The sequence below is a fragment of the Ralstonia sp. GX3-BWBA genome, assembly GCF_003290055.1.
In the GTDB taxonomy this organism is placed as follows: domain Bacteria; phylum Pseudomonadota; class Gammaproteobacteria; order Burkholderiales; family Burkholderiaceae; genus Ralstonia; species Ralstonia holmesii.
On record NZ_QMKS01000024.1, the window covers coordinates 56,055 to 110,606 of the forward strand.

The following is a 54,552-nucleotide window of genomic DNA, read 5'->3' on the forward strand; positions in this document are numbered from 1 at the left end:
CGTGCCGATGCCGCGCTGCTGGCTGCCAAACGGCTGGGGCGCAATCGCGTGATATTCGACGGCCAGCCGGTGTAAATCAATTCGGGGCCGGCTCGCCGCCGCGGCGGGCGACGCGCACGTCAACACGTTCCGGCGCCAACGCACGCTCGAACACCGCGCGCGCGGCATGCGTCGTGCCAGTGCCGCACATGAACGCGTCGATGGCCGCAAAGCCGTGCTCGGGCCACGTGTGAATGGAAAGATGCGATTCAGCAAGCAGCAACACGCCGGTCACGCCGCCTTGCTCGCCAGCGGACAACCCCGTGCGCACGGAATCGAAACGATGCAGATGCGCATGCAGGATCGTGGCGCCGAGCGCGTCGGCAGCATCGCGCAGCGCGGCTTCCAGTGCAGCGGCATTGCGCAGCAGCGTAGGCGCCACGCCGTACAGATCGAGCAGAAGATGCTCACCCACGGCGGCGGATGCTTCCTCCACTGAAAGCGCTGCGTCAGTCCGCGTCACTTGTGGCCCCCGCTGAAGCCGCCGCCATAACCGCTGCCGCCCGACGAGCCGCCCCAGTAAGACGAGCCGCCCGTGCTGCTGCCGTACGACGGCGTGCGCGGCGCGGTAAAGCCGGCCTTCCAATCCATATAGGTCGCGCCAATCACCACGGCCACGGCGTAGAGAACGAACCAGTTCTTCATTCACCGCCCCCGATCTTGGCAACCAGCCACGCGGGCACCAGCAACAGAAGCGCCGCAAAGAACGTGATACCGAACACCGAGCCCGGCGCCATGAAGAACGGCACGAGGTTCAGTAAACCGAGCAATACGCAGGCGACCACAGCCACCGTCATGTAGCTCGACGACGAAGTCTTGGCCGGCTCCGCCACCACCTTGCCGAACCAGGCCTTGATCTGCGCAGCGCTCACCGGCGTGCTTTTGGACCACGTCAGTTCATGCGCGTCGCTCTCTGCAGCCAGGCTTTCCTGGCCCGCGGTGTATTCGACAACACGCGTCTGGTCACCAGCCTGAACGCGCCAGTTGAAGGCGCCAGCGGCGTAGGTCACGCGCGAGGTGTAGTCCTCGTCGCGGGCGTAGACCTTGCTGTCTAGCACCGCGGTGCGGCCGTCCTTCTGGGTGGGCCAGCGGTCGAGCACACTCGCGCGGAACCAGCCGTCATCGGTTTCGACCATCCAGCTGAAACCGCGCTTGGGCGTGTACAGCAGGTATTCGAACCATTCGCCGCCGCCGTCGACCACCGCGCGGCGCATCACGCCGATCACCTGCCACTGCTGGCCGTCGATGAGCGCCTTGTCGCCCAGCTCCAACGTGGTGGCCACCTGCGGCACCGAGCGTGCGCGCGCAATGATGTCGCCGCGCGGCGTGGCCGCATCGATGGCGGCGCCGCAGCCGGGGCACAGCACGTGGCCCGTCAGGCCGGGGCTGAACGGAATCGACGTGCCGCACTGCGGGCAATCGAGATTCGTGAGCTTGCGCGGGACGCGGCCGGCGGTTTCCTTGATCTCGGCGTCGGTACGCAGAAGCTGACACTTGAGCACGTCGAGCGTGGTGGCTTCACCCACGTAGAGCGTGGGGGCCGTGCCGTCGGAGTAATCCAGCGTGATGAAGGCGTCTTCGCGACGCCCGTCGGCCACGCGCGCATGCCAGCCCTCACCCACGCGGAACGGCAATTCCCCCTGACCGCCTGTGCAATCGGCCTCGCGCACGTCGGACAGCGTGAATTGCGCGCCCTCGGCGTCATAGAGCTGGCCGGGGCGCAGCGCCTCGAACGCCACCGCATTGGCCGGCGTGCCTCGCGCGAACGTCATCGTGACCTGCCCCGACGCTTCTGCGAGCCAGCCATCGGTGCCGTCGTCAAACAGCACGTACCACTCGTTCCAGAAACCCGCGTCGTAACGCAACTGGATGCGCCCGACGACTGTGAACGCCTTGTTCTTGTAGCGCCCGGTGGTACCGATCTGCACGCGTGCGTAGTCCTCCAGCACGGCAGACATCTTGCCGATGTCGGACAGCGTCTCGCCGTCGCGCAGCAGCGTGCTTTTGCAGAAGCTGCACACCGCCATGACGGCAGCAGCAGACTTCAGTTCCACCGGCGCGCCACACGCCGGGCAGTTGGCATGAAACATGGTCAGGTCGTTCGATTGCGCGAAAAATTGCGCAGAAAAACGGGCGGCTTGCGGTGCCGCCCGGTCATCCGATCAGCGGGGCCGAAGCTCAGCCTCCGGTCAGTGCCTTGAGCACGGCAGCCTTGCCGGCATCAAAGTCGGCTTGCGTGATGAGGCCCTTGTCGAGCAATTCCTTGAGCTTGGCCAGGCGTGCGGTCGGATCATCCGCTGCTGGAGCCGCTGGAGCCGCTGGAGCTGCAGGCTGAGCCGCCGGCGCGGCCACACCACCTGCGTTGCCTTGCACCGCCGTGCGCAGGCTGTCGGCCATCGCCTGGCCCATCGCCAGCCCTGCCGCCAAACCCGCGCCCGTGCCGGCGATGCCGCCCTCGTTGCGCGCGGCCAGCGGCAGCGATTCGGCCGTCTGGTATTGCGTGAAGCGCTGCATGTCGCCGGTCATGTCCATGCTGATGCGGCGATCCAGCGCGGCCTGCAACTCATCTGGCAGCGTCACACTGGACACCTGGAAGCTGTCGAGCGCCAGGCCGTACTGCGTGAACTGCGGGAGCAGCGCCTCGCGCACCTTGTTCGACATCAGCATCTGGTTGGCGGCTAGGTCCAGGAACGGCACGCCGGATTCGCCAAACGCGGTGGCCATCGCCCCCATGATGACGGGGCCAAGCTGCGCCTCGACTTCATCCACGGTGTAGATGTCGCGCGTGCCGCTCACCTGCTGGTAGAACAGCTTCGGATCGGCCACGTGGTAGGCATACACGCCAAAGGCGCGCAGGCGCACCATGCCGAAATCCTTGTCGCGCACCGTCACCGGCTGCGGCGTGCCCCAGCGGCGGCCGAGTTGCTGGCGCGTGCTGAAGTAATAGACATCGGACTTGAAGGGGGACTCGAACAGCTTGTCCCAGTTCTTCAGGTACGTGAGAACGGGCAGCGTCTGCGTGGTCAGCTTGAAGGTGCCGGCGCTGAACACGTCGGCGATCTGGCCTTCGTTGACGAACATCGCCATCTGCGAGTCGCGCACGACCAGGGTGCCGCCGTTCTGGATTTCCATGTCCTGCATCGGATAGCGCCAGGCAAGCACGCCATCTTCGCTCTCCGTCCATTGCAGGATGTCGATGAACTGCTTCTTGATGAAACTGGACAGGCTCACAGCAAACTCCTTCGCGATGATTCGCGGGGCAGGAACAATCAGAACAAGGTCAGGACAGGCACGCCGCGTTGATCACGCCCACGGCCAGCGCGCTCACGCCAAACAGCATACCGGCGGCGATATTGTTGTGCTCGATCTGCAGGCGGTAGTCCGGCATCAGCCGCGTGAGCACCAGAAAGACGATCAATTGCACCACCGACGCCATCACCGCCCAGAACAGAAAGGGCACCAGGCCATCGGCATGCGTGATGCTCGACGCAATGGTGAGCACGAAGCCGAGCAGCGCACCGGACAGCGACAGCGCCGCCGCAATATTGCCTTCACGGATCAGCTTGAACTCGTCATACGGCGTCAGGCGCAGATAGACGAAAAAGAAGCCGGAGAACACCACGGCGCCTGCCAGCAGGTGCGAGGCGTAGGCGATCACGGGAGCGGTCATGTCGGGCATGGGAAGGCCGTGCAGTACATAGGTGGCGTCACTATAGCGGCTGATGCGCCGCTTGCGTACCCCCCGATGCGGCCATGCACCAGCCGGCTCGCAGGCAGGGAAAAAAGGCGGCACAATCGCGCTCGCCTTGGCATCCGCCGTTTGTTAACGCACCTTCATTTTCCACTTCGCAGCATGTCGACGCCGCAGCCTGACGCCACATACGAACCCACGCAGCCTGCGGGCCGCGGCAATGCCTTGCTGGTCCTCGCCGTCTTCGTGGTCGCCTCGTGCGGGCTCGCTTACGAATTGATTGCCGGGGCATTGGCTTCGTATCTGCTGGGTGATTCCATCCTGCAGTTCTCTTCCATCATCGGTGCCTATCTATTTGCGATGGGGATCGGCTCGTGGCTCTCGCGCTACGTGGCGGATGACGCGCTGCTCGCCCGCTTTGTCGATCTGGAATTGCTGGTCGGGCTGTTCGGCGGCGTATCCGCTGCAGCTCTGTTCGCGTTGTTTGCGCTGGAATCGGCCCCGTTCCGGCTGGTGCTGTATGCGCTGGTGATGGTGATCGGCGTGCTGGTCGGCATGGAGATCCCGCTGGTGATGCGCATGCTGCATCGGCGCCAGGCAAAGTTCTCCGATCTCGTCAGCCGCGTGCTGACGTTCGATTACCTGGGCGCGCTGGCGGTGTCCCTGCTCTTTCCGCTGGTGCTGGCGCCACGCCTGGGGCTGGTGCGTACCGGCTTCCTCTTCGGCCTGTTCAATACGGCGATTGCGGTCTGGACGCTCTGGCACTTCCGCGCCGAGCTGGCGCTCACGGCCCGCATGCGCACGGCAATGGCGTGGCGCGCAGGCGCAGTGGCAGCGGCATTGCTCGCGGGCTTTGGCGCATCGGACAAGCTCACGCACTGGTCTGAACGTGCGCTCTTTGGCGACGAGATCATCCACGCGATTTCGTCGCCGTATCAGCGGCTGGTGGTGACGCGCTGGAAAGACGACCTGCGGCTGTACATCAACGGCAACCTGCAATTTTCGTCGCGCGACGAATACCGTTATCACGAGGCGCTGGTGCTGCCCGCGCTGGAATCGGTGCGGGGTGCGCGGCGCGTGCTGGTGCTGGGCGGTGGCGACGGCCTCGCGCTGCGGCAGATCCTGAAGTACCCGCAGATTGAGCACGTCACGCTGGTTGACCTGGACCCGCGCATGACGAACCTGTTCTCGCACGCGGAAGCGCTGGTCGCGCTCAATCAGCATGCGTTCAGCGACCCGCGCGTGACGGTGGTCAACGCCGATGCCGCGCAATGGATGCAGACCGCTACCGACATGTTCGACGTCGCCATCGTGGATTTTCCAGACCCGTCGAACTTCAGCATCGGCAAGCTGTATTCGGTGCCGTTCTATCGGCTGCTGTCGCGCCATGTGGCGGATACAGGCTTGGTCGTCATTCAAGCCACGTCACCGTATTTCGCGCCGCGTTCGTACTGGTGTGTGGATGCGACCCTGAAGGAAGCCGGCTATCGCACGTGGCCGTACCACGCGCTCGTGCCGTCCTTTGGTGAATGGGGCTTCATCCTGGCCGCACCCGGCCGCGCGGATTTCCAGCCGCCCACGTCGTACCGCGTGCCGACACGCTTCCTGGATGCCGACACCACGCACCAGATGTTCAGCTTCGCGCCCGACATGCCGCGCCCGCAGGTGGAGCCGAACCGGCTGAACAACCAATCGCTGGTGCGGTATTTCGAAGAAGACTGGCACGGCGTGCTGCGCTGATGACCGGCACACCATGAACAGCAGACGCAGCTTTCTGGTGGGCGCAGCTGCGGCCGGTGTGGCCGCGGCGGGTGCCGCTTCGTGGGCGGGCTTTCGGGCGTTTACGGAAATCACACCCAACGTGCGCATGCCGGGTCAGGCGGCGGGCCATCGATTGCGCGACTTGCGCGCGTTGCCTGCGCCGTCGGAAACGCGCCGCGTGGGCGTGGCCATCTGCGGTAGCGGCATCGGCGGATTGAGCTGCGCTTGGCGGCTGGCAAAAAGCGGGCGGCACGACGTGGTGGTCGTGGAAGGCCCGGAGCGCTATGGCAATGCCTCAGGCGGTGCGTTCGGTACGCAGCGGTTCCCGACCGGTGCACATTACCTGCCGCTGCCGTCGATGGAATCGACGCACGTGCGCGAGATGCTGGCCGACTTTGGCGTGATCGAGCGCAATCCATTTGCGCTGCGCCCGACGTACGACGAACGCGTGCTTGTTCACGCCCCCGATGAACGCCTGTGGCTAGGCAATCGCTGGCAAGACGGCTTTGTGCCGCACGAGGGCATCACGCCCGATGAGCGCGCCGAGCACACCCGCTTCTTCGCCCAGATCGACAGCCTGCGCCAGACCAAGGGCGCCGACGGCCGTCGCATCTTTGCCGTGCCGACAGCGCTCTCGTCCGCAGACCCGGCATGGCGGGCGCTCGATGTGCTTACCTTCCGCGACTGGCTGCACCGCGAGGGCTACCACGCCTCCACGCTGCACTGGTATGCCGATTATTGCTGCCGCGACGACTACGGCGCCACGGCCGATCATGTTTCCGCCTGGGCCGGCATTGCGTACTTCGCCAGCCGCGGCGGCATGGCGAGCAACGCCGAGCAAGGCACCGTGCTCACGTGGCCGGAAGGGCTGGACTGGATGGCCGAGCGGCTGTTCGAAGCCGCCGGATTGAACGAACCAGGCCGCTTGCTACCGGGCAGCGCCGCGCGCATCGGCACGACGAACGAGGCCGGCGCACGGGTCTTCGCCGATGTGCTGCAGGCAGACGGCCGCGTTGTGCGCCTGTTGGCCGATCACGTGGTCAGCGCCATGCCGCTGCACGTCGCCAAGCACATCGTCGAGGGCTTTGATGTGCCCGCCGCCGAGTTGCCAGAAGCCGCACCGTGGCTGCTCGCGAACCTGTTCATCGATGGCTTTCCGCCCGAACACGACGACACGCCGCTGGCGTGGGACAACGTGGTCTATCGCGGCACCGGCCTGGGTTATGTGGTGGCTAATCACCAGGACATTCGCGTCGGCCCGCCTGCGCAGAGCGTATTCACGGCCTACGTGGCGCTGTCGGACATGTCGCCCAAGGCGGCACGTGAGTGGCTGCTGAAAGCGTCACCGCAAGCGCTGCTCGATCGCGCGCTGGCCGATCTCGATACGGTATACGGCATTCGCCTGCGCACGCAGATCCGCCGCGCAGACCTGACGCTGCGCGGCCACGCGATGGCGATTCCTACACCGGGCTTTCTCTCCCGACCAGGCATTGCGCGCCTGCGTGAGAGCGCCGGGCCGATCCACTACGCGCATGCGGACCTGTCCGGCTATTCCGTCTTTGAAGAAGCGGCGTGGTGGGGAGATCGGGCGGCGCGGCGCATCCTCGGTGGCTGATTGCTAGCGCCGCCGCAGGGCATCTAGCGCAACCGCTCAATCTCGGCCATCAGTTCCCACGTGGCCGGATCGATATCGCTGCGCTCAAGCGCCAGCGATAGATACGCGCCGATCATGTCGACAAACCCGCGCGCAAATGCGGGCGGATATGCGCTGCCGGTGTACTGCATCAGTTGCTGCCGCAAGAGGCGCGGCCGATGCTGTCCAAACTCGCGCACGTAGGCCTGCGTTCGACAGAGGAAGGTTCGCGCCTCGAGCGCACCGTCAAGGTAGACGCGGCGTTTGGTGAGTGTCATGGGCGGCTCCCGGCTCGCAACGGAACGGGATACAGCCGAGGTGGAGAAGGAAAAGACGCGGGGCGACGCCCGCTGGATACAACAGTCATGGAGCCTCCTACGGATAGCAAAAGGCCCGACTAGTCGCTGCTAAACGAGGGTGGCGGGCCCGACGGCAGGGTTAGCAGACCGGCCCGTAGGACGCCGGCGACCCGAAGGTCCCCTGCCCGGCCCGCCGTGGTAAAGGCGTGCGCGAGCACGGACGTAAAAAAGCCGCGCAAGGCGGCCGTCCGGCCATACGGTAAGAATAGGCTGCTAAACCCAGCTGCCGTTGGTGCGGCAGCGCCGTGAATTATAGCGGCGGCAACAGCGCAGACCACGTGCCAGTTTGCAGCATTTCGTGATCGCGCCTTGCCGCCAATCCCGCCGCCCTGCGTGCGCTTACCCCTGACGCGGCCAGAGCGTGCGGCCGAAGAACGTCAGCGCGCGGTCCCACGCATGTTCGGCCCACACCGGGTCGTACTGTGTGATGGCGATGCGGTTCTCGCCCACGGCCGTTTCATTGGCGAAAGCGTGGTGCGCGAGATAGCGGTGGAAGTCCACATCAACGCCGGCATCGACGAGCTTCTTTTCCAGCGCATCAACGCCCTCGATCTTGAAGGCGTTGTCCTGCGTGCCCCAGTGCCCCTGCACCGGCACCTTGATCTTCGAGGCGTCGATGTATTCCAGCGGAGGGTAGCCGTACCACACCACGCCGGCATCCGCTTCCGGCACGTTGCACAGCGTCAGCAGTGTCAGCGCGCCGCCCATGCAGTAGCCCGTCACGCCCACGCGGCCGCAGGTCTGCTTGAGGTATTGGACGGCGCCGCGCACGTCCTGCGTAGCCGCGTCGCCAAAATTCAGGTTGGTCATCAGGTGGTGGGCTTCCTCCTCTTCTACCGTCATCTTGCCGCGGTAGAGATCGGGCACCAGGGCCACGTAACCCGCGCGCGCGAGGCGGTCCGCCACGCCGCGAATCTGGTCGTTCAAGCCCCACCACTCCTGGATGACGACGATGCCCGGGGCGCCTTCCGCCTTGGCGGGCTTGGCCAGATAGCCCTGGACGTCCTGCCCGTCTGGGCGCTTGAACGAGATCATGGATCCTTGCGATGCAGTCATGCGATGGCTCCTCTGCCTGGAACGAAAACGCACAGGATAGTCCTGCCAGATGAAATTTGCTGGCGGCGCGTCAGCGGGAATGGGCTGCGTGCGCCTCTGCCCTGCCGATACCCCTCTATCAGGGTGCCGATACGCGGCACAAAGTCTCTATCATGGCGGCACGTTCACATCCTGATTGCCTCCCATGATCAAAACCCTCGGCCTCATCGCCTACCTGCTGGTGCTGCTGATCCACGTCTATATCGTTGTGCTCGAAATGGTGCTCTGGAAGACGCGCGGGCCCAAGGTCTTCGGCATGACGCCCGAGAAAGCCGCTGAAACCGCAGCCATGGCGTCCAACCAGGGCCTGTACAACGGTTTTCTGGTGGCTGCGCTGGTGATTGGGCTGGTGGCGCCAGACCCGACCGTCAACGCGTCCTTCGCGCTGTTCGGGCTGATCTGTGTGGCGGTGGCCGGCATCTGGGGCGCCATCACCGTCAACAAGCGGATTCTTTTCGTGCAGACGGTGCCGGCTGTGGCGGCGTTGGTGCTCGGGTGGTTCGCCTGAGGGCGATGGGCGATGGGCGATGGGTGCTGAAGCGACGGCGGCAGTGCTTGTCTGCCGCTCCGCTGCGCACTAGCTTGAAAGGAGTCGAGAGCGCGTTAGACGATGCGCTCTCGCCAACCGGGTCTTCGCACATGCCGCCTGCAGACTGTCGAACGCTCCGACTGCTGGGCCGGGCGCTGCTGCTGGCAACCCTGCTGTGTGGCCCGCCCGTCTCAGCTCAAGTGAGGAACGCCATGACGCTCACCTTGACCTCCCCGGCCTTTGCCGCTGGGGGCGAAATCCCCAGCCGCCTCACATGTGAAGGCGCGGATACATCGCCGCCGCTTGCGTGGACCGGCGCTCCGGCCGGCACACGCAGCCTGGCACTGGTCGTCGATGACCCTGACGCACCCGACCCCGCTGCACCAAGGATGACGTGGGTCCACTGGGTGCTCTACAACATCCCGCCCGCCACCACTTCACTGGCGGAAGACGCGTCACGCAAGGGGCTGCCTCCCGGCGCACGCTCCGGCAACAACGACTGGAAGCGCACCGCATACGGCGGCCCCTGCCCGCCCGTAGGGCGCCATCGCTACTACCACAAGCTCTACGCGCTGAACGTCGAACTGCCGGAGCTAGGCGCACCTACCAAGGCCGAGTTGGAGCGGGCCATGCGCGGCCATGTGCTGGCTGAAGCCGAACTTGTCGGCACCTATCAGAAGCACGACCACTGAGCCGATTTCGTCAGGATGTGAGGCGGCCCGTTTTTCAAGGTTTGGCAACCGCGCCCTTGCGAAACAGCGCATACGGCACGCCCCTCTCCGGGTGGGCCGTCGTCTCGTTGATGAAGCGTTCGACATCGGGCACGTCATGCAGGGCGGTCATGAACGGCGTCAACGCATAGCCCGGCGCCACGCAGCCCTGCACCAGCATCCACCGCTGCCATATCGTCACCCACAGCGTGGTGTTCTGCTTCCACCCCAGCACATGGATGGACATCCATTGCAGGCGCCGCTTCGCCGTCTCTGCAATCTCGTCGTCGTAAGAAAACGCGTTGGGCAAGCGGCACCGGCCTTCCAGCCAGCAATGGTTGCCATGCTCGATGCGGTGGTGAGAATCGCGCTTCCATTCCGCCTCGGTGATGCGCGGGCCGGCGGGTTCCGGGCAGTTGGCTACGCCTGACGATATCTGGAAGAACGGGTCGTGACCGCGGTTCTGCAGGTCGTCTTCAGCGTGGGCGGCCGGCGCGGCCAGCAACAGCGCCACGGCAAGGCAGCGTGCGGAAATCATCAAGGTGGCCTCCTCGCCCGCACGGGGCTTCGGCTTGAGCAATGCTGCGAAGGATAGGCGCAAAGTGCCGCGCCAACCAGACGCCCGGACAACTCCCCAAGCTATCTCGACTTCACATGCGCCGCGAGCATCGAGGCAAACACATCGTGCAGCTCGGTCTTGCCGAAACGCTGCTCCGACACGCCCTTCTCCACGTCGATCTGCCCGGCGTTGACCGCGTCGTACAGTTCGGTGATGAGCTGCACATGGTTCGCGCTCAGACCGGCGCGTTGCAGCATCGGCGCCCAGGCGGTGCGCGGCAGTGCATCGGCAACAATCTCGCTGCCGACGACGGCGCTGAATGCGCGTGCCACGTCGACCAGGCTCACGCGACGCGGGCCCTCCACGCTGACGATGCGCGGCGTTTTGATCGATGGCGCCTCCAGCAACAATTCGGCTGCCAGCGCACCAACGTCTTGCGTGGCGACAGTCGCAAACGCGCGGTCCAGCGGCTGGTGCAGGCTCGGCAGCCGCCCTGTCGCCAGCATGACGGGCAGCATCGCCGCCCAGTTCTGCGCGTGCTCTGCTGAACGCAGCAGCGTCAGGTGCGTCGCCAGCGGCTTAAGCCGCTCTTCCAGCAGATGAAACAGACGCGTCAGGCCAGTGCCCCGGTCCAGTTCTGCGCCGTAGTCCGACAGGGCCAGGACAGCCGAGGGCGGGTTGGCACGCAGCGCATCAGCGGCCACGTCGATCATGCGCTCCATGGTCGACGCTGGGTCCGCATCACGCACCGGCACCGGACACAGGATCTGCACGGCCGTGGCGCCCTTGATGGCCGATGCAACCGAGGCTGGATCTGTCAGGTCAGCAATCGCAATGTCGCAGCCGATTTTGGCCAGCGCCTCGCCTTGCCGGACATGGCGCACCACCGCGCGCACTGGCCGACCCGCGTTGCGTAGTGCCGTGGCGGTGGCGCGGCCAACTTTGCCCGACGCCCCAAAGATGACAAACATGTTCGCGCTCCTCTCAAGTGGGAGGCACGAGCTTAGGGCGGCCCTGCAAACCCGACTTGCAGGAACGGAGGAATCTGGCAGATTCGGAGGGTTGGCTACACGGCCAGCCTGTCCACAGAACCAGCCGCCGCCTTGCCCGCGCGCGCGATGTCACGCGGGCCCACACCGAGCAGCCGTTGCATCCACTGCGTCATGTGGCTTTGGTGTGCGAAGCCGACCTCGAGCGCGATCTGCGATGCGCTGCAGCGGCCTTCCAACAGCAGCGCTTTCGCGCGTTCCACACGGCGCTGCACGACATAGCGATGTACCGGCACGCCCAACGTTGCACGAAACAGCACGTTGAAATGCGGCACGCTCAAGCCAGCCTGCGCCGCCAGTTCGGCCAGCATCAGGCGCTGGTGCAGGTGGGCTTCGATGTAGTCGATCACGCGTGCAGCCACGCGGGGCGCCAGCGTGCGAGCGCTGTTGGCCGCCCCGGCAGCCACATCCCGACTGCTGTTGAGCAGACGGACCACCAATGCCGTGCACAGGCTTTCCGCATACAACGCATCGGAGGTGTCTTCCGCCTCCAGTTCGGCCCCCAGTGCAGCGGCAAGATGATGCACGCGCGCATCGCGCCATTGCAGACGCGGCGTAATGTCTGCCGGTGCGCCCACCTGTTCGCCGATGCTGCGTACAAACGTGTCGGTGATGGCGATCCGCAGAATCCGGCAGTCGGCATCGTCCGTCCACATGCCGGGCAGGCCGGCGGGAATCACGTTCGCATCGCCGTGGGCCTGGATGCCCGAATAACGGCGGCCGTCGCAAACGCAGTTCGTCCGCACAGGTGCGCCGACATGCACGGTGACGCGGTGATGCGCCATGGCGGGCACCCGATACGTGCCGGGGCGAATGCCAAGCAGCGTTCCGGCAAAGCCGTCCCAGCCGAGCCCCTCGCTGGAGCGCAGGCTGACGGAGGCGGGTTCAAGCAAGGCGGCAGGCGTGACGGCGTTCATGGCAAGGGCGGAGGTTCGCGGGCGCCTCGACATTCTGCGCCCATACGGCGCGCTATCGTTGCCATAACAAAGTTCAACTCGATTTCAGATATCGATAGCCAGATACTTGCCAACGTTGGATTTGGCTTCCCCACAGCCGAATTTCCGACGGCCTCCGGGCCGTCTTTCTATTTCGGTGCCCTACGCTTATGGTGAAACAGTGGCACCGACCACAAGGAGACACGCCAATGGATCGCGACGCATTCGTCAGCGCACTGAGGGCGGAGGGCTTTACCGAGTTTGTCCTCGTTACGCGAGACGCGGGCGAGCTGGACACGCACACGCACGCGTTCGAGGCGAAAGCACTCATCCTGGCAGGGGAAATTCATATCCACTCAGGCGGCGCCGAGCGCGTCTACCGGCCCGGCGACACATTCCATCTGGCAGCCAACGCACCGCACACCGAGCGCTACGGGCCGCTGGGTGTGCAGTATCTGGTCGCTCGGCGCTAGGCCGCAGATCAGGCGCGCGCCGGATACTGCGCGAGCACCTTGTCGCGAATCGACGGTTTGATATTCGCCAGCGACATGTTGCCTTTGTAGTGCGCCACCACGCGCGGGTTCATCATGCGGAACCACAGCGGCGGCACATAGGCGACCAGGATCATCGCGGCATAACCGGCGGGCAGTTGCGGCGAATGCTCGAAATGCCGCAGCGCCTGGAATGACCGCGTCGGGTTGGCGTGGTGATCGGCATGTCGCTGCAGTTGATACAGGAACAGGTTCGTCACCACATGGTTGCTGTTCCACGAATGTTGCGGCGTGCATCGCTCGTAGCGGCCGCTGGGCAATTGCTGGCGGCATAGGCCGTAGTGCTCCAGGTAGTTCACCACCTCCAGCAGCGAGGCGCCGTAGATGGCCTGGATGATCAGGAACGGCACCGCTTTCAGCCCGACAAACGCGATGCACACGCCCCACAGCACCACCGTCATCGCCCAGGCGTTGAGCACATCGTTGCGCCATGACCAGACCGAGTGGCCATGCTGCTCCAGCCGGCGTTTCTCCAATGCCCACGCCGATTTGACGCTGCCCACCACCGTGCGCGGCAGAAACTCCCAGAACGACTCGCCATAGCGCGCGCTTGCCGGATCGGCCGGCGTGGCCACGCGCACGTGGTGGCCGCGGTTGTGCTCCACATAGAAGTGCCCGTAGGCGACCGGTGCCAGCGTGATCTTCGCGAGCCACCGCTCGAACCGGTCTGTCTTGTGGCCCAGCTCGTGCGCGGTGTTGATCGAGATGCCCGTCACCACGCCCACCGAAAACGCGAACGCAAGGTAGTCGTACCAGGCAAGGTCATACGTGCGCAGCACCCACATCGCCACCGCAAAGCTCACGTAGAGCACGGTGGTCGCCAGGTAGACGATGCGGCGGTAGTAGCGCTGTTTTTCCAGCGTCGGGACGACTTCTTCGGGCGGGTTTTCACGGTCGTCGCCGATCAGGAAATCGAGCAGCGGAATGATCGTGAACACGATGAACGGCCCCGCCCACCAGAGCGGATGCCAGCCCGTCGCAAGCGCCGAAACGGCTGCGATGATGGGTAGCGTGATAGTCAGCGCGCCGAGCATCCAGAGATAGCGCTTGCCGTCGGTCCATTCCACGGACGCGACCATGCCGGGTGTTGCCATTGTCTTCCTCCTGTTTTGCCCCGCTGGGTGGCTTGGCTTGTGTACGCACATGCGTGCGCCGCCGGGGTCGTGCCCGACGCTTGCGTTATAGGCGCAGCAGGAGGAGAGACCAACGCCAGAAACTAGGCGCAAAACTCCAAACAAAGCGGCCGCCGCGCGGCCCTCTGGAGGCGGGAAAAAAGCAGTCGATTGAAACGGACGATTTAAAAACGGTCGTTCGATTTTGGTGCGGCGCACCTGAACGGAGACTCACAACAACCGTTTATGCCAGCCCCGAAGGCGCCGGCAGGCAATACGGATCAGGCCAATGTGGGGAGGAACGCGTCGACCGCATCCAGCACAGCGGCCTCCTGCTCCCGATGCGGCACGTGCCCGCAACGCTGCACGAGCTTGAGCGTGGCGGGTGCACCGGCAAGCGTGACGATGCGCTCGGGCTGCGCAGTCGAGCCGTACTCATCTTCGGTGCCATGCAGCGCGAGCACGGGGCTGCGCACGGCAAGCAGCGCGTCGTCAAGGCACCACTGCGCAAATGCCGGAGACAACCACGTGTTGACCCACGCATCCAGCACCCATTGCGCCTTGCTACCGTGATAGCGCTCCAGCCGGCCCATCTGGCCGGGCTCGGCAAACTGTGCCTGAGCGACGCGGATGCCCTCGCGCGTCTGCTCTTCCACGAACGCCTGCGCCGACTCGGTGATCAAACCCGCGCAGCGGCCCGGATACGCCGCCGCAATCGACACGGCCATCCCACCGCCGACGCTGTGACCGAAGACGATGAAGCGGTCCACGCCAAGCTGCTCGGTCAGCGCGGCAAAGCCACCGTACGCTTCCTGCTGAATGAAGCCCGGATCGAGCTGGCCCGCAAAGGCGTCGGATCGGCCGAAGCCAAGCCGGTCGTAGGCGATGACCGCATGCCCGGTCGACTGCGCCAGGTGCTGCGGAAAATCACGCCACAGCGCCACGCAGCCGAGGGAATCATGCAGCAGCACGATGGGCGGTTTGGCGGCATCGTCAACCGGGCCGCCCCATTGCCGGGCATGGAGACGGCCAGCGGGTGTGGTGATCCATGCCTCGGCACCGTCAGCCGAAACCGCAGAAAGCGACTCAGCCATCGCGGTGTCAGAACAGGCGGTCGAGCCAGCCGTGCGGGTCCGGTGCACGGCCGTTCTGCAGATCAACCAGCGCGGCCTTCAGCTTGGTCGTCAGCTCGCCCGCCTTGCCATCACCGATGGTGAAGTTGTGCTTGTGGCCCTTGACCTTGCCGATGGGCGTGACCACCGCTGCGGTGCCGCAGGCAAAGGCTTCGCGCAGGCGGCCGCTTTGCGCGTCGGCTTGCCATTGGTCGATGGAGTACGGCTCTTCACGCACGGTCAGACCCATGCCGCGCGCCAGCGTGATCAGCGAATCGCGCGTGATGCCGGGCAGGATCGTGCCGGTAAGCGGCGGCGTCTGCAGCGAACCGTCATCGAAGACGAAGAACACGTTCATGCCGCCCAGTTCTTCAATCCACTTGCGCTCCACCGCATCGAGGAAGACGACCTGGTCGCAGCCCTCGCGGGTGGCTTCGGCCTGGGCGACCAGGCTGGCCGCGTAGTTGCCGCCGCACTTGGCCTCGCCCGTACCGCCAGGCGCGGCGCGCGTGTAGTTGTCCGACACCCAGATGGTGACGCCTGACGATGCATCGCCCTTGAAGTACGCGCCCACCGGGCAGGCAATCACGCAGAACAGGTATTCGGCCGACGGCTTCACGCCCAGCACCACTTCGGTGGCGATCATGAAGGGGCGCAGGTACAGCGACGAGCCCTGGCCCGACGGAATCCAGTCGCGATCGAGCTTGACCAGCTCGCGCACGGCCTGCAAGAAGAGGTCTTCCGGCAGCGCGGGCATCGCCAGGCGCTTGGCAGAATTCTGGAACCGGCGCGCATTCGCCTCCGGGCGGAACAGCGCACCGCCGCCGTCCGGCAGGCGGTAGGCCTTCATGCCCTCGAAGATTTCCTGCGCGTAGTGCAGCACCAACGTAGACGGATCGCACTGGATCGGGCCATGCGCGCCGATTTTGGCATCGTGCCAGCCCTTGCCCTCGGTGTAGCGGATGGTGGCCATGTGATCCGTGAAGACGCGGCCGAAAGCTGGGTTTTCCAGCAGGCGCGCCCGCTCTTCCGCCGGAACAGGGTTCGGGCTCTTCTCGATCGAAATAGCCGATTCGACAACGTTGTTCATACCGTCTCCAAGAGTGCGAGGGGGCACAAAAATGCCCAAACCGCTATTTTGCGCCAACGGCGATGCAATTTGGTTGCGTATTCACGCGCATACGGTATTGCAGGCGGCGGAAAAACAATGCGGTTGGACGAGCGCCCGGGAGCATCAACCGCCGTAGCTCCATGGCCGAGACGCCGCCTGGCGGAGGGGGAATACCGCACCGGAATAGCGCCGTCGCCAGGGCATTCGCGCGCCTGCCGGAACGGGCGCTAGAAGGCTTGATGGGCGGGCATCCCCCCTGCGGGACTTGAAACCCTATGGTACGGTTGACGGAATGAATGTCATGACCCGCCATCCCCTGCTGGTGCACGGCGGCACAACGGTGCCGCCAGGGAGCGTTGCGCACGATGAGTGATGCGAAACGCGATTCGCGTCGCCAGATCCACGCCGAGAAAGTCGCTGCCAGCCGAGCATTGCGCCTGAGCGTGCCGGCAGAGGCACGGCCCGCGCCGGTGAGCCGAAAAGACTGGCTCCGGCAACGGAAGGAGCAACTGCAGGCCGCCCGCGTTGCCGCCAAACAGCGACGCGATCAACTCAAGGCAGAAATCCTCTCGGCAGCACAGGAAGTTGCCCGCGAAGAGCGGGTGGCCGCACGGCTGGAAGCCGAACGCGTCAAGGCGGAAACGAAGTCCGCCAGCGTGCATGCCAAGGAAGACGCACGTGCTGCGGCCAAGTTCGAGCGCAGCAAGCCAGGCCGGTCAACGTCAAAGCGCAAAACGCTTGGAACGGGAAAACGCAAATTGGTCTCCTACGCCGATCTTCTGCGCATGCGCGGATGATCCGCCCAGCCGGTTTGCGCTGCGCTTGCAATCGTTAGCGCGCCTGAACAGGCTTCGCTTCTACGTTCTTGGCATGGAGCGGCGCGGGCTTGGCGTCGAGCCTGCGAAAAATCCACGCAGAAAACACGGTCACCACGCCCATGGTGAAGAACGCCAGCCGATACGCCGGCGCGGCCACACCAAGCTTGACCGAGAAAAGACTGACAAGCCCGCCCCCGATCGATACCCCCAGGCCGATTGCGAGCATCTGCACCATCGAGAACAAGCTGTTGCCGCTGCCGGCATCCTGGTGCGACAAGCCTTTGAGCGTGATGCTATTCATGGCTGCAAACTGCATCGAATTCGCCCATCCAAACACTGACAGTTGCACGATCGATAGCACCAGCGGCCAGCCTGGCGACATGGCCGCAAACGAGGCAATCGAGACACCGACGACCCACGTGTTGACCTGGAGAAACACGTCGTATCCGAACCGGTTCACGAGCGGGACGACCCAACGCTTGGCGAGCATGCCGGCAATGGCAATCGGCAATAGCAGCAACCCTGAATGGAACGGCGAATAGCCAAGCTGCAACTGGAACAGCAGCGGCAACAGGAATGGCACGGCGCCGGACCCGATGCGGCAGAACAGGTTGCCGATCAGCCCAATGCTGAAGTTCGGTTCGCGAAAGAGCGCAAGCTGGAACAGCGGCGCCACACGCCGCCTTGCGTGCGGAATATAGAGCAGCGCGCTGACGATGCTCACGGCGATCAGCGCCACGCTCCACGGGCTATGCGCACCGTTTTCGAGCGCCAGCGAGAAGGCCACCATGCACAACGACAGCAGCCCGCAGCCAAGCCAATCGAATGGCGCCACGGCGCGCACGGCGTCTTGCGGCAGATAGCGCCGTACCGCAAACAGACCCACGAAACCCACCGGCACGTTGATCAGGAAAATCCAGTGCCACGAGACATCCTGCACAAGCCAGCCGCCCAGGGCCGGCCCCAGGAGCGGGCCAACCTGCCCCGCCACCGACACGAAGGCCAAGGCGGCGATGTACTGCTCGCCCGGAATATTGCGCAGCACCGCCAGCCGGCCAATCGGCAACAGCATCGATCCGCCAATCCCTTGCAGCACGCGTGCGATCACCAACTGCGGCAGCGTGTGTGCCGTTGCGCAGAACACCGAACCGAGAACAAAAATCAGGATCGCGGTGGAATACACGCGCCGCGTACCGAACTTGTCCGCCAGCCACCCCGATGCTGGCGTCAGCATGGCCATGGTCAGCGTGTAGGCCACCACCACCGATTTCAGGTCGAGGGGCTTTTCACCGAGGCTGCGGGCCATGGAGGGCAGCGCGGTATTGACGATCGTTGTGTCCAGCGCCTGCATGAAGAAGCCGGCAAAGACAATCCACAGCATGGCCTTCTGCGAGGCGCTCTGTGGGGCAGCGGAAGTTGAAGCGGTCTGCATGTGAATCCTGGAATGCTGTCCGGAAAGCGCCGGACATCACCCGCAATGCTACCGACGGATAGCCAATCGGGAACCCCTCTAGAGACGTTGACTGTTATCGGAAAACCCGATGACAATGCCGGCATGCTCAATCCCGTCTGGATTCAAACCTTCGCCACGGTGGCCGCCGCCCATAGCTTTACGGAGGCTGGGCGCCAGCTTGACCTGTCGCAATCGTCGGTCAGCGATCACATCCGCCGGCTGGAGCAAAGCGTGAACCGGCGGTTGTTTGTGCGCGACACCCATTCGGTGTCGCTCACGCCAGACGGCGAGGCGCTACTCGTTCACGCGAAGCTGATCCTCGAATCCCTGGCGCGCGCCGAGCTGCAGTTCAGTGCGCCCCGGCTGCGGGGCCGCGTTCGGCTGGGCTCTTCAGAAGACCTGGCGCAGGGGCCGCTGCCCAATCTGCTGGCGGCGTTCCGGGCCACGCACCCGGATGTCGAGCTTGAGATCACGATGGGGATGACCAGCAAGCTGTACGAAGGCATCGAAGACGGCTCGCTCGATCTGATTGTTGGCAAGCGCCGCGAAGGCGGGCGACGGGGTGTACCGCTGTTCCGAGGCCAGCTCGAATGGCTGGCGCGGCCCGGTACCGTGGTCGATGTGAGTCAGCCGCTACCGCTCATCCTCGTCAACGAGCCGAGCGTGACCCGCGCAATTGTGCTGGACACGCTGGCCGCGGCCGGTTGGCTGTGGCGCGTGGTCTGCACCAGCAGCAGTCATTCCGGGTGTATCGCCGCCGCGCGCGGCGGGCTGGGGATTACCGTGCGTGCGCAGAACCTGGCGGGCGGCGGGCTGGTGCCGCCCGTCAATGGCGATGTCTTGCCGCCGCTGCCGGCAATCGAATTCATCACGTTGTCTGCGCGGCGCCTGAGCAAGCCTGCGGAGACGCTCTTGCAGCTCATCCGCAAGAGCGACCTGCGCGCCGGGCGGACGGACTGAACAACGTCCACCGTTACGAGAACACAGTCTCGTCGACTTGCCCGGCAGGCTGCGCGACTTCAACGGCACGCGCTATCTGCTCGCGTTCAGCCTCGACACAAGCAGCGCATATTTTTCCGGCGAGGTATCAGCCAACGCCGCTTCGCGGGTGGAAGGCGAGTCGTCATACGGCACCGGCTCGGCAAACTGGCTCACGGTCAGATCCCACATCTTGCCGTCGATCCGGTTGTAGAAGTGTGTACCGCCGGGCGTCTGCGTCGTGAGGATGTCGCCGCCAAAATAATCCTGCACGACAAGCGAAGTCACGCTGCAGTGATTCTGCGCCGGATTCGACGGCGTCCACGCATTGGTCGGGCTCGATGTATCTGCAGACCACGCGCGCGAGAGGGCTCTGTACAAATCGAGGGGCGTTGCGAAGGGGGACGATACGGCTGGCATCTGATCTTCCTGTTTCATCGATAGGAAAGCGGCGGTGGATTCGAGCTTGGGCACTCGGTTACTGCGGGAGCGGATGTAACGCGCAAAAAACAAAAAGCCCCGTCGTTGTCGGCGGGGCTTCGGTGCGCATGGTGTTGCGGATTGCTAACGCGTGCACGTCCCCAGAGGCCGTCCCCAATGGGCGTGCGCGTGATGCTGGATCGCAATAGTGAGGGACGTGTGGGCTTGCATGGGGACGAGTGTGCCTTCCGGCGTGAGGCGCGTCAACGAATGTCGGTTGACCTTTGACGCCGGCGTGCACATGCTTGGCACGCACGTGGTGAGTGAATTTTCCATTGTTTAGCGCGGCGACGGCAGAGCTGTATTTCGCGCCCCACGTACTGAAAACCAACCGCAGGTGCCACAGCCTCCGCGGGGGGGGGGGGGGGGGGGGGGGGGGGGCGCCAGACACGCATCGGAGCGCATGAATGATCCCCACCATTACCGCTTTTGAACGCTCGCCCGATGGCGGCAAAGGACTGGCGCGCGGCACAAGGGTTCGCTGGGCGCTAGAAGAAGCGGCCCGGCCCTACGACGTCCGGCTGGTTTCGTTCCAGGCGATGAAAGAGCCAGCGCACCTGCGCCTGCATCCGTTCGGCCAGATTCCGACCTACGAGGAAGGCGACCTGGCCTTGTTCGAAACAGGCGCGATCGTCTTCCATATCGCCGAGCGGCACACTGCTTTATTACCAAACGATAACAATGCCCGCGCACGGGCGATCACGTGGATGTTTGCGGCGCTCAACACCGTCGAACCGCCGATTCTCGAACTCGTTGCTGCCAAGTTCCAGGAGGGCGACAAGCCGTGGACCGCTGAGCGCTTGCCGCTGGTCATGGATCGCATCCGCCGTCGGCTGGGTCAACTTTCCGCGCGCCTGGGCGATGCGGATTGGCTCGATGGCGCATTCAGCGCGGGGGACCTGCTGATGGTGTCCGTACTGCTCCGGCTGCGTCCATCGGGTCTTCTGGACGAATTCCCGAGCCTGGCCGCCTATGTCGCGCGCGGTGAAGCGCGCCCCGCTTACCAGCGCGCGTTCGAGGCGCAGCTGGCGGTGTTCACCGGCACACCGCCAACCGGCTGACCAAGCTCAGGCCGCTTTGGCCTGTTGCATGGCGTCGAGCTGATCGACGCCCAGACTGTCGACCAGGTCGGTCAGCATCCGCGCCAACTCGCCGGTCATGAGTGCGACATCGGAGTCGAAGCGTTCGTCATCGTTCTGCGCGGTGGGGTCTTCGGCTTCCTTGATCACGTCAAGCGGCGTCACGCGCTTGATCAAAAGCGACGGCGTCAGCACGAAGGAGACCCGGTCGTCCCAGGTCATGGCAAGGCGCATGCATTGCTTGCCGGCTTCGATATGCCGGCGCATGTCTTCCGCTTCCAGCGCGTGGCCGACGTATCGCACGGTGGCACCGCCCTCACCCGTCGAGCGCAACTCGGCGTCCTGGTCTACGGTAAAGCCGCCGGGCGCCTCTCCAGAGAGCAGCCACTCCGTCATCGCGGCAACTGGCGAATGCGCCACGTGCACGTTCGTGAGCGGCAACTGATCGATCGACTTCACGAGCAGGCCGCGCACGTCGTCGGCAACCGCCTGCGAGGCCGCATCGATCACGAGCCAGCCGTTTGCCGTATCGATCCACACACGGGTATCGCGCCGAATGCTGAACGCGCGCGGCAGCAGTTCGTCAGTCACCTGCTCCTTGAGTTCGCGCAGTTGCTTTCGGCCGGGCTTGAAGCCCTGCTGCTCCTCAACCTCAAGCGCCCGGGCCTTGGTCACCTGGTTGATGACAGACGCCGGCAGCAGCTTCTTTTCTGCGCGAAAGACCAGCAGCATCTGCCCGTTGTTCGAATACACGAGCGCGCCGTCATCACGCGGCGATGCCCAGCCGGACGTTTGCTTTTCTACGCTGTTGCCCGGTTGAAATGCGTGGGGCGCCAGCCACTTTTCAAGCTGGTCAGGGGTAACGGCCCAAGGTGCCGGCAGGCGATGAAGCTGAAGGTTTTTGAACCACATGGGAGTACGGGCAAAGTGCGCGATTCTAAATGATGGCGGCCCCCTCCCCCCAATGGGCGATGTCCGACCCAGCGTGCGCAGCGCGTTCGGGTGGCGCTGGTACTAATATGCAGGTCTTGACGCTGGCATCCGTTGATGAGCGATCGGGCGTCACATTCGAGCTGGAGACAAACGATGACACGCGTTCGCGTTGCGGGCTTCACCCTCTCGCTTGACGGATACGGCGCAGGTCCGGATCAGGACATCAACAATCCGCTCGGCATTGGCGGGACAGAACTGCACACGTGGCTAGTCACGACGCGCACGTTCCAGCACGCCCTGCTCGGCAAGGACGGCGGCACAACCGGCGTTGACAATGATTTTGCCGCCCGCAGTTTTCAGAACGTTGGGGCGTGGATTCTCGGGCGAAACATGTTCGGCCCCATTCGCGGGGATTGGCCCGACGACAACTGGAAAGGCTGGTGGGGCGACAACCCGCCGTATCACGTTCCCGTTTTTGTGTTGACCCACTACGCGCGTGCGCCCATCGAGATGGAGGGCGGCACGACCTTCCACTTCGTCACAGGCGGCGCTCGAGAAGCGCTCGACCGCGCCTGCGAGGCCGCCGGCGGGAAAGATGTACGAATCGGCGGTGGGCCAGGCACCATCCGACAGTACCTTCGTGAGGGCCTCATCGATGAACTGCACATTGCGATCTCGCCGGTCTTGCTTGGCCGTGGGGAACCTCTGTTCGAAGGCATTGATTTGCGAGCACTGGGCTATACGTGTGTTGAATCCGTAGCGTCGGAAAACGCGACGCATGTTGTTCTACGGCGCCCGCCCCGTACGAACATTTGAACGGACGATGACAGGACGAACCATGACTGAGCACGACGCAAAACTGCACGGTAGCTGGCGCTTGTTGTCTTTCGAGACCGAAATGCAAGAGACAAAGGAGCGCACGCAGCCCTGGGGAGTTGATCCCAATGGGTCACTGATATTCAGCGCTGATGGGCGAATGATGGTGCTCTTGACCGCCAAGGCGCGCGAGCCCGGGAATACAGACGAGAAGCTCGTGGCGCTGTTCCGTACCGTCCTGGCCTATACAGGGCGGTATCGGGTCGACGGCGATCGGTTCATCACGAAAGTCGATGCGTCGTGGAATGAAGCATGGACCGGCACAGAGCAGGAACGGCACTACACGTTTGATGGAGACGCGCTCGTGGTCTATACGGCGTGGATGCCGAATCCGCTGGTTGCCGGAAATCCAATAGGAAGAGGCGTTCTGCGCTTCAGGCGCGAGCTACCTCCCCTACAAAGTCCACGGTGAGTGTTCCGGCGAGATGCAAAACCCCGCACTTACATTCGCCAATCAGGAAGCTTGGGAAGCTTGGCTCGAAGCCAACGCAGAGGTTGCGCCCGGTGTTTGGTTGCACATTGCCAAGCGATCTGCCGAGCAATCGACTGTGTCTTACGCACAGGCACTTGAGAGCGCTCTCTGCTACGGATGGATCGATGGCCAAAAAAAGGCTGGGAGCGAACACTACTGGCTACAGCGATTTACGCCTAGAACCGCCAAAAGCATCTGGTCGAAGATCAACAAAGCCAAAGCTGAAGCGTTGATGTCCGACGGAAGGATGCGCCCAAGCGGGCTTCGCGCAATCGATCTGGCCAAGCGCGACGGGCGTTGGGAGGCTGCCTATTCGTCTGCAAGTACATCAACCGTGCCCGATGATCTGCAGCAGGCTCTCGACGCCAACCCGAAGGCGGAGCAATTCTTCGCGACCCTGAACAGTCAAAACCGGTACGCGATTCTGTTCAGAATCCAAAACGTGAAGAAGGCCGAGACGCGTGCCAAAAAGATCTCCCAGTTCATCGACATGCTGAACAAGGGCGAGAAGCTGCATCCGTAGCATTGTCGGACTGAAACTCAGCTGTGGGCCGGTGCATTCCCTGCCCAAGCTGAGCATGTTCGGCGCGCCCATCGCGGAGTCAGACCCGCCGCAAACCCATCACAGCCCGTGCTGGGCCCGGTATGCGGCTTCCGCGCCTGCATAGTCGGGGCTTTCGCTGTGGTACTCCGCGCGTTGGTCTTCAGCTTGGTGGATCGACTGCAGCTCACTGGCGCTCAACTGACGAGGCGCCGGGCGCGCCGCGCGCCTGAGCCCAACGGCGGCGGGTGTCGGTTGGCGAACCTCATGGTCTGCATAGGCCTGCTGATAGTTCGGCATTTCGCCGTGGTAGCGGGCGCGATCGTCTTCGGCACGCGCAATCTGAGCGCGCTGCACATCGTCTAGCTTGGAGTGCGCAACGCGTTGGACGCGCGGCGGCGCGGACTGCGAGCGGCGTTCCGGCGCCGGATTGCTGCGCGCGAGATAGCTGGCGTACTCCGCACGAGCGGCACTGTAGTCCGCATGCGCATGGCCGTGGTAGGCGGCCGCTTCCTCTGCGTCGCGCTCGAAGTCGGCCAACGTCCGTGTCGGGGCGGTGTGCTGACGTGCGGGCGTGGCAGGTGCGCTCGCTGGTCGGCCAGCCTGCGGCCCCCGCGCGGGCGCGCCTTGCACCTGTGCGGCCGGACGATGCCTCTGGCTGGCGAACTCCTCAAGGTCCTTGAAGCTCAGCTTGCTCGGTGTGGCAGCCGGGCGCTGCGGCGTTGCTGCAGCCGTGCGGGGAGCGGATGCGCGCGGTGCCGGTGAGGACATTCCTCTGGGTGGGGGCGCGTGCACGGTTGCCGGGTTGAGCGAGGCGACAAAGTGATCCAGGTTGAGATTGCGCGTACGGCTGTCCTTGATGCCGAGGATGACCTGCATCTGCTGCAGCAGCTTGACGGATTGCGCGGGTGGCAAGTGCGCGACGTGTCGATCGAGCGTTTCCATGGCCTCGATCGGTTTGCGCCAAGCCTGCTTGCCGTGCTCGGTCGGCAGATGCTCGATCTGGCTCAATACGCGCGCACGATGGTGCTGGACCGAGATGTTGCCGCCAGACACTCCATGGCCTGGCGTGCGCACCGATCGGGGCGACGCGGCAACCTCGCGCCGGACCGGGGCGTTGGCCATGGGAGGCTGCTGGACGGATGGATGAACCTGCGCAGTCGATCGGGCAACCTGTGGTTTGGCCGGCTCGGCGGGCCGATTGATATGCAACATCCGCTGCAGCGCGCGGCCTGCACGACGCGGGCTCGCGGCAAGCGACGCCAAGACGCCCTGCCTAGACCGAACCTGGTTGCCACTGGGCTGCTGCTGCGGTGCTATGTTTTCTTTGTTCGCTTGGGTGCTGTGATGTGACGGCGTGCTGTGTGTTGAGCCGATGCGATAGTTGCCCATGGACTTCATTCTCAGGTTCGGAGGAGGAAGACAACTATCCGGTGCCCTGCGCAACCGCTTAGCGTCGACAACCATGTTAGAGCGGCACCCGCCGCGTGCTGCCGCCGCCACGAAACGTCAGTGCATCCAGCGAAGTTGCTGGGCGATGGGGGGAAGTGAACCGTTCTCCCCCTTCTCAAGCGGACGCCAATCGCCCCCTCCAAAAAGACTAATCACCGCCCGCCCACCGGCAACTGCCTGCCCAGGCAGCGTGATCCGCAGCACCATTTCATCCTCACGTTGGACTGGGATGGCTCCGGTCCATGACGCCCGCGTTCGCCGGGCCAATTCTCAAAATTGCTCACATGGAGAGGATTACCCCCAATAGGTCGCTACAGCATCAGGTTTCCTTGCCGTTGCAAGTTTCGAGCAGCGCCATCGGGGCCTGCCATCAACAAACGGTGCGGTTAAAAGGCCGAACGAACGGGGAAACCACAATGGGGATCAACAACTTGACGGTGCGCGCCAAGCTCACCTTGGCATTTGGCTTTCTGGCGGGGCTGGTGTTGCTCGTGTCTGCGCTTGCAGTGCAGGCGCTGAGCGAGTCGAACGAGCGTTTTTCCAAGTATGTGAACGGCGTCAATGCCCGGGCCTCACTGTCCGAACGCGTGCGCACGGCAGTGGACCGCCGCGCCATTGCGGCACGCAACCTCGTGCTTGTGGCCAAGCAGTCAGACATCGATCTGGAAAAAGCTGCGGTTACGCAGGCGCATGAAGACGTGCAGAGCCGCCTGGGCAAACTCAAGGAGTTGACTGCACAAGCCGGAGACACCGATGACCGCGCACGCGGCTTGGTCGAAGACATCGACCGCATTGAAGCCAAGTATGGCCCGGTGGCGCTCGCCATCGTCAACGCGGCGCTCACTGGCAAACACGAAGAATCCATCACGATGATGAACGAGCAGTGCCGGCCGCTGCTGGCCGCGCTCGTCAAGGCAACCAATGCCTACAGCGAACACGCCCGCGAGCGCGCACACGAGATGGAGCGCCAATCGGCCGAGCGCTACGCATTCCAGCGCACACTGCTCATCGGCATTTGCCTTGCCACCGTGCTGGGCGCCTTGGCTGCCGGCATTCTCATCACCCGTGGGCTGACCCGGGCGCTGGGTGCGGAGCCTGATGCGCTGAGCGACATCACGCGCCGCGTAGCCTCCGGAGACCTGAGCCCCGTGCTCGGCGGCGCAACCGCACCTCGCGGCAGCATCCTCGCCTCCATGTCGGAAATGCAGGCCAGCCTTGTGAAGCTGATCGACCAGGTTCGCCAGGCCGCGCACGGCATTGCCAGCGATGTGGGCCAGATCGCCAGTGGCAACCAGGATCTCTCGTCTCGCACCGAGCAGCAGGCCTCGTCTTTGCAAGAGACCGCTTCCAGCATGGAAGAGCTGACCTCCACCGTGAAGCAGAACGCCGACAACGCGCAGCAGGCCAGCGTGCTCGCATCCGACGCCTCCGAAATTGCGCAACGCGGCAGCAACGTGGTCGGCAACGTCGTCGACACCATGACCGACATCCGCACCAGCTCGGCCAAGGTGGCAGACATCATCGGCCTGATTGAAGGCATTGCGTTCCAGACCAACATACTCGCGCTCAACGCCGCAGTGGAAGCTGCTCGCGCCGGCGAGCAAGGCCGCGGCTTTGCCGTGGTGGCCAGTGAAGTGCGCAGCCTCGCGCAGCGTTCGTCCAGCGCAGCCAAGGAGATCAAGGAACTCATCAGCACCTCGGTGCAGAAGATCCAGGACGGCTCCTCGCTAGTGGAAACTGCCGGCAAGACCATGACCGAAGTCACCCAGGCCGTGGCCCGTGTGACTGACATCATGGGCGAGATTGCCGCCGCCTCTGTCGAGCAGAGCCGTGGCATCGAGCAGATCAATCTGGCGATTACGCAGATGGACGAAGTCACCCAGCAGAACGCCGCGCTGGTCGAGCAGGCAGCGGCCGCATCCACATCATTGGAAGGCCAGGGTCAGCAACTGAGCCATGCGGTGGCGTTCTTCCGACTGCACGGGGCGAGTTCGGTGGCTTGATGCGGCAGACGATGACGCCGGTATCGGGCGGCTGTCGTCATCAAGCGGGAAATCGATTGGATGAGGGCGCAGCCGTTTGCTAACGGCTGCTGTCGGCCTACAGGCGACTCGGTTGTCGCGCGCGATTGGCCGTTTCCAGACGTCGATTCTGCAGAGTTGGTCAGTACCCTAGTCGGCTGCAGTGATTTTCTGATGCCCGCGCGGCGCGCTATTCGTGCGCAGGCTCGGAATCCATCTGGCACGCACTGACCAGATCTGCGCAACTACTTGGGAATCGACTTTCCAGGGATAAATCCGTCAATGATGGCCTCAGCCATCTTCGTTGCCGCCCGTTTGGCGATACCAATGCTTTCCCAATGGTCAGCCGGCAGCGCGAAAATACGAGAATGCTCGGTACTCGGCGGCTCCCCTTGCTGGCAGATCAACACGGAGGCACTGTAAGACCGGTCCGGACGCCGTTCATGCCATTCACGGGGCGGATCAAACAGGTAGATCAGGGGGTAAACATCGAACCCCTTGTAGCGGCAAGTCGGATAGGCATCCACGGCAATCTCCGTTGAAAGGGGTGGCCTCACTGTACGCTCTTTCCGTTTGCTCCATTGAACTATCCTCGAAGCAATTGCGGACGAAGCGCCCTTTGTGCGCCACGTGATCCCGCCGGTTTGAGATCTCCTTGCCAAGGCTGCACGCGCATATCGAGGGTATGGTCGCCTTGTGCAGTTTTCGCGTAGAGGCTGTCCCGGATGACTTGTCCGATGGCCAGGCGACACAAGGTTTCAATGCCGCCCGTGGCTGCCGAGGCCAGATCCGGTGCGCTTGCCAGCACCCTGAAGGACCGCCTTCCTTCCCCCACGAAACTGGTGAACTGGACGCAGTTCGGCTGCCCATCGTGGATAAAGCCCACAGTGATGGAATACGCCATGCCCTTTGCCGCTCCGGGGAGCGTGCAAAGAAAGCTCGTCTTGTCGGTCGCATGCGTCATCTTGCTTCCTGGCTGGTTACGCGAGCAACACGCCTCGCCAACGCAATATCAAAAAGGCACCGGCTACAGAAACACCTCGCGCCCGTTACAGCGACGCCACCGATTCTCCGGGTACCAGGCCATTGATGACGTCTTCGCCGAACTTAAGCGCGCCCCGCCTCGCGGTGCCGACATTCTCCCAAACGGTAAGCGTCATGCGAAAAACGCGCGAGTGCTCGGCTCCGGGTTGATGACCTGTGCGGCAGATCACTACAGACGCGTTGAACGTACGATCGGGACGCTTGCGCGGCCATGACTGGGCCGTCTCAGTCCTGTACACCAATGGATACAGGTCGAAACCCTTGTACGTGGCTGACGGGCTTGCATTCATGAGGGACTCCAACCGAGGGTGTGCGTGATCGATGCCCGGTTGGGCATCGACATAGACTGGCAACAGCAATCCGCTGATTTGCCGGGGCAGTTATGAGTCCACCCCTAATTGATCGACGGTGATCACGAGCATCCGATCTCCACGATCCGCTTGGGTATGCACGCCCAACTGCGCCCGCAGAAAACGGTCAAGCATGCACTGCAGCTGACCAAGGTCTTGCCGATCTGCGTGCGTCAACTGATTCATGACATCGTGCGTGAACGCGATCGTCAACGTTCTCGCACGCCAGATACGGCTGTCGAATTCAGGTACCTGCCAGTTTGCCGCTAGCACCCTCGGCCCGGAGTGCCAGGTCCGCACGTCCTGCCCGGTAATTTCGTCTAGCACCGGCTTGGTAAACGCGACGAGGTCGAGCATCACGGATCTCCATGACTTACACCGCCAGTCGGAGCATCAACGGGCAGGCGTCCGTGTGCGGCACAGGAGGATGGTGTCCCACTGTACTCTCATATATGCACGGCGGCGTGTCCGGGGCTAGCACAAGTGTGTGAGCGACGAAAAAAAACCCCGCATAGCGGGGTTTCATATTGCGGGCGAGACGAATCAGATTGCCGCAATCTTGGTCGCGACCGGGCCTTTCTGGCCTGCGCCCGACACAAAACTGACCTTCTGTCCCTCTTCAAGCGACTTGAACCCATTGCTCTGAACCTCAGAGAAATGAGCAAACAGATCGTTGCCGCCTGCGTCAGGGGTGATGAAGCCGAAGCCCTTGGAGTCGTTGAACCACTTTACGATACCGGTTTCCATGTTGGATTCCTTAAATGTTCTGGTCGAGCCCATGCTCACCAGGCATGACAATCAAGGAAGGAACAATGAGAAAAGGTATCGCCTAGCGTGACAACCCAAAACTTCGGAGTAACTGCTTGAAAAGCCTGCGGTGCAAGGTGTACCGGGCTCACCAGGTTCTGTCAATCAAAAAGGCGATGAGCCCGGAAATAAGCCATGAATGTGGATGCGACCGCGCTTTGCAACCGCTCCATGTTGCCCATACACCGCCGCGTTTGGTTGTGACAGACGAGCATTGGCATTCCATGGCTACCCACAACGCGAGCCATTGAAGCAGCCCAGAGAGCAGGGATTGCGAGAAGCTGTTACCATGCGCAACCTTTACCCGTTCTTCGAATCGATCGGGCTGGGTGCCTGGCAAGAAGACTCATCAAGCGCTGGCCACCCGTCGGGCGTACACCCGAATCATCTTGGGCCACGCGGCCCATCACCTACCTGACCGGCGGTTTATCCGCTCCGTACGCAGCGCGCATGTACTAGGCGTGCCAGCCTACGCAAGTACGGTCACCTCGTTGCCAATAGCTTGCGCCGTGCATTTGTATGCATGACCCAAAGGCGTTGGCCCTACCCATCGTGGCGTAGCTCATCAGCAGGAACTGGTTTGCTCAGGCGTTCCACGCCTGCATCAGCTCTCGCCCGAAATCCAGCAGTGTATTGAACAAAATCGACTCCCCGTACACGGTGTCCGTGTACCCAATTGAACAAGAACCCGGCGTCTGGTTTGCCACCTATCTCATCAATGAGTACAGGGATGGCACGGAACGCATCCTCGCCAACGTCTCGATGCGCCACAACGTACATGGCACGGAAGCACTCGCAACGAATGCTGCCCGGGTTGCAGGAAGAGCAGCCATCGCACGTCTGGCACCCCATCATAAGAACTGAACCGCTCAAGCCGCCCCGCGCGGCTTTTTTCCGCTTGCGGCAAGCGCAAGCGCAACCCAGCAGTCGACAGGAAGGAAATCACCATGTCTGTTAGCGAAGAGTGGGAAGAACTGCATCTGACGCCCGAGGGCTGGAAAGATGGCAGCTATCGACACGTACCTGGTGATGCCGTCATCGTCGCGCCGCCGGCCAATGATGTACTGACCGTGCGCAGACATGTTGCTGCCGTCTATGGCGGGCCGTCACGCGTGACAGAAGACAGAACACCGCGCACCGATGACCTGAGCCAGATCGAGCAATTGCTGTTGAAGTACGGCGCTCCTGTCTTTGGCGTCTAGACCGCAGACGAAGCGGACGAATACTCGCGCGCTACATCGCGCCCACGTTATTTGAGAGAGAAATTGGCATGACACTCTGCCGCGCTTGCCTTGCGATTGAAGTCCACCGACTTGGTGCGTCAGGCCATGCCTTCTTACGAATCACCGACACCCAGCGCATCAAAGCCTCCAAGACAGCGGCCGTCACGGTGAGCACGTTTGCATGCCGCACGTGCGGCGCAAACTGGACCTATCGGGAAGGGAAAAACGTGCCCAACCCGGGATGGTCGCTGGAACAGTAAGCGCCTTCATTGGTTCGCTAGCCTCCGGCGTCTTGGCCGAGGCTCTGAGGAACGCCTGGCGGCGGCGAGGCAGTCCCCCAGGTTTTGGACAGAGGCCACAGCGTTGCCAAGGTTGCGTATCGACTGGGCATGGGCCAATACAGCCGGTATCAGTGGCCCCAAGCAAAGACCCAAACCCGCGCATACCTGGAGCCCAACCAACGCCGCACATCGAATAACATCTTCCGACCACACAGCGGCGCAAGAGCCTCTCTGCGCAGTGGCCGAAGAGTCCTCCAATGCCACGTCACCACCATCACGTCTACGTCGTCGAACTGTCGCGGCAAGTGCTGGGCGAAGCGCGCTTTGTGAAAGCCAATCCGGATTACTTTGGCGACAAACCTTGCGTTTATGTAGGCATGACAGGTCAGTCGCCGGACGTGCGCTTTGACAAACACAAGGCGGGGCTGAAATCGAACCGGTTTGTGCGCGAGTATGGGTTGCGTCTGATGCCGGAGCTGTATGAGTGCTTCAACCCGATGCCTTACGAGGCCGCTCGGGAGATGGAGGTGGAGCTGGCGATCGGATTGCGCGAAGAAGGATATGCCGTGTGGCAAGCGTAAGTGGGTGACAGCCTTCGAAACCTGAGCGTGTTGGCCGGTCGAGCAGCTCAGCGCCGAATGGCGCATAACGGCTCACTCGAGTTTTTGCACGCCACGGCGCCGGCATCAAATCACCCTTTCCCAGATTCCCTCAGAATCCGAATCAGCAATTCCCGCGTTGTTTCCCCTGGGTTCGGTCTCAACACATCCATGTTCAACGTCTTGCCTTCGTTGTTGACATCGGCAATGAAGAGCGGGTGTGAGCTGTTGTAGCTGAGCACATCCTCCACATCCTCGCCGAGGATGAACGGCGTCGAGAAGACTTCGCTGTTCTCTCTTAGCCCATCCGTGCCCTGGAGTGCGGCCTTCGCTTCGTCGGGTGTCCCCTCGTGCAGCCAGAAACCTTTGAACTGGCAATCCGGATACTGCTCTGAAAGCGGCTTGATGACGTACTTGTAGATCGTGTTGACTGCGGTGCCGCTGAAGTAGACCTCGGTGAAGGCAAAGCGCTTCTTTCCCGCCCGAATCTGGTCCTCGACCGCCTGCTTCATTGCGATCATATTGGCGGGCGTGGTCGGGTCGTCGCTCGACCCGCTCAGCCCGGCCGGAGCTACATCGCCTGCTTTGACTTTTTGTACCTTGACCACGCGAGATGCCAGGTCGGGTGACCCCGTCGTGACGGTGTCGGCGACAAACGCGCCGCCGCGCTCCAAACCGATGATCGCGTCGGGACGGTAATCATTGAGCAAGGCGTGGCGCATGTCAGAAAGCACATCGGCATGCGCCACCAGACTATCCAACGTGAAAACGCGTTGATACTTGCCGCGCCTCAGTGCTTCGGTTGCCGATTTGCCTGTTTCATCAGGACCAAGTTCGACGTTGTCGTCCACGATGTCTACGATGCCGGGGAGTTCACGCTGGGTCTTGTCGTCCAAGCGCAGGACAAAGTCGAGTGAAGGCGGTTGGCTCCCTTGCTTGCCTTCTGCTGAACGGTCCAGCGAGAACGCTCGTGTTCCGTCGTCCAGTCCGGCATAGCGCGAGAGCTGGCCCAACGCATTGCCAGGGCGCAGCACGATGCCATCGCTGCTGATCTGATCGATGGCCGGATCGGGTGCCCCACCAATGCGAGCGCCTGCGCCGCTGATGAAGTTGCGCATGGCCGTGGACGCCTGCTCCAGAAGCTCCTGCCGGGAGGGGCTGGAGGTCGACGCATCGGCGGCGTCCGTCGATTCCGATGGAAGCCTTGCGCCGACGGCGGGGTCAAACTCACCTCCGCTGGTCGTGCCTGTCATTCCACCACCGCGCACAGCCAAGCCCGCGCCGCCCAGACCCAGACCGAGAAGGAGCACCGCCTCGGCTTTCGCCTCACCTGACATCTTGTCGCCGTATTTCATCAACGTGAGGGCTTGATCGCCTGTCATGAAGGCGCCGCCCAGGCCCGCCGTCAGGTCAGCGCCCTTGGCGCCGACCCGGAAGGCATTGCTGTTCACGATCAACGGCGTCATGCCCCGTAAGCCGCCGGCTGCCTCGGCTGACCCGGCAATGCTTCTGACACCGCCGGCCGCCAAGCTGCCCTCCCCGGCCACGGAGACGGCAATGGTGAGCCAGTCTGCGCGCGCCTCGGGATCGAATGGCGAGATGGAGCGACCGTGCTCCGACAGCGTCGTCAAATGGTCGACCGATTCGCCGATTGCCCACCCGGCCCCGGCTGCCATCACGCCGCCAGCGATGGGCGTTGCAGCGCCACCTGTGCCCGCCACCAACACGACACCGGCTGAGATGGTCGCGACACCAAAGACGAAGTCGAGCCCATGCCTGACACGCTGCCAACCCGTGGTGACATGCGCGCTCAGATGGGCGACATCGGGAACACCTTTGGCATTGAGCGTCAGCGCGCCATTCGCATCGTTCGGCACGTAAATGGTGCCGCCATCGGCCAGGGCATTGTTATGCCGGAAATCTTTGATGTCGTCATACTGCGTGCCGCGATCATCGACGTAGGTGATCTTGCCGCTCTGCTTGTTGACTACCTTGAACAGCGCGGTCGGCGCGACACCAGTGCTTTTGTCGACGTACGCAATCGGAATCGCCGTGACGGTACCGTCGGTACCGCCTGCTTCACGGGTTGCCTTGCGCACTTCGTCGATGATCTTGGTGCTGTTCTTGTTGGTGAACCATGCAGTGTTGATGTGGCCGCTGTCTTGCGCGGCGCTGTTATCGGCCTGCACCATCAGTGACGCGCCGATGAAATTGCCGAGTTGCGCGTCTGCGCCCGGGGCGTTGAAGACGTGGCTCTTACCGTCGAAGATGGGCGTGTCACGACCAAAGGTGGCCATGCTCATCTGTCCGAAAATGCTTGTCAGGCCGGCGTCGACATTCGATTGGAACGCGTCGTAGTCGGCGGCGGCCTGCTTCTTCTGGACGGTCTGCTTGCCAAGATCAAACGCGTGCTGAAAGGCATCCGCCTCGGGCAAGGCAGCGCGGTGCGCGAGCAGCGCAGTGGTCAGGCTGGTGGCTTGTGTATCACCGACTGCGTTGGTGATGGGTGCCCAGTCGGAGCTGCCGCTGACTGACCCCGACGCCCCAAGTGTGTCGAGGTAAGCGTTTGCTTGTCGGTTGCTGGTCAGCCAATCCGCAACCTGTTGTGCATGCGCGGTGGATGGCTGTGTGTCACGAAAGCTCGGTGTGTCCGCCGCAAGTGCCGTCAAGCTCAGCCCGCCGTAGAAATCCGTGCCGTGCGCGATGCCCGTGCGAAGTTGGCCAGCATTGTTTTGGAACCAGTAGCCGTTATCGTTAAAGCGCCCTTCAACGGTCTGCAGCAAGTTGGCCGCAACTTCAGGTGGCGCATCCTTGGCGAGCGCCTTCATCCATTGACCCACCGCGTCCAGCTTGACCGTGTCGTCGTAAGCGAGGCGCTGTGTGGCATCCGAATCGTCGGGGTTGTACCTGTATACCGAGGTTAAGTTGCCGATCTGTTGATTGAAGTAAGCGCTGTTCGCGCCAAAGTATTTTTCGCCGGCTTGTTGGAACAGTTCCTGGCGCGCCTCCGGGCTTGTCTGCGAGAACGACACCGCGTTCATGTTGATCGACAAGGCCTTCAGCGCACCGTTTGCATCCCCAGCGCTCATCCTTTGATCGACCAGCGTCTTGGTGTTGCTCACGCGCACGTCAAAGCTCACGCTGCCGACGAACTCTGCGATGCCGAACGCATCTTTGTCGTTCTTGTATGGGGCCAGCAACTGCTCGCACGCAAACGTCACGGGATCGTTTTTCGCTACGGCCTGCAGGTCCGGCGAAAGCTTCGGGTCATTCGGGTTGATATGGTCAACCTGGTACTGAATGGCATGCCGGACGGCAATCACACGGGCCATATCCAGGCTGGCGGTGTCCCATTCCGGGTGTGCGGCAGACAGCTGCGAAACGGCATCGTTGGCGGCCTTGAGGTCGTCGACAGTGCCAAACTTCTCGTACTCGCTCAGCTCCGTGCCGAGGGCATCCTTGAAGTTCTTGACCGCCTGATCGAGCTTGCTTTGCGCGTCAGAAACGCTGGCCTGCTTTTCCTCCGCGATCGTGCGATTGGTGACCTTGACCGCCAATGCAGACTGCAAGCTGTCTTGCGCATCCAGCACCGCATCCCGCTTTTCCGCTGCATTGCGCTGGCTCGCGTCCTGCTGCTCAACGCCGTTCTTCGCGTCGTCAACGACTTCCCCGAGCCACTTTGCGTCGGGCGCGCGCTGCTTGATCGCCGCAGCGGCATCCTCGATGGCTTTCGTCTCGCCACCCGGGGGCGCCAGATCCGCATTGAGCCGCAGTTCGTTCGCCACGGCGGCCATGAGATTGGGCAGCGATGTGTCGAGCGATGTGCCATCCGCAGAAGCACCACTAGCGCCGTTGATGTCCGAACGGACTGTGGTGATGTCTTGGTCGGTCTTTGCCTTGGCGTCCGCCACTGCCTGCCGTTGCAGGGGAGACGGAGGAAGCGGATACAACTGGGGCCGGTAGTACACGAGTCGCCCGTTGGTCTCGACAAAAGCAGGCATAGCGTTCTCCCGTACCGCACAGTTCGCGAAGGCAATTGCAACGACGAAAATACGCGGCAATCTTGGCCAGATGGGCGGGGGGCTACTACTGGGAAAACGCGTAGTTCTTCTCTGGCCAGGAAGCGATACCGTCACCTGGTGCGCGCTGCACCTCACATATGTGCCGGGCTTTCATCGCCACGACCTTTGCGTTGAGCAGATGGTCACGCAGCAAGTGCATCACCGACTGCACGGCGTGAATCACTTGCACCACGCCGGCAACCACGATGCTGTGCTTCAGATCACCGCCGCAGCGAGGCAGCGGCAATCGTTCCGGTACGTGGCAGTGATGCACCGGGGCCAGCGCAGATTCCGTGAATGCCACGCCCAGCTGGCGCATCGACGCTAATTGATCAGATCCTTGGCAGCCTTGCTGCCCTCTTCCATCAGCTTGGCTTGCGCGTTGGCGCGGTTCAGCACGTTCTGCAGCTCCGCACTGCGGATCATGGTCTCGGCCTGCATCTGCATGATGCGCTCCATGCGCGAGTCTGCGTCGCCGTGTGCGCGAGGGAGTTCCGAGCGGGGCAGATCCGCGCGGCGTTGCTTGGCTTGGGGCTGTGCAGCAGCATCATCACCACTCGACTCGCGTGGGCGCTTCGAGCCGCGCGCAGACAGCGCCCCGAGTTCCCCTTGCGACGTACGTGCCGTGCGCTGAGGCGCCTGAGGTTGCGGCGGCTTGATCGGCGACGAGCCTGGCGCGTCGGTGCTACTGATGTGTGTCTGGACGCTCGGTCCGCTGATCTTCGATGGAATTGGCATGGCGGGCAGCAATGGTCAATAACGCTTGCATGCTAGGCGGCCAATTGCAGCGTCCAGCACGATCATGCGAAAGTGCGATCGCATGTGCGAAGCCCGCACATGCGCCATGGCATGCCGAGCAATTGCTCGCAACCACTCACACAATCAACTACGCGCTCGGAGGCGTTGATGCAGGTGCTGGACCACGAACCGCAGAGCTGGTTTTTATTTGAAGCGGATGGCGAGCTGTATCTCGATGCCAACTGCAACCATGGGGCGGTCGGCTACAGCTTCATGATTCGGCTGACCACGGCGGAAGTTCAACGGTATCGCGATGAGGGTCGGGATTATTTGCGCTGGCTCGCGCAGGACATACATAACGGCGCGCCGATTTTGTCTGCCAGTTTGTCGCCCTATAAAACCCGGAAGGCGACCAAGGAGGAAGAAGCCGAAGCGGGCACTGCGTTGGCGGCATGGCAGGCGGAGCGAATTCGAGCAATTCGCAGCGCTACGCAAAACGGTCGCTAGCCGGAGGGGATTGACGGAATTGCATCGATTGGCCCTGTTGGCACAACGCGAGTGCGGCCGGGGTAGGCAAGAAGATGGAGGGCTTTCCTTCACGCGAGCGGAGAAAATATGGCCGCCCACATAGCGCGTTCCTTCTGCTATGTATAAGCGCCGCTGCAAAGCCCATTGCGCCGATCGACATTCCGCCGCATCCATGCCCATTACTCACGTATCGAAGAAGCAACTGCCCATTCGCCGTTCGGTTGCCTCGCTGAAGAGCGAAGCGGGCAAACCGCCCATTGTGAGCAAGGTCTTTCTGGTCGCTGGTTTTTTAGCCACACTGATTGGGCATGGCTTGTTCTTCAGTATTCCCGTTAAGGCAGCCGAAGCTCTCTCACAAACCACCGCATCGATCTCAGGGTCCAGTGAACCGGAGATCGTCTCCATTACGGTTCCCGGTGCCGGCACGTTTGGCGGTGACATCGATATGCGCGCCGAAGTCTACAAACCTGCGGGTATCGGTCCATTCCCGACATTGATCTTCTCTCATGGCCGCGCGGCGGACCGTTTAGATCGCGCCAATTTGAAATACCCGATCCCGAAAGGGCACGTACGATATTGGCTGGCCAAGGGCATCGCCGTCGTTGCTCCGATTCGTGTCGGGTATGGCGCGACTGGAGGCCCAGACCAGGAAGCCTCCGGAGCCTTCATCAATGCCACGGGCGTTTGCACCAGCAAGCCAGACTTCCCTCACTTGGTGAAGGTCACGCGAGACATCACCCTGACAGCATTGACATGGACGCGTGCGCAACCTTGGGTGGATAAAGACCGGATTATTCTGGAAGGTCAGTCCGTGGGCGGTTTTGCCACAATCGCCACCGTAGCGGCCCAACCGCCAGGCGTTATCGGGTACATCAACTTTGCGGGGGGTGCTGCTGGTTGGCCCGACCGCGCGCCTGGTCATAGTTGCGACCAAGAACAACTACGCGAAGTCATGGGCGAACTCGGCAAGACTGCAAAGATCCCCGGCTTGTGGCTTTACGCCAAGAACGATCAGTACTGGGGCCCTGACGCTCCCAATGAGTGGTACCGCGCCTTCGCCGCCGGAGGAAGCCCAGCAGAATTCATCCATGCTGCCGAATTGCCAGGGCGCGACGGCCACCTTCTGATGTACTACGGGGGCAAGCTCTGGTCTGTTCATATCGACCGCTTCGTCAAGGCGCTCGGGCTCTCTCCGAAATAAGCGACGTTCCGCACCGTAGGCAAACGCCCGCTTTTCACAAATATTCCCGGTAAGCCTGATTCGCCATTAACTGGTGCGGCAGTCCCCATGAACAACTTGTTGGCGGACGATTTGACGAGGTTCGAAGTTAAGGCAACCGCGCCATGCAGGCCGCTTGTTTCACGCATATTAAATATGCGAGACGGCAACCTAACCAAACGGTTATCCCACGATGTAGGGATAGATTCCCCCCAGGTTTTTTCTTAGCATCCGCTTGCGCCAGTGCATTCGCCCGCGCGCATACAGAGGTTGCTGCATAACGCGCTTCTTCTTATCGAGAACGGTTATTTGCGCAACGTCTTGAAAAAACAAAACAGGGGGGTTTTTGATGAAAGCAAGGTACGCCAAGAGTATCTGGCAATTGAGTTCCGCTGCGACGGCTATTGCATTGGCCGCAGTCACGCTGGTTGCCGGTTGCGGCGGAGGCTCGGATGGCTCCACATCGGGTGGCACAAGCACCGCCACGCCCGCAGCCGCGACCCTGACCGGCACCGCTGCCACCGGTAGCGCGCTTGCCAACGCTAACGTTGTCGTGACCGACAGCACGGGGAACTCGCCGTGCGTTGAAACCGCAATCACCACCAGCGCTCTTGGCTCGTACACCTGCACGCTCAAATCTGGCGAGACGGCGCCGTTCTTCGTGGTCGTGACCGACCCGACCGGCAACACCGCGCCGCTGGTCAGCGTGACCACGACCACCCCGCCGGCCGGCACGCCGCTCACGCTCAATGCCACCCCGCTGACGACCGCCATCCTGGCGCAACTGGCGCCGGACGGAAATCCGCTGACGCTGGTCAATGCGAAGACGGTGGATGCGAACGCCCTCAAGGCCGTTACCGCGAATGTCGTGGCGCAACTGTCGTCGGTGCTGAGCGCCATCGGTGCGCCGGCCAACTATGACCCGTTTGCCACCAGCATTTCCGCTGCCACGTCGTCCGGCGTTGGCAACACGGCCGACCAGATTCTGGATGTGGTGACGGTGTCGAAGGACCCGGTCACAGGCCAACTGCGACTGGGTACGGTGGACGGCACGCCCGTGCCGCTGGCCACTGCCACGACCGGCGGCTCGGCGCTGCCGGCGCCTGCTCCGAACGTTTCGAGCCTGCCGCAGGGCGCGCAAGCCCTGGCAAATGCGCTGACCGCCTGCTTTGCGCTGCCGGCCTCGCAGCGCGTACTGGGGACCGACTTCACGCCGCCCGCTTCGCAAGGCGGCCCGAAGGTGACGGCGCTGGCGACGGCCTGCCAGAACATTGCATCGGACACGAGCAACGCCGGCGGCATCGCCTTCCTGCACAACGGCTACGCGTTCGGACAGTTGTTCTTCGGCTACCTGATGAGCGACAGCATGACCGGCGCCAAATTCAGCGTGCCGGAAGTCATGGCGTTCTATCCGGCAGGCTCGCCGTCGTCCCCCACGTACGACACGGCCATCCTGAACACCAAGTACCTGGACGCCAGCGGCAACCCCGGCAACATCATCGTGCTGGCGCGCTACGTCGCGTCGGGCACATCGGCTGCGCATCCGTCCAACTGGTGGGTCGTGGGCAATCAGCAACCGGTGGAAGTCAGCGACCGTCTGCAGGTTCGCCGGGTTGAGCAGGTCAACCCGACCTTTGCGGGCACCAGCGCCAATAGCAACAGCTACAGCCACTTCCAGACGGGCATCCAGTTCTGGATCAACGCCAAGGGCCCGGGCAGCGTCAATAACAACGGCAGCCTGAGCTTTGCGCGTATCACGGGGCCAGGCCTGCCCACCAGCGGTCTCGTCTACATCGCCCCCACGGGCGACAGCAACGAGCCGACCCAGGTGTACATGGATGTGAGCAACAAGTTCGGTACGGTTCCGGCCACCACCCGTTGCAGCAACGGCGGTACGGCCACCTACAACTGTCCGAACTTCTGGTTCGCGCGCACGGTCGGCCTGACTGGCTCCGCGGCGACCACACTGGCGGCACCGCGTAGCGACTTCAGCAATCCGATCTGGGCGCAGGCGTCGGACAGCCTTGATCCGAACCCTGTCGTGAAGAACGCGCGGTATCAGGTCGAACTGTTCTACGGCTCGCAAACCACGCCCGACCGCGTTTATCACAAGACGCTGCTGACGGATCTGGTGCAAGCCACCCAGGCCGTGAACCTGCCGTGGAATACCGCAGGCAGCCAGACGCTGGCGGATCTGAACCCGTCCAACAGCGCCACCAACGGCGTGCTGTCTTCGATGGTGGTCGATTGGGCGCAGAACCCGTCGGCCCAGCAGATCGGCAGTGCTGCTGTCACGGTGGATCTGAAGGGCACTTACAGCGCGTCAACCAACGTGGCAAGGGGCGCAACGTCGACGGTCATCAACCTGCCCTCGCAGCAGGTGCCGGCGCTGACCAGCTCGGGCACGCGTTCTGTGCTGTTCAACTACCGCATGCTCGACAACAGCCTCAAGAGCATGGTGTACACGTACAACTAAGCGCAAAGGCAACGCGCAATCCGGCCGGTCCGCACGCTGCCAAAACGGCGTGCGGAACACAGCGGATCGATCATGACTAGGCGTGCCAGACGGCACGCCTTTTTTTCGCCTTGAGGCTTCATCCCCCGACTGCCGCCCCTCACCCCCCGCTTGCCGCCGTCCAAGCCCCAACCGTGGGACTTTTTGCTTCACGCCTGCTGCTTTTTGCAGCAATGGGTCGGTCCTTTTACCTCGACACATCGCGCTCTGAACTCCGCGCGTGGGGCCCTGAACTCGGCGCACGACACTTTTTGCCTCGCGCTTGCTGCTTTTTTCAGCAACACATGCTGCTTTTTTGAGCACGGCCGAGGGTCTGATCTCGGCGATTGGGGTTCTGGACTCGACCGTTGAGGCTCGGAGCCCGGCGTGTGGGGCTTTTTGCTCGGCGTTTGCGGTTCGGAACTCGGCGCCCCGAGTTCGAAACCTGGCGCCGGGCGTTCTGGACCCCGCGAATGCGCTCTGATTTGGCCGCCGCGACAAACCGCAACTTGCCGCCGCCGCTCGCCGCCCATAAACTCACTCCCGCTCGCGCAAACCAAGCGCAGCCGGGACTGCAATCCCGAATTCAAGACAAATCCGCGAGTGCCGTTAGGCCCTTGCGTGCCGTCGTTCGCCTATATGGGCGGGCCCGGCAGGGAGGGCTTCGGCCCTGCCGATTTTTGGATTTGTCTTGATCGGTATTGCAGACCTTGCCGTGTGCCCGCCCACCCCTCCCGGTGGGCGGCTCCTCACTCAACCAGAGGCAAGACAATGGAGCAACCGATCCAAGCTGTACCCATCCCACGCGGGCATCGCCCCGCAATTTGTCACTTCACCAGCATCGCGCAACGTCCTCCGTCTGGAGGTGCCCGATGAGCCTTGAAGACAATCTCCTGTATGCACAAGGCGCCCTGAGCGCGCGAGATTATCTGCGGCGCGCCCAAATGGACATGAAGGTGCAGCGGCAGTTCAGCCCCAAGACTTTGCGCTTGGAATACCAGCTTCAGGTCAAAGACAAGGCCGTTGAATACCAGGCCGGGTTTCTCGATGCGATTGGTGCCTTCATGCTGACCTCGCTGGATGGCGTAACAGTGGACTTGTACCGGTGGGAAGTCCTGCATGTGCTGGCACGTGCGAACAAGCTGAAATAAAAAAACAGCAGTAAAAGCGAACCCGAGACGGGCGGGGACGCTTGCAGAGACCGACTCTCGTTATGTGTTGAACTGACCGTACTTTTTCATGGGCAGCGGTAGCCCCTTAGGCGGTTGGCGTCAGACACCAACAAACCATCACTGCGGCGGGAAATCCGGATGCCAATGCAGTTTCAATCCCACCCCTCCACTCCCGGCACCCGCATCCCCTCCACCTCGGGCAAATCAATCCCAAAGTGCTCGGCCAACAGCTCCCGCAACGCGCGCCGGTCTTCCAGTTCAAACCTGTGCGGCGTATTCCCGCGCCAGATCGTGGCGTCCCGGTTCATCACCGTCACGCGCCCTTCGTCCGTCAACGACCGCATCAGGATGCGGTTCATGAACGGCGACGCCGGATACGTGCTCGTGTAGTGATTCGCCATTTCGAAATCGATCGGGTAGTCCTGCTCCATCGTGGTGACCCAGGCGTCGACCGGCGTGTCGCTGCGCACCTGGGCGCGGAGTATCCAGCGATCTTCATCACGCGCCATCCAGTGCAGTTCGCCATCGATGTTGGCCTGCGTGCCGTCCAGCGGCACAGGCACGCGGGGCGCCAGCCCGCCGAAACCCGGATCGATGACAAAGGTGCCCTCGGGCAGCGGCACCGTCAGGAACATGTGGGTGCGGGGCGCCTCGGGGCGCGGCGTCTGGATGATCACGCGCGACGAGTGGCGCGTGGGCTGAAAGCCAAGCTGCTCCAGCACGGCGGCAAACAAGGTGGCGTGCTCAAAGCAGTAGCCGCCGCGGCGTGCGTGAACGAGCTTGTTCTGCACGCTTTCCAGGTCGATGCGGATGCCGCGTCCGAGCAGCACGTCGAGGTTTTCGAACGGAATGTGCCGCATGTGCGCGTGCACCAACTGCGCGAGCGTGTCGTAGCTGGGGCGGGTGCTGCCGCCCCACTGGATGCGGTTGAAGTAGGCATCCAGGTTGAGTTGCGATGTCACGTGTTGCCTCCTTGTGCGCCGGGCGTGACGCAACGTCAGCCCTGTTTGCGGCGGCGGAATTGCTGTTCGGTTACGGCGCTGCCCCACTGCGTGCCGGCCTCTTCCTGCGTGAGTTGAAAGCCGAACGATTCGTAGAGGTGGCGGGCGGCATCCAGGCCCTTGAAGGTGTTGAGGTAGGTCTCGTCAAAGCGCTCGTCGACAAAGCGCATGGCTTGCGACATGAGCTTACGACCAATGCCGGTGCCCCGCAGTGAATCATCCACGATGAACCAGCGCAGGTGTGCAACGCGCGTGTCCGGGTTGCCGTCAATGGCGAGCGATGCAAGGCTGCGGCCGTTTTCCACGCACAGCCAGAGTGCCTTGTTGGCGTCGGGCAGGGATTGCGCAAAGTCGGCCAGCTCCTTGGCGACGCGGCGCTCGAAGAACACGCCGAAGCCCCAGTGCTGTGCGTAGAACCGGCCGTGCAGGCTGGCGATGTCGCCAATGCAGCCGGGCACGTAGCCTTGCACGATCTGGGGGCCGGCATCGGCGGGAGGTTGCGCGGGCTTGTGGTCGTTGTCATCAGCCAGCGCGCTGACGTATTGCGACAGCGATGTGACCAGTCGTTGCTGGTCTGCCGGGGTCAGGTGTCGCAGCGCATTGGAGACTTGGCTGGAAGCAAAGGCGTCGATCTTGCGCCGCAGTTGCTGGCCGTCTTTGGTGAGGTGCAGCTCGGAAGATCGGGCGTCATCGGCGCAGGTGCGGCGTTCGACCAGCCCGGCAGATTCCAGCCGGGTGACCTGGCGGCTGGTGCTGGATTTGTCCAACCGCAGACGCTCGGCCAGGTCGCGCGCCTGGATGCCGGGCGTACCGGCAATCTCCAGGACCGCGTGCACCGCGGACGGCGGCAGGTCGCTCTCGGCCAGCGTGTTGCGCATGAAGCCTAATTCGCGAACGAGCTTGCGCGAGATCTCCCGCAGTTCGCGAATCGTCTGCTCGCGTGATTGCGTGGGGGCTTCAACGAAGTCCATATCGGCCTCGAATAGTTGTTTCGCGCAACAAATATAGTTGCACGAAACAACCTTTTCAAGGCCCGACGGTACCGTGGCGGGCAGCGCCTAAGGCGCCTGCCGCAGGTGCTCAGGCAAACGCGGGCCGACCGGCTCCATCCGACAGACGGAATACCGACACCGCGCGGCGCAGCGTCGTCGCCTGTTCTTCCAGCGATTGCGCTGCCGCTGCGGCCTGCTCGACCAACGCGGCGTTCTGCTGGGTGACTTCATCCATCTGCGTGACGGCCTGGTTGACCTGCTCGATGCCTCGGCTTTGCTCGGCAGAGGCGGCGGCAATCTCGGCCACGATCTCCGACACGCGGCGGATGGCATCCTTCACTTCGCTCATGGTCTCGCCCACCGCAGCGGCCTGTTGCGAACCCGCCTGCACCACGGCAACGGAGTCGCCAATCAGCCCCTTGATCTCCTTGGCGGCAGAGGCGGAGCGTTGCGCAAGCGTGCGCACCTCGCTTGCAACGACGGCAAAGCCCCTGCCCTGCTCGCCAGCGCGCGCCGCTTCCACTGCGGCATTCAACGCGAGGATGTTGGTCTGGAAGGCGATGCCTTCGATCAGCCCCGTGATCTCGGAAATCTTGCCCGAGCTGGTACTGATCTGGTCGATCGTGCCGACCATGGCTCGCACGGCCTCGTTGCCTGCCTGCGCGATGGTGCTGGCGCTGGCGGCCAGGCTGTCGGCCTGGGCGGCGTTCTCGGCATTCTGTTTCACGGTCTCGGTCAACTGCGTCATGCTCGACGCGGTTTCCTCCAGCGATGCGGCCTGCTGCTCCGTGCGTGCAGACAAATCAATGTTGCCGGCTGCAATTTCCTTGGATGCCACCGTCACGGATTCGGCCGATACCTTGATGCCGCGCACCGTCTCGGTCAACTGTCGATCCATCGAGCGCAGTGCGGCCAGCAGCTCACCAAACTCGCCCTGCGTGTCGATCACGATGTTGTTCTCCAACCGCCCGCCGGCAATGTGATTGGCAACGTCCACCGCGCGGCTGAGCGGGCGAGAGATCGCGCGCAGCAGATACCAGCACATGCCCACGCCCACCGCAAACCCAGCGCACACCAGCGCAACCGCCATGCTGAAGATGGAGTGGTAGGTGGCTTCGCTGTCATCGACGGACAGTTTGGCCTGCTGCAGGTTGATGGCAATGTCCTTTGCGAGCAGGTCGCTCACGGCTTGTCCAGAACGGGCGTGGCGGTTGATGATATGCGCGGCTACGTCGTGCTGGCCTGCCTGCAGCGCTTCGATCGCTTCGTTCGTGGCCGTGTTGAATTGCGGCAGGGCATCGTTGACCTTGCTGGCGACATCGCGTTCTTGTTCGCTCGTCACGCTGGCGGGGTAGTACTGCTTCCATGCGCCGTTGATCTGTTCCAGATCCGTGCGGATGGTGCGCACGGCCGCTGCAACTTGCGCGGCATCGTCGGTGAAGACCTGCGCGCGACGCAATTGCAGGCGTATATCAAGTTGGGCCGTCCGAAGCTCGGCAAGCTGCGCGATGGGCAGCGTGTTGCTGGTATATGCGGCGTTAATGTTGGCGTTCAGGCGCATCAGGCCCCGCACCCCAAACACACCGGTGGCCAGCAGCAGCGCCAGACACAGACCAAAAGCCCCGAGCAACTTGAAGCGCACCGAATGCACGATAGACGGCATGATTTCCCCCGATTTGTTTATCCGGAGGCACGTGCCCCGGATTTATGGATGTTCTACATCTGCATATCGGTAGGCCGCGAAATACCTTAAGTGCGTGAGTCAAAGCGCCCACATCGCGCCCTGCACCGGTGCATGCGTTGTCAATTCGAGTGCGTGAGGGGAGACATCCGAGGGTCGGCCCGCGCGAGCGACGAGCCGACTTCGAGCAGCGCGAGCGTGCGTGCCTAGTTGAACGGCGGCATGGCGTGCGACCGCATGACGATGGCCGAGGGAGCTGTGTCCTTGGTCGTTTCATTCGGGCGCCGCACAGGCTTGTGCGGGCTTGACGGCGGCACCGACACCCCGCGTTGCGCGCGCCCCAGAAAACGCTGCATGAGGCAGAACACGCACAGCAACACCCCAATGGCGATGCGCGCCCACCAGGAGCTGAGCGTGCCGTCAAAGGTGATCAACGACTGGATGACGCCCAGCAACAGCACGCCCACCACGCTGCCGCTGATGAGGCCCACGCCGCCGGTGAGCAACGTGCCGCCGACCACGGTGGCGGCAATGGCGTCCAGCTCCATGCCCTGTGCATGCAGCCCGTAGCCGGAGAGCATGTAGAACGTGACCAGCACGCCGCCCAGTGCCGAGCAGAAGCCGCTGAGCACATAGACGAGGATGCGCGTGCGCGCCACCGGCAAGCCCATCAGCAAGGCGGAGCGTTCATTGCCGCCAAGCGCATAGACCGTGCGGCCGAAGCGGCTGCAATGCGCGAGCCACGCCGCAGCGGCAAACACCACCAGCGCAATCACCACGCTGGGCGACACGTAGTTGCCGCCACCCACCTGGATCTTGTACTGCGACAGCGTGGTGTAGATCGGGTCGGTAATGCTGATCGAATCAATGCTGATGAGGTAGCACAGCCCCCGCGCGAGGAACATGCCGCCCAGCGTGACGATAAACGGCTGGATGCGGAACACCTGAATCAGCACACCCATCATCAAGCCGAACAGGCACCCGACAGCGAGCACGAGCGGCACCACCACGCCAATCGACCAGCCGTGATGTTCAACCAGCGCGGCGGAGATCATGGTGGTAAGCGCCACCACCGCCCCCACAGACAGGTCGATACCGCCCGACAGAATGACGAACGTCATGCCAATGGCAACGACCATCAGGAACGCGTTGTCGATCAGCAGATTCAGAAACACCTGCACGCTGAAGAAGCCCGTGTAAGTCACAGACCCAAAGCCGAACAGCAGCGCAAACAGGAACAGCGTGACGTAGAACGGCAAGCGGCGTGGATTGATTCTCATGACTGCGCTCCTGCACGGCTTTGGCGTTGAAAGAACATGCTGCGAAACGCTTCCGATTGCGCCAGGCACACGGCAAATACCACCACGGCTTTCACGACGAGGTTGATCTCGGGCGGCACGCCCATCGAGTAGATCGCATAGGTGAGCGTCTGGATGATGAGCGCGCCGATCACGCTGCCCCACAGGCTGAACTTGCCGCCCACCAGCGAGGTACCGCCCAGCGTGACAGCCAGGATGGCGTCAAGCTCCAGCAGCAGCCCCGCGTTGTTGCCGTCCGCGCTCTTGACGTTCGAACAGATGATGAGCCCCGCAATGCCGGCCATGGCACCGCAGAATCCGTAGATGCCAAACAGCAGCGCCTTGGTGTTCAGCCCCGCAAGCCGCGCTGCCACGGGGTTGATGCCGACTGCCTCGATAAACAGACCGAGCGCCGTGCGATGCATCAACAACAGCAGCAGGCCCAGCACGGCGGCCGCGATGTACAGCCCAAACGGCAGCCCGAACAGATAGCCGTTGCCCACAAAGAAGAACGGCTCGTAGTAGACGGTGATGATCTGCCCGCCGGTAATGAGCTGCGCCACGCCGCGCCCGGCCACCATCAGGATCAGCGAGGCAATGATGGGCTGCATGCCTGCACCTGCCACCAGCAAGCCATTCCACAGGCCGCACACCAGCGCTGCGCCCACGGCAGCCAGCAGCGCCAGAAGCAGCGGCACCTTGGTTACATACACAGGCAAGCCGTTCTGCACCACCAGCGTGCCGCCGATGAGCGATGCGGCAATGGCGCCGGAAATGGCCACCACCGCGCCCACTGAAATATCGATGCCGCCCACGGCAATCACCAGCGTCATGCCCAGGGATATGAGCATCAGCGGCGCGGCACGGTTGAGGATGTCGATCAGGCTGCCGTACAGATGCCCGCCGCGAATGTCGAGGTGAAAGAAATGCGGGTTGAACCACGCGTTGAGCAGACACAGCAGGAGTAGCGTCACGCACGGCCAGAACAATCGGTGGCCGGTGAGCGCACGCAGGCTGGCGGGGTTCATGCGGCGCCTCCGGTGGTGGTGGACTGGGTGTTGGACTGGCTGGCGGGCACGTCGCCGCCGGCAATCACGTGGCACAGGTTGTCTTCCGTCACATCGGCGCCGGCAAGCTCGCCCACCTTCTTGCGATCGCGCAGGATCGCCAGCCGGTGGCTCACACGCAGCACTTCCGGCAGCTCGCTGGAGATGAACAGGATGGCCATGCCCTTGCGGCACTGCGCGGTCACCAGGTCCATGATGTCGAGCTTGGCGGCAATGTCGATGCCGCGCGTGGGCTCATCCAGGATCAGCATGGCCGGGTCGGTCGCCAGCCAGCGTGCGAGCACGGCTTTCTGCTGGTTGCCGCCCGAGAGTTGGCCGATAGGCTTTTCAGCGTCGGGCGTCTTGATGCCAAGCTGAGCGATGTACTGGTCGGCAATCTCGCGCTGGCGCTTCTTGGGCAGATAGCGGAACAGCCCACGCTTGGCCTGCAGCGCGAGGATGATGTTCTCGCGAATCGACAGCTCGGCAATGATGCCCTCGGTCTTGCGGTCTTCCGGGCAGAAGCCGATGCCCTGACGGATGGCGTCACGCGGGGAGCTGAACTGATGCGACTGGCCCTGCACGTTGATCGAGCCCGCATCGTTGCGATCCACGCCAAACAGAAGGCGCGCGGTCTCGGTGCGGCCCGAGCCCAGCAGGCCGCCCAGGCCCAGCACCTGCCCGGGGCGCACGTCCAGATCGAGCGGCTGCACGACACCACGGCGGCCCATGCCACGCGCGCTCAGGAATGCTGGCGCAGTGTCATCCACAGGCGGCACCTCGGTGCGCTCGAAGCGGCTTGCATCAATGTCGCGCCCGACCATCTTGTTGATCAATTGCAGCTGCGGCAGATCGCGCGCAGCGTATTCGCCTTCCAGCCGGCCGTTGCGCAGCACGGTAATGCGGTCGGCAATCGCGTAGGTCTGCTCCAGAAAATGCGTGACGAACAGCACGGCCATGCCGCGTGCCTTGAGCGTGCGGATGGCGGCAAACAGCCGGGCCACTTCGTCGTCGTCCAGGCTGGAGGTGGGTTCGTCCAGGATCAGGATGCGGGCTTCGGTGGATAGCGCGCGGGCAATCGCCACCATCTGCTGAATGGCCACCGGATAGAGCGACAGCGGCAGCGTCACGTCAATGTGGATGTTCAGATCGGCTAGCAGCGCCTGCGCGGCGCGGTTGGTGGCGCGCCAGTCGATGCTGCCCATGCGCATGGGGAAGCGGCCGATGTGGATGTTCTCGGCCACGGTCAGGTTCGGGCAGAGATTGACCTCTTGATACACCGTGCTGATACCGAGCTTCTGAGCCTCCAGCGGCGAGCCCGGAGCGATGGGCTGACCGCCGAGCAGGATCTCGCCCGCATCGGGCGCTTCCACCCCGGTCAACACCTTGATGAGCGTCGATTTGCCGGCGCCGTTCTGCCCCATCAAGGCATGCACTTCACCGGGAAACAAGCGGAAATCGACCCCGGCCAGCGCCTGCACGCCAGGAAAGTTCTTGGAGATGCCGCGCATGTGCAGCAACGCGCCACGGGCATCTGACGCGGCGGCATGATCAACGTGATCCGACATGGATGTCACCTGTTGATGGTGCATGCCCGCAAGGCGGAGTCACCCGCCCTGCCGGCATACTCCGGTTCAGCAAAGGGCTTGCGAACGCAGCTCAGTACTCAGTACTTGCGGTTCGGGAACTCCTTGGCCGCCACGTCCATCGGGAAGATGCCTTCCTTGGTGACGATGCGCTTGGGCACGGTCTTGCCGGCCAGCACGGCGCGCGCGGTATCCATCAGCTGCGGCCCGAGCAGCGGGCTGCATTCCACCGTAACGTTCAGCTTGCCGGCCATCATGGCTTCAAACGCGCCCTTCACGCCGTCAATGGAGATGATGGTGATGTCCTTGCCCGGCTTGAGCCCAGCCTCTTCAATGGCCTGGATGGCGCCAATCGCCATGTCGTCGTTGTGCGCGAACAGCACGTTGATCTTCTTGCCCTCGGCCTTGAGGAAGGCTTCCATCACCTCTTTGCCCTTGGCGCGGGTGAAGTCGCCGGTTTGCGAGCGGATGATCTTGTAGTGCGAGTCGGCCTTGATGATCTCTTCAAAGCCGCGCTTGCGGTCGATGGCAGGCGCTGAGCCGACAGTGCCTTGCAGCTCGACGATGTTCACGTCGCCGCCCTTGGGCTTGACGTTTTCCAGCAGCCAACGGCCCGCCTTGCGGCCTTCCTCGACGAAATCCGAACCGATGAAGGTGGTGTAGAGCGAGGGGTCCTTGCTGTCGATACCCCGGTCGGTGAGGATGACCGGAATCTTGGCTGCCTTGGCCTCTTGCAGCACGGTGTCCCAGCCGGATTCCACCACTGGCGAGAACGCAATGACATCCACCTTCTGCGCGATGTACGAGCGGATCGCCTTGATCTGGTTTTCCTGCTTCTGCTGCGCGTCGGAGAACTTCAGGTTCACGCCCTGCGCCTTGGCCGTCGATTTGATGGATTCCGAATTGGCGGTACGCCATTCGCTCTCGGCGCCCACCTGGGCAAAGCCCATGGTGAACGACTTGTCAGCCGCGTGAGCCGCTGTGGTCAAGCCCGTAGCCAGCAGCACACCGGCTGCGGCCAGGAAGGTCAACACGGTCCGTCTGGCGCCCGCGGCGCTCGTTTTTTCCATCGTTTGTCTCCTTTATGGTGGAACGCAGCGGGTGACTGCCCCCGGGGCTGCGCACGTCGTCTTTGCAACGCGGTACACGAGTCAAATCCGGCATGTGGCGCCCGTCTTCCCTTGCCGGTGATTCGTGGTGAGCCATGGTATTGACAGCCTGACATGACCGTCTAATGTTTTTTTGGGGGCCAACTGATATCGCTTTTGATATCAGACCTGGCGTTTGCGCATCGTGCAGCGCACCAAAATCGCGCGATGCGACGGCAGCCGTGCGGCCCGCTCAGCCAGAGCGGTAGCGGTGGCGCATGCCAAAAACCGAGCATGCATATCGAAAAAGCTTCGTTCCGCTGCATACGGCTGCTTCTTACACTGGGCGCACTTGTTATGACGAGTTCCGCGCCTGATGACGACTTCCAACCTGCACCGCCAACCGGCCCTGCCGCTCTATGAGCGGATCAAGGGCACGCTGCGCGAGGGCATTCTCAGTGGCCACTACGCGCCGGCATCACTGCTGCCGTCGGAAGCGGCCCTGGGCGAGCAGTTCAACGCCAGCCGCATCACCGTGCGTCAGGCGTTGGCCGATCTGCAGAACGAAGGGCTGATCTTCCGCCGCCACGGAAAAGGCACGTTTGTCAGCCAACCCAAGGCGTTCCAGAACGTGACGGCGCTGCAGGGCTTTGCCGAGGCGATGTCGGCACAAGGTCATGCCATTCGCAACCATGTGCTGAAGCTGCGGACAGTGCCCGCGCCGACCGATGTGGCACAGGCGCTGCAACTGCCGTCCGGTTCGCCCGTCACCGAATTGCTTCGCGTGCGGTTGCTGGATCAATTGCCGGTGTCGCTTGAGGTGACGTGGCTGCCGGAAGCACTTGGCAGCATCGTCGCCCGAGCGGACCTCGTCGCGCGCGATGTGTTTCTTGTGCTGGAGCAGGACGCAGGTGTGGCGCTCGGCCACGCGACGCTCGCCATTGATGCGGCATTGGCTGACCACGCCACCGCCGCAGCGCTCGACACGGGCGCGGGCGCAGCGCTGCTGCGCGTGGAGCGCCTGACGCATGACGCACAAGGCACGCCCATCGACTTTGAACGCCTCTATTTTCGTGGCGACGCTTTCCAGTACCGGCTCCGCCTGGATCGGCAAGTGGCGGCGCACGCGCAATCCATCCTTCCTCTGCAAGGCACTGTATGAACACGTTGGAACTGGAGTACGACCTCGTCGTCGTGGGCGGAGGCACGGCCGGCCCGATGGCGGCCATCAAAGCAAAAGAACGCAACCCCGCGCTGCGCGTGTTGCTGATCGACAAGGCGCACGTGAAGCGCAGCGGCGCCATCTCGATGGGCATGGATGGGCTGAACAACGCCGTCATTCCCGGGCATGCCACGCCGGAGCAATACACGCGCGAAATCACGCTGGCCAACGATGGCATCGTCGACCAATCGGCCGTGTATGCGTATGCACAGCACAGCTTTGCCACCATCGAGCAGCTCGACCGCTGGGGCGTGAAGTTCGAGAAGGACGAAACCGGCGACTACGCCGTCAAGAAGGTCCACCACATGGGCAGCTACGTGCTGCCGATGCCGGAGGGCCACGACATCAAAAAGGTGCTGTATCGGCAGCTCAAGCGTGCGCGAGTCGAGATCACCAACCGCATTGTCGTCACCCGTGTGCTGACGGATGCCAATGGCGCGGCTTGCGGCGTGCTCGGGTTCGATTGCCGCACTGCAGATTTTCTCGTGGTGCGCGCAAAGGCCGTGGTGCTGAGCTGCGGGGCTGCGGGGCGGCTTGGTTTGCCATCGTCGGGCTACCTGATGGGCACGTATGAGAACCCCACTAACGCAGGCGATGGCTATGCGATGGCGTATCACGCGGGCGCAGAGCTTGCCAACCTGGAATGCTTCCAGATCAACCCGCTCATCAAGGATTACAACGGCCCCGCCTGCGCGTATGTGACCGGCCCGCTGGGTGGCTACACCGCCAACGCCCACGGCGAACGCTTCATCCAGTGCGATTACTGGAGCGGCCAGATGATGTGGGAGTTCTACCAGGAGCTGCAGGGTGGGAAGGGCCCGGTATTTCTCAAGCTCGACCATCTGGCAGAAGAAACCATCCAGACCATCGAGACCATCCTGCACACCAACGAGCGACCCAGCCGCGGCCGCTTCCACGCCGGGCGCGGCACCGATTACCGCACGCAGATGGTGGAGATGCACATCTCGGAAATCGGCTTCTGCAGCGGGCATAGCGCGTCGGGCGTACACGTGAACGCGCGCGCGGAGACAACGGTGTGCGGGCTCTACGCCGCCGGCGACATGGCCGCCGTGCCGCACAACTACATGCTCGGCGCGTTCACGTATGGCTGGTTTGCGGGGCAGAACGCGGCGGACTACATCGCCGGCCGGCAAGGCGACGCCCGCATCGACGCCGAACAGATCACCCACGAGCGAGCGCGCATCTTTGCGCCGTTGCAGCGCGATCACGGCCTGGCTCCCGCCCAAGTGGAATACAAGCTGCGCCGCATGGTGAACGACTACCTGCAGCCGCCCAAGGTCACGCGCAAGATGGAGATCGGCCTGCGCCGCTTCGACGAGATTGCCGAAGACATCACGCACCTGCACGCGCGCAACCCGCACGAGCTGATGCGGTCAATGGAAGTCAGCTTCATCCGCGATTGCGCTGAGATGGCCGCACGCGCCTCACTCTTCCGCACCGAGAGCCGCTGGGGCCTGTATCACCACCGCGTGGACTACCCCGAGCGCGACGACGCCAACTGGTTCTGCCACACGCGCTTGTACAAGGACGCGCATGGCGCCATGGCCAGCCGCAAGCAGGCGGTTGAACCGTACGCCATCCCTGTCGATGTGCTCGGCACCGATTCCTACGCGCACCTGCGCATTCCGAAGGCTGCATGACCATGCAACAGACGACTGTTCATTTCACCCACACGCCGCACGACGTCACCTCACGCAGCAGTGCGCCCGTCACCATCGACGAAGCCAAGTGCATTGCCGATAAGGGCTGCACCGTGTGCGTCGACGTCTGCCCGCTCGACCTGCTGGCCATTGATCTGACCAAGGGCAAGGCCTTCATGCAATTCGACGAATGCTGGTACTGCATGCCCTGCGAGCAGGACTGCCCGACAGGCGCGGTCAGGGTCGACATCCCGTACCTGTTGCGCTGAGGTGACGATGACAACAACCCTCCTGGCGCGCCTGCGCGACGCAGATGCCACCACCCGCCGCGTTGCCCTGCTGCAGATCGCGGATGAAGAAGACGCCGATGCGCTGCCCAACGTGATTGCGCTGCTTGCGCACGACCCCGCGCCGGAGGTTCGACTCGAAGCGGCGCGCATCCTGGCGACATGGGAGCAGCCGGATACCGTGGCCGCGCTCGCCCGCGCGTTGGAAGACGTGGATGGCGCCGTGCGTGATGCGGCGGCAATCGGCCTGGGGGATTTGAAATCGCCCGACTCTGCGCCTGCGCTGTTGCCTTACGTAGACCACGCGAGCGCCTTTGTACGCGCCGCCGCGTTGCGCGGGCTTCGTGAGTTGCGCGTGCCCGAGAGCGAAACGCCCGCTCTGCACGCCTTGCGTGACGCCGACGCCGCCGTGCGCCGTGAGGCCGTTGCGGTGCTCGGCTGGCGCAAGCATGTGGGGGCATTGCCTGCATTGGCGGAACGCGCGCGTCATGACGCAGATGCCGAGGTACGCCGTGCCGCAGTGGGTGCCCTCGGCCTTGCCACCGATGCCACCGTGCTGCCGGCGCTGCTGGATGCACTGCACGACACCGCATGGCGCGTGCGCGAGGAAAGCGCCAGCACGCTCGGCAAGCTGCGGGCGCTCGCGCCTGACCCGGACGTCACGCAAGCGTTGGTCGATGCGCTGGCAGATGCGTATTGGCAAGTCCGTCTGCAAGCCGCCCGCGCGCTGGGCCGGTGGCGCGCCGCGCATGCCGTGGATGCGCTCGCCGCGCTGCTCGCGCACCCGATCAGCAATCTGCGCAAGGAGGCTGCGCTCGCATTGGG

The 54,552-nt window shown here is 63.1% G+C and carries 56 protein-coding genes and 1 pseudogene (2 of these 57 running past the window's edge); 25 read left to right on the forward strand and 32 right to left on the reverse strand.

All coding sequences use genetic code 11. The annotated features are described in order from the left end of the window. On the forward strand, positions 1-75 hold the 3' portion of the coding sequence (locus DOD19_RS22850; protein WP_112188326.1) for a sensor domain-containing diguanylate cyclase. 972 nt of this gene lie to the left of the window's left edge; only the last 75 of its 1,047 coding nucleotides appear in the window; the start codon falls outside the window, past its left edge; it ends in the stop codon at positions 73-75. 1 nt (position 76) lies between these two features. On the opposite strand, the gene speD is transcribed toward DOD19_RS22850, so the two are convergent. The 5 genes from speD to DOD19_RS22875 form a co-directional block, all read right to left on the reverse strand. Continuing rightward, a complete protein-coding gene (speD, locus tag DOD19_RS22855; RefSeq protein ID WP_112188328.1) occupies positions 77-502 on the reverse strand; it encodes an adenosylmethionine decarboxylase in 426 nt (141 codons plus the stop codon). Beyond that, entirely contained in the window at positions 499-684 is a 186-nt protein-coding gene (locus tag DOD19_RS22860; protein WP_024978507.1) for a hypothetical protein, read from the reverse strand. The genes speD and DOD19_RS22860 overlap by 4 nt, the downstream gene beginning before the upstream one ends. Further along, positions 681-2,129, reverse strand: a complete 1,449-nt coding sequence (locus tag DOD19_RS22865) for a DUF4178 domain-containing protein (RefSeq protein ID WP_112188330.1) — start codon at positions 2,127-2,129, stop codon at positions 681-683. Before DOD19_RS22865 ends, DOD19_RS22860 begins: the two co-directional genes overlap by 4 nt. 88 nt (positions 2,130-2,217) lie before the next feature. Further along, complete coding sequence (locus DOD19_RS22870) at positions 2,218-3,270, reverse strand: SPFH domain-containing protein (RefSeq protein WP_112188332.1); 1,053 nt, start codon at positions 3,268-3,270, stop codon at positions 2,218-2,220. Positions 3,271-3,319: 49 nt separating this feature from the next. Next, positions 3,320-3,709: a DUF350 domain-containing protein gene (locus DOD19_RS22875; protein WP_024542578.1), complete on the reverse strand. Its 390-nt coding sequence runs from the start codon at positions 3,707-3,709 to the stop codon at positions 3,320-3,322. A 183-nt stretch (positions 3,710-3,892) separates the two neighbouring features. On the opposite strand from DOD19_RS22875, the gene DOD19_RS22880 reads away from it, so the two are divergent. Together DOD19_RS22880 and DOD19_RS22885 are read left to right on the forward strand one after the other, a co-directional pair. Beyond that, positions 3,893-5,470 (forward strand): polyamine aminopropyltransferase, encoded by a 1,578-nt coding sequence (locus tag DOD19_RS22880; protein WP_024978504.1) that lies wholly within the window; start codon positions 3,893-3,895, stop codon positions 5,468-5,470. Positions 5,471-5,483: 13 nt separating this feature from the next. Next, complete coding sequence (locus DOD19_RS22885; RefSeq protein WP_112188334.1) at positions 5,484-7,106, forward strand: NAD(P)/FAD-dependent oxidoreductase; 1,623 nt, start codon at positions 5,484-5,486, stop codon at positions 7,104-7,106. 23 nt (positions 7,107-7,129) lie between these two features. On the opposite strand, the gene DOD19_RS22890 is transcribed toward DOD19_RS22885, so the two are convergent. Further along, positions 7,130-7,402: a hypothetical protein gene (locus tag DOD19_RS22890; RefSeq protein WP_024978502.1), complete on the reverse strand. Its 273-nt coding sequence runs from the start codon at positions 7,400-7,402 to the stop codon at positions 7,130-7,132. Positions 7,403-7,822: 420 nt separating this feature from the next. Further along, positions 7,823-8,539 carry a dienelactone hydrolase family protein gene (locus DOD19_RS22895; protein WP_024978501.1) on the reverse strand — a complete coding sequence of 239 codons (717 nt, stop codon included), beginning with the start codon at positions 8,537-8,539 and terminating at the stop codon, positions 7,823-7,825. A 184-nt stretch (positions 8,540-8,723) separates the two neighbouring features. On the opposite strand from DOD19_RS22895, the gene DOD19_RS22900 reads away from it, so the two are divergent. Both DOD19_RS22900 and DOD19_RS22905 read left to right on the forward strand, forming a co-directional pair. Further along, positions 8,724-9,086, forward strand: coding sequence for a DUF1304 domain-containing protein (locus tag DOD19_RS22900; RefSeq protein WP_024978500.1), 363 nt, complete (start codon positions 8,724-8,726; stop codon positions 9,084-9,086). 233 nt (positions 9,087-9,319) lie between these two features. Beyond that, positions 9,320-9,799 (forward strand): YbhB/YbcL family Raf kinase inhibitor-like protein, encoded by a 480-nt coding sequence (locus DOD19_RS22905; RefSeq protein ID WP_112188336.1) that lies wholly within the window; start codon positions 9,320-9,322, stop codon positions 9,797-9,799. 34 nt (positions 9,800-9,833) lie between these two features. Here the strand turns inward: DOD19_RS22905 and DOD19_RS22910 are convergent, their stop codons facing one another. The 3 genes from DOD19_RS22910 to DOD19_RS22920 all read right to left on the reverse strand — a co-directional run bounded on the left by DOD19_RS22910 (position 9,834) and on the right by DOD19_RS22920 (position 12,342). Beyond that, a complete protein-coding gene (locus DOD19_RS22910; RefSeq protein ID WP_112188338.1) occupies positions 9,834-10,355 on the reverse strand; it encodes a BON domain-containing protein in 522 nt (173 codons plus the stop codon). 101 nt (positions 10,356-10,456) lie between these two features. Beyond that, positions 10,457-11,347 carry an NAD(P)H-binding protein gene (locus DOD19_RS22915; protein WP_112188340.1) on the reverse strand — a complete coding sequence of 297 codons (891 nt, stop codon included), beginning with the start codon at positions 11,345-11,347 and terminating at the stop codon, positions 10,457-10,459. Positions 11,348-11,442: 95 nt separating this feature from the next. Continuing rightward, complete coding sequence (locus tag DOD19_RS22920; RefSeq protein ID WP_112188342.1) at positions 11,443-12,342, reverse strand: AraC family transcriptional regulator; 900 nt, start codon at positions 12,340-12,342, stop codon at positions 11,443-11,445. A gap of 227 nt (positions 12,343-12,569) precedes the next feature. Here DOD19_RS22920 and DOD19_RS22925 point away from each other — a divergent pair, with 227 nt between their 5' ends. Continuing rightward, positions 12,570-12,833 (forward strand): cupin domain-containing protein, encoded by a 264-nt coding sequence (locus DOD19_RS22925; protein WP_112188344.1) that lies wholly within the window; start codon positions 12,570-12,572, stop codon positions 12,831-12,833. An 8-nt stretch (positions 12,834-12,841) separates the two neighbouring features. Here the strand turns inward: DOD19_RS22925 and DOD19_RS22930 are convergent, their stop codons facing one another. The 3 genes from DOD19_RS22930 to DOD19_RS22940 all read right to left on the reverse strand — a co-directional run bounded on the left by DOD19_RS22930 (position 12,842) and on the right by DOD19_RS22940 (position 16,225). After that, positions 12,842-14,005 carry an alkane 1-monooxygenase gene (locus tag DOD19_RS22930; protein WP_024978494.1) on the reverse strand — a complete coding sequence of 388 codons (1,164 nt, stop codon included), beginning with the start codon at positions 14,003-14,005 and terminating at the stop codon, positions 12,842-12,844. 299 nt (positions 14,006-14,304) lie between these two features. Then, positions 14,305-15,117, reverse strand: coding sequence for an alpha/beta hydrolase (locus DOD19_RS22935; protein WP_112188938.1), 813 nt, complete (start codon positions 15,115-15,117; stop codon positions 14,305-14,307). 7 nt (positions 15,118-15,124) lie between these two features. Beyond that, positions 15,125-16,225 carry a branched-chain amino acid aminotransferase gene (locus DOD19_RS22940; RefSeq protein ID WP_112188346.1) on the reverse strand — a complete coding sequence of 367 codons (1,101 nt, stop codon included), beginning with the start codon at positions 16,223-16,225 and terminating at the stop codon, positions 15,125-15,127. A gap of 386 nt (positions 16,226-16,611) precedes the next feature. Between DOD19_RS22940 and DOD19_RS22945 the strand changes: the two genes are divergently transcribed. Next, a complete protein-coding gene (locus DOD19_RS22945; protein ID WP_024978491.1) occupies positions 16,612-17,043 on the forward strand; it encodes a hypothetical protein in 432 nt (143 codons plus the stop codon). 34 nt (positions 17,044-17,077) lie between these two features. Here DOD19_RS22945 and mdtD read toward each other — a convergent pair whose 3' ends face one another. Then, a complete protein-coding gene (mdtD, locus tag DOD19_RS22950) occupies positions 17,078-18,496 on the reverse strand; it encodes a multidrug transporter subunit MdtD (protein WP_037032133.1) in 1,419 nt (472 codons plus the stop codon). A gap of 123 nt (positions 18,497-18,619) precedes the next feature. Between mdtD and DOD19_RS22955 the strand changes: the two genes are divergently transcribed. Beyond that, complete coding sequence (locus DOD19_RS22955) at positions 18,620-19,477, forward strand: LysR family transcriptional regulator (protein ID WP_112188348.1); 858 nt, start codon at positions 18,620-18,622, stop codon at positions 19,475-19,477. Between the two features lie 72 nt (positions 19,478-19,549). On the opposite strand, the gene DOD19_RS22960 is transcribed toward DOD19_RS22955, so the two are convergent. Next, complete coding sequence (locus DOD19_RS22960) at positions 19,550-19,969, reverse strand: hypothetical protein (RefSeq protein ID WP_235193230.1); 420 nt, start codon at positions 19,967-19,969, stop codon at positions 19,550-19,552. A gap of 413 nt (positions 19,970-20,382) precedes the next feature. Between DOD19_RS22960 and DOD19_RS22965 the strand changes: the two genes are divergently transcribed. Then, positions 20,383-21,036: a glutathione S-transferase family protein gene (locus DOD19_RS22965; protein WP_112188350.1), complete on the forward strand. Its 654-nt coding sequence runs from the start codon at positions 20,383-20,385 to the stop codon at positions 21,034-21,036. Positions 21,037-21,042: 6 nt separating this feature from the next. Here DOD19_RS22965 and DOD19_RS22970 read toward each other — a convergent pair whose 3' ends face one another. Next, positions 21,043-21,966 carry a recombination-associated protein RdgC gene (locus DOD19_RS22970; protein ID WP_112188352.1) on the reverse strand — a complete coding sequence of 308 codons (924 nt, stop codon included), beginning with the start codon at positions 21,964-21,966 and terminating at the stop codon, positions 21,043-21,045. Positions 21,967-22,140: 174 nt separating this feature from the next. Between DOD19_RS22970 and DOD19_RS22975 the strand changes: the two genes are divergently transcribed. The 3 genes from DOD19_RS22975 to DOD19_RS22985 are packed head-to-tail and all read left to right on the forward strand — an operon-like array spanning position 22,141 to position 23,858. Beyond that, positions 22,141-22,803 (forward strand): dihydrofolate reductase family protein, encoded by a 663-nt coding sequence (locus DOD19_RS22975; protein ID WP_024978485.1) that lies wholly within the window; start codon positions 22,141-22,143, stop codon positions 22,801-22,803. Between the two features lie 22 nt (positions 22,804-22,825). Next, positions 22,826-23,275 carry a lipocalin-like domain-containing protein gene (locus tag DOD19_RS22980; protein WP_024978484.1) on the forward strand — a complete coding sequence of 150 codons (450 nt, stop codon included), beginning with the start codon at positions 22,826-22,828 and terminating at the stop codon, positions 23,273-23,275. Between the two features lie 13 nt (positions 23,276-23,288). Further along, the gene (locus DOD19_RS22985; RefSeq protein ID WP_112188354.1) at positions 23,289-23,858 is read left to right on the forward strand and encodes a YdeI/OmpD-associated family protein; all 570 of its coding nucleotides are present in this window, start codon (positions 23,289-23,291) and stop codon (positions 23,856-23,858) included. Between the two features lie 99 nt (positions 23,859-23,957). Here the strand turns inward: DOD19_RS22985 and DOD19_RS22990 are convergent, their stop codons facing one another. After that, the gene (locus DOD19_RS22990; RefSeq protein ID WP_112188356.1) at positions 23,958-25,001 is read right to left on the reverse strand and encodes a hypothetical protein; all 1,044 of its coding nucleotides are present in this window, start codon (positions 24,999-25,001) and stop codon (positions 23,958-23,960) included. 743 nt (positions 25,002-25,744) lie between these two features. Here DOD19_RS22990 and DOD19_RS23000 point away from each other — a divergent pair. Next, a pseudogene (locus tag DOD19_RS23000) lies at positions 25,745-27,322 on the forward strand (methyl-accepting chemotaxis protein); the annotation flags it as partial. Between the two features lie 272 nt (positions 27,323-27,594). Here DOD19_RS23000 and DOD19_RS23005 read toward each other — a convergent pair. The 5 genes from DOD19_RS23005 to DOD19_RS23025 form a co-directional block, all read right to left on the reverse strand. Next, positions 27,595-27,876 (reverse strand): hypothetical protein, encoded by a 282-nt coding sequence (locus tag DOD19_RS23005; protein WP_024978479.1) that lies wholly within the window; start codon positions 27,874-27,876, stop codon positions 27,595-27,597. Between the two features lie 59 nt (positions 27,877-27,935). After that, positions 27,936-28,313, reverse strand: a complete 378-nt coding sequence (locus DOD19_RS23010; protein WP_024978478.1) for a hypothetical protein — start codon at positions 28,311-28,313, stop codon at positions 27,936-27,938. An 85-nt stretch (positions 28,314-28,398) separates the two neighbouring features. After that, entirely contained in the window at positions 28,399-28,683 is a 285-nt protein-coding gene (locus DOD19_RS23015) for a hypothetical protein (RefSeq protein ID WP_024978477.1), read from the reverse strand. Between the two features lie 90 nt (positions 28,684-28,773). Then, positions 28,774-29,100: a hypothetical protein gene (locus tag DOD19_RS23020; RefSeq protein WP_112188362.1), complete on the reverse strand. Its 327-nt coding sequence runs from the start codon at positions 29,098-29,100 to the stop codon at positions 28,774-28,776. Positions 29,101-29,286: 186 nt separating this feature from the next. Then, positions 29,287-29,490, reverse strand: coding sequence for a cold-shock protein (locus DOD19_RS23025; RefSeq protein WP_024978475.1), 204 nt, complete (start codon positions 29,488-29,490; stop codon positions 29,287-29,289). A gap of 693 nt (positions 29,491-30,183) precedes the next feature. Between DOD19_RS23025 and DOD19_RS23030 the strand changes: the two genes are divergently transcribed. The 4 genes from DOD19_RS23030 (at position 30,184) to DOD19_RS23045 (ending at position 31,635) form a co-directional block, all read left to right on the forward strand. Then, entirely contained in the window at positions 30,184-30,414 is a 231-nt protein-coding gene (locus DOD19_RS23030; protein ID WP_080693703.1) for an isochorismatase, read from the forward strand. Positions 30,415-30,497: 83 nt separating this feature from the next. Further along, positions 30,498-30,752 (forward strand): hypothetical protein, encoded by a 255-nt coding sequence (locus DOD19_RS23035; RefSeq protein ID WP_024978474.1) that lies wholly within the window; start codon positions 30,498-30,500, stop codon positions 30,750-30,752. 68 nt (positions 30,753-30,820) lie between these two features. Beyond that, entirely contained in the window at positions 30,821-31,033 is a 213-nt protein-coding gene (locus DOD19_RS28020) for a hypothetical protein (RefSeq protein WP_024978473.1), read from the forward strand. 278 nt (positions 31,034-31,311) lie between these two features. Then, positions 31,312-31,635 carry a hypothetical protein gene (locus DOD19_RS23045; protein WP_024978472.1) on the forward strand — a complete coding sequence of 108 codons (324 nt, stop codon included), beginning with the start codon at positions 31,312-31,314 and terminating at the stop codon, positions 31,633-31,635. A 110-nt stretch (positions 31,636-31,745) separates the two neighbouring features. Here DOD19_RS23045 and DOD19_RS23050 read toward each other — a convergent pair whose 3' ends face one another. From DOD19_RS23050 to DOD19_RS23060, 3 genes are all read right to left on the reverse strand, one after another. Next, a complete protein-coding gene (locus tag DOD19_RS23050) occupies positions 31,746-35,654 on the reverse strand; it encodes a DUF4781 domain-containing protein (protein ID WP_112188364.1) in 3,909 nt (1,302 codons plus the stop codon). Positions 35,655-35,739: 85 nt separating this feature from the next. Continuing rightward, on the reverse strand, positions 35,740-36,033 hold the full coding sequence (locus DOD19_RS23055) for a hypothetical protein (RefSeq protein ID WP_112188366.1): 294 nt from the start codon (positions 36,031-36,033) through the stop codon (positions 35,740-35,742). 5 nt (positions 36,034-36,038) lie between these two features. Beyond that, complete coding sequence (locus DOD19_RS23060) at positions 36,039-36,452, reverse strand: hypothetical protein (RefSeq protein ID WP_152543734.1); 414 nt, start codon at positions 36,450-36,452, stop codon at positions 36,039-36,041. Between the two features lie 168 nt (positions 36,453-36,620). On the opposite strand from DOD19_RS23060, the gene DOD19_RS23065 reads away from it, so the two are divergent. The 4 genes from DOD19_RS23065 to DOD19_RS23080 all read left to right on the forward strand — a co-directional run bounded on the left by DOD19_RS23065 (position 36,621) and on the right by DOD19_RS23080 (position 41,844). Continuing rightward, complete coding sequence (locus DOD19_RS23065; RefSeq protein WP_204360096.1) at positions 36,621-36,959, forward strand: hypothetical protein; 339 nt, start codon at positions 36,621-36,623, stop codon at positions 36,957-36,959. A gap of 193 nt (positions 36,960-37,152) precedes the next feature. Continuing rightward, positions 37,153-38,181: a dipeptidyl aminopeptidase gene (locus DOD19_RS23070; RefSeq protein ID WP_204360097.1), complete on the forward strand. Its 1,029-nt coding sequence runs from the start codon at positions 37,153-37,155 to the stop codon at positions 38,179-38,181. Between the two features lie 367 nt (positions 38,182-38,548). Beyond that, the gene (locus tag DOD19_RS23075) at positions 38,549-40,675 is read left to right on the forward strand and encodes a hypothetical protein (protein WP_112188368.1); all 2,127 of its coding nucleotides are present in this window, start codon (positions 38,549-38,551) and stop codon (positions 40,673-40,675) included. Between the two features lie 890 nt (positions 40,676-41,565). Next, a complete protein-coding gene (locus DOD19_RS23080) occupies positions 41,566-41,844 on the forward strand; it encodes a hypothetical protein (protein ID WP_024978465.1) in 279 nt (92 codons plus the stop codon). A gap of 173 nt (positions 41,845-42,017) precedes the next feature. On the opposite strand, the gene DOD19_RS23085 is transcribed toward DOD19_RS23080, so the two are convergent. From DOD19_RS23085 to DOD19_RS23115, 7 genes are all read right to left on the reverse strand, one after another. Beyond that, complete coding sequence (locus DOD19_RS23085) at positions 42,018-42,827, reverse strand: arylamine N-acetyltransferase (RefSeq protein ID WP_112188370.1); 810 nt, start codon at positions 42,825-42,827, stop codon at positions 42,018-42,020. A gap of 35 nt (positions 42,828-42,862) precedes the next feature. Then, entirely contained in the window at positions 42,863-43,837 is a 975-nt protein-coding gene (locus DOD19_RS23090) for a helix-turn-helix domain-containing GNAT family N-acetyltransferase (RefSeq protein ID WP_112188372.1), read from the reverse strand. A gap of 109 nt (positions 43,838-43,946) precedes the next feature. Then, positions 43,947-45,521 carry a methyl-accepting chemotaxis protein gene (locus tag DOD19_RS23095; protein WP_024978462.1) on the reverse strand — a complete coding sequence of 525 codons (1,575 nt, stop codon included), beginning with the start codon at positions 45,519-45,521 and terminating at the stop codon, positions 43,947-43,949. Between the two features lie 224 nt (positions 45,522-45,745). Further along, a complete protein-coding gene (gene yjfF / locus DOD19_RS23100) occupies positions 45,746-46,819 on the reverse strand; it encodes a galactofuranose ABC transporter, permease protein YjfF (protein ID WP_024978461.1) in 1,074 nt (357 codons plus the stop codon). Continuing rightward, entirely contained in the window at positions 46,816-47,865 is a 1,050-nt protein-coding gene (locus DOD19_RS23105) for an ABC transporter permease (RefSeq protein WP_112188374.1), read from the reverse strand. The genes yjfF and DOD19_RS23105 overlap by 4 nt, the downstream gene beginning before the upstream one ends. Next, positions 47,862-49,451, reverse strand: a complete 1,590-nt coding sequence (locus DOD19_RS23110; protein ID WP_112188940.1) for a sugar ABC transporter ATP-binding protein — start codon at positions 49,449-49,451, stop codon at positions 47,862-47,864. Before DOD19_RS23110 ends, DOD19_RS23105 begins: the two co-directional genes overlap by 4 nt. Before the next feature lie 98 nt (positions 49,452-49,549). Beyond that, the gene (locus DOD19_RS23115) at positions 49,550-50,539 is read right to left on the reverse strand and encodes an ABC transporter substrate-binding protein (RefSeq protein ID WP_112188376.1); all 990 of its coding nucleotides are present in this window, start codon (positions 50,537-50,539) and stop codon (positions 49,550-49,552) included. A gap of 394 nt (positions 50,540-50,933) precedes the next feature. Between DOD19_RS23115 and DOD19_RS23120 the strand changes: the two genes are divergently transcribed. The 4 genes in view from DOD19_RS23120 to DOD19_RS23135 are tightly spaced (at most 7 nt apart) and all read left to right on the forward strand, a layout consistent with a single transcriptional unit that may run on beyond the window. Beyond that, positions 50,934-51,719, forward strand: a complete 786-nt coding sequence (locus DOD19_RS23120; RefSeq protein WP_112188378.1) for a GntR family transcriptional regulator — start codon at positions 50,934-50,936, stop codon at positions 51,717-51,719. Then, a complete protein-coding gene (locus DOD19_RS23125) occupies positions 51,716-53,440 on the forward strand; it encodes a fumarate reductase/succinate dehydrogenase flavoprotein subunit (RefSeq protein ID WP_112188379.1) in 1,725 nt (574 codons plus the stop codon). Before DOD19_RS23120 ends, DOD19_RS23125 begins: the two co-directional genes overlap by 4 nt. Before the next feature lie 2 nt (positions 53,441-53,442). Then, complete coding sequence (locus DOD19_RS23130) at positions 53,443-53,709, forward strand: ferredoxin family protein (protein ID WP_112188942.1); 267 nt, start codon at positions 53,443-53,445, stop codon at positions 53,707-53,709. 7 nt (positions 53,710-53,716) lie between these two features. Beyond that, positions 53,717-54,552, forward strand: partial view of a HEAT repeat domain-containing protein gene (locus tag DOD19_RS23135; protein ID WP_112188381.1) — the 5' portion only. 124 nt of this gene lie beyond the right edge of the window; the window shows 836 of its 960 coding nt (coding positions 1-836); it begins with the start codon at positions 53,717-53,719; the stop codon falls past the right edge of the window.

Excerpts from the sequence above, each read along its gene's own strand:
- DOD19_RS22860 (WP_024978507.1), bottom strand. The coding sequence starts at position 684 with ATGAAGAACTGGTTCGTTCTCTACGCCGTGGCCGTGGTGATTGGCGCG.
- DOD19_RS22865 (WP_112188330.1), bottom strand. The coding sequence starts at position 2,129 with ATGTTTCATGCCAACTGCCCGGCGTGTGGCGCGCCGGTGGAACTGAAG.
- DOD19_RS22875 (WP_024542578.1), bottom strand. The coding sequence starts at position 3,709 with ATGACCGCTCCCGTGATCGCCTACGCCTCGCACCTGCTGGCAGGCGCC.
- DOD19_RS22880 (WP_024978504.1), top strand. The coding sequence starts at position 3,893 with ATGTCGACGCCGCAGCCTGACGCCACATACGAACCCACGCAGCCTGCG.
- DOD19_RS22885 (WP_112188334.1), top strand. The coding sequence starts at position 5,484 with ATGAACAGCAGACGCAGCTTTCTGGTGGGCGCAGCTGCGGCCGGTGTG.
- DOD19_RS22890 (WP_024978502.1), bottom strand. The coding sequence starts at position 7,402 with ATGACACTCACCAAACGCCGCGTCTACCTTGACGGTGCGCTCGAGGCG.
- DOD19_RS22895 (WP_024978501.1), bottom strand. The coding sequence starts at position 8,539 with ATGACTGCATCGCAAGGATCCATGATCTCGTTCAAGCGCCCAGACGGG.
- DOD19_RS22900 (WP_024978500.1), top strand. The coding sequence starts at position 8,724 with ATGATCAAAACCCTCGGCCTCATCGCCTACCTGCTGGTGCTGCTGATC.
- DOD19_RS22905 (WP_112188336.1), top strand. The coding sequence starts at position 9,320 with ATGACGCTCACCTTGACCTCCCCGGCCTTTGCCGCTGGGGGCGAAATC.
- DOD19_RS22910 (WP_112188338.1), bottom strand. The coding sequence starts at position 10,355 with ATGATTTCCGCACGCTGCCTTGCCGTGGCGCTGTTGCTGGCCGCGCCG.
- DOD19_RS22915 (WP_112188340.1), bottom strand. The coding sequence starts at position 11,347 with ATGTTTGTCATCTTTGGGGCGTCGGGCAAAGTTGGCCGCGCCACCGCC.
- DOD19_RS22920 (WP_112188342.1), bottom strand. The coding sequence starts at position 12,342 with ATGAACGCCGTCACGCCTGCCGCCTTGCTTGAACCCGCCTCCGTCAGC.
- DOD19_RS22925 (WP_112188344.1), top strand. The coding sequence starts at position 12,570 with ATGGATCGCGACGCATTCGTCAGCGCACTGAGGGCGGAGGGCTTTACC.
- DOD19_RS22930 (WP_024978494.1), bottom strand. The coding sequence starts at position 14,005 with ATGGCAACACCCGGCATGGTCGCGTCCGTGGAATGGACCGACGGCAAG.
- DOD19_RS22935 (WP_112188938.1), bottom strand. The coding sequence starts at position 15,117 with ATGGCTGAGTCGCTTTCTGCGGTTTCGGCTGACGGTGCCGAGGCATGG.
- DOD19_RS22940 (WP_112188346.1), bottom strand. The coding sequence starts at position 16,225 with ATGAACAACGTTGTCGAATCGGCTATTTCGATCGAGAAGAGCCCGAAC.
- DOD19_RS22945 (WP_024978491.1), top strand. The coding sequence starts at position 16,612 with ATGAGTGATGCGAAACGCGATTCGCGTCGCCAGATCCACGCCGAGAAA.
- mdtD (WP_037032133.1), bottom strand. The coding sequence starts at position 18,496 with ATGCAGACCGCTTCAACTTCCGCTGCCCCACAGAGCGCCTCGCAGAAG.
- DOD19_RS22955 (WP_112188348.1), top strand. The coding sequence starts at position 18,620 with ATGCTCAATCCCGTCTGGATTCAAACCTTCGCCACGGTGGCCGCCGCC.
- DOD19_RS22965 (WP_112188350.1), top strand. The coding sequence starts at position 20,383 with ATGATCCCCACCATTACCGCTTTTGAACGCTCGCCCGATGGCGGCAAA.
- DOD19_RS22970 (WP_112188352.1), bottom strand. The coding sequence starts at position 21,966 with ATGTGGTTCAAAAACCTTCAGCTTCATCGCCTGCCGGCACCTTGGGCC.
- DOD19_RS22975 (WP_024978485.1), top strand. The coding sequence starts at position 22,141 with ATGACACGCGTTCGCGTTGCGGGCTTCACCCTCTCGCTTGACGGATAC.
- DOD19_RS22980 (WP_024978484.1), top strand. The coding sequence starts at position 22,826 with ATGACTGAGCACGACGCAAAACTGCACGGTAGCTGGCGCTTGTTGTCT.
- DOD19_RS22985 (WP_112188354.1), top strand. The coding sequence starts at position 23,289 with ATGCAAAACCCCGCACTTACATTCGCCAATCAGGAAGCTTGGGAAGCT.
- DOD19_RS22990 (WP_112188356.1), bottom strand. The coding sequence starts at position 25,001 with ATGGCCAACGCCCCGGTCCGGCGCGAGGTTGCCGCGTCGCCCCGATCG.
- DOD19_RS23010 (WP_024978478.1), bottom strand. The coding sequence starts at position 28,313 with ATGACGCATGCGACCGACAAGACGAGCTTTCTTTGCACGCTCCCCGGA.
- DOD19_RS23015 (WP_024978477.1), bottom strand. The coding sequence starts at position 28,683 with ATGAATGCAAGCCCGTCAGCCACGTACAAGGGTTTCGACCTGTATCCA.
- DOD19_RS23020 (WP_112188362.1), bottom strand. The coding sequence starts at position 29,100 with ATGCTCGACCTCGTCGCGTTTACCAAGCCGGTGCTAGACGAAATTACC.
- DOD19_RS23025 (WP_024978475.1), bottom strand. The coding sequence starts at position 29,490 with ATGGAAACCGGTATCGTAAAGTGGTTCAACGACTCCAAGGGCTTCGGC.
- DOD19_RS23035 (WP_024978474.1), top strand. The coding sequence starts at position 30,498 with ATGTCTGTTAGCGAAGAGTGGGAAGAACTGCATCTGACGCCCGAGGGC.
- DOD19_RS28020 (WP_024978473.1), top strand. The coding sequence starts at position 30,821 with ATGACACTCTGCCGCGCTTGCCTTGCGATTGAAGTCCACCGACTTGGT.
- DOD19_RS23045 (WP_024978472.1), top strand. The coding sequence starts at position 31,312 with ATGCCACGTCACCACCATCACGTCTACGTCGTCGAACTGTCGCGGCAA.
- DOD19_RS23050 (WP_112188364.1), bottom strand. The coding sequence starts at position 35,654 with ATGCCTGCTTTTGTCGAGACCAACGGGCGACTCGTGTACTACCGGCCC.
- DOD19_RS23055 (WP_112188366.1), bottom strand. The coding sequence starts at position 36,033 with ATGCGCCAGCTGGGCGTGGCATTCACGGAATCTGCGCTGGCCCCGGTG.
- DOD19_RS23060 (WP_152543734.1), bottom strand. The coding sequence starts at position 36,452 with ATGCCAATTCCATCGAAGATCAGCGGACCGAGCGTCCAGACACACATC.
- DOD19_RS23065 (WP_204360096.1), top strand. The coding sequence starts at position 36,621 with ATGCAGGTGCTGGACCACGAACCGCAGAGCTGGTTTTTATTTGAAGCG.
- DOD19_RS23070 (WP_204360097.1), top strand. The coding sequence starts at position 37,153 with ATGCCCATTACTCACGTATCGAAGAAGCAACTGCCCATTCGCCGTTCG.
- DOD19_RS23075 (WP_112188368.1), top strand. The coding sequence starts at position 38,549 with ATGAAAGCAAGGTACGCCAAGAGTATCTGGCAATTGAGTTCCGCTGCG.
- DOD19_RS23080 (WP_024978465.1), top strand. The coding sequence starts at position 41,566 with ATGAGCCTTGAAGACAATCTCCTGTATGCACAAGGCGCCCTGAGCGCG.
- DOD19_RS23090 (WP_112188372.1), bottom strand. The coding sequence starts at position 43,837 with ATGGACTTCGTTGAAGCCCCCACGCAATCACGCGAGCAGACGATTCGC.
- DOD19_RS23095 (WP_024978462.1), bottom strand. The coding sequence starts at position 45,521 with ATGCCGTCTATCGTGCATTCGGTGCGCTTCAAGTTGCTCGGGGCTTTT.
- yjfF (WP_024978461.1), bottom strand. The coding sequence starts at position 46,819 with ATGAGAATCAATCCACGCCGCTTGCCGTTCTACGTCACGCTGTTCCTG.
- DOD19_RS23105 (WP_112188374.1), bottom strand. The coding sequence starts at position 47,865 with ATGAACCCCGCCAGCCTGCGTGCGCTCACCGGCCACCGATTGTTCTGG.
- DOD19_RS23110 (WP_112188940.1), bottom strand. The coding sequence starts at position 49,451 with ATGTCGGATCACGTTGATCATGCCGCCGCGTCAGATGCCCGTGGCGCG.
- DOD19_RS23115 (WP_112188376.1), bottom strand. The coding sequence starts at position 50,539 with ATGGAAAAAACGAGCGCCGCGGGCGCCAGACGGACCGTGTTGACCTTC.
- DOD19_RS23120 (WP_112188378.1), top strand. The coding sequence starts at position 50,934 with ATGACGACTTCCAACCTGCACCGCCAACCGGCCCTGCCGCTCTATGAG.
- DOD19_RS23125 (WP_112188379.1), top strand. The coding sequence starts at position 51,716 with ATGAACACGTTGGAACTGGAGTACGACCTCGTCGTCGTGGGCGGAGGC.
- DOD19_RS23130 (WP_112188942.1), top strand. The coding sequence starts at position 53,443 with ATGCAACAGACGACTGTTCATTTCACCCACACGCCGCACGACGTCACC.